We start from the raw sequence: 56,810 nt of genomic DNA, 5'->3' as shown, positions 1-56,810 counted from the left end.
CGACGGCCTGGACAAGCGCCCGGATGGTGGCCTGGTGGGCGGCGCGCTCCCGGTGGTAGTGGGCGAACACCCAGCACGACACGTACATCGGCAGCAGCACCAGCAGCGCGGCGACGGGACCGAAGGGACTGCGCAGCAGCACCGCCATCATCAGCCCGGCCAGTCCGTGTACGGCGACGGGTGCGAGGGAGCGCAGGAACAGCCCGCGCCACGCGCCGCGTACGGGCACCCGGTCGGCCAGCACCAGGATGCCGCCGTCCAGGACGGTCAGCACGAGGCAGAACACCAGCACGGCGGCCCCGGCGGGCACCAGGGCGTACGGGAACCGCGGTTCGACGACCGCGTCCCGGCCGCCCAGCGACCAGTGCGCCTGGGAGGCCGCCCAGAGCGCCACGGCGAGCTGGGCCGCCCGCCAGACCCGGCGCAGCCCGCGCGGCCGCTGCTCCACCGGGGCGAGCAGCGCCCCCGGCAGCGGCACGAGGGCGGCGGCCGGGGGCGGCAGCAGGAAGGCCCCGGCGAGCAGCACGGGGAAGAAGGTGCCCATGGCGATGGGGGCGGGGCGGCCGTCGGGACGGTAGCGGGGGATCTGCTCGCAGCCCGCGTAGAGCGCGGCGAGCAGCACGACGACCCACCACGGCGTACGGATGGCAGGCAGCGGAACGAGACAGGCCAGGGCCCCGAGAACGACGCAGGCCACGTACACACGGGCCCAGGCCGGAATCGACCCCATCCGCCGCCCCCTCCCATGTCAGGCTCCGGAGCCTAGGGCGGCGGAAGTGACACGGGGGTGGCAATGGCCGAATCCGCGGGCCCTGGGCCCGCGGATTAGCACGTTCGGGTGACGGGGACGACGACTACGCCGTCGGTGGCAACCGGAGGTTCAGGACTCCTGCGCCGTCGCGGTGATGTCGTGCTCCGGCACGGTCTGGCCTGAGCGGATCATGTCGATGCGGCCCATGACCTTCGCGCGCAGGTCGGTCGGCACGTCGTCCTGACCGCAGCACCGCTTGACCAGCTTCTTCACGGCCTGTTCGAGCCCGTACTTCTCCAGACACGGAGAGCATTCCTCGAAGTGGACCTCGAACTTGGTGCAGTCCGAGTCCGGCATCTCGTGGTCCAGGAACTCGTAGAGATGATCGAGTACTTCACTGCAGTCCGTCTCGTGCGGCTCTCCGCAGCTCATGAGCCCGAACCTTTCGCTTCGTTCGACTCTCCGGCGCCGGCCGGGACCAGTCCGCGGTCACGCGCGTAGTCCTCGAGCATGCCGCGCAGTTGGCGACGGCCCCGGTGCAGCCGGGACATCACCGTACCGATGGGTGTCCCCATGATGTCCGCGATCTCCTTGTACGCAAAGCCCTCTACGTCCGCGAGATAGACGGCGATGCGGAATTCCTCGGGGATCGCCTGCAGAGCTTCCTTGACGTCCGAGTCCGGCAGGTGGTCGAGCGCCTGCGACTCGGCGGAGCGCAGACCGGTCGACATGTGCGACTCGGCGCGCGCCAGCTGCCAGTCCTCGATCTCCTCGGCCGCACTGCGCTGGGGCTCACGCTGCTTCTTGCGGTACGAGTTGATGAAGGTGTTCGTGAGGATGCGGTAGAGCCATGCCTTGAGGTTGGTGCCCTCGCGGAACTGGTGGAAGGACGCGTACGCCTTCGCGTACGTCTCCTGCACCAGGTCCTCGGCGTCGGCCGGGTTGCGCGTCATGCGCAGAGCGGCCGAGTACATCTGGTCGAGGAATTCGAGAGCGTCCCGCTCGAAGCGCAGGGTGCGCTCGGCGGACGACTCCGAGTTCGTCTCCGCGCTCGTGCCCTGGCCCTCGGGCTGCTCCGCCTGGCCGTGTTCGGTCCCTGCGTCGGTCCCAGTGACCGGACCCACCTCCTCCAGCGACGTCGCGAGACCGAAACCGGTCCCACTCGAATCGGAGGATAGACGAACATCCGGTCCGCCCGCCGCCCGAATAGGGGTGGTCTTCGCCGCATGAAGCACCGTCCACTCCAGGTCAGCGCTGCTGCTGCGGCTCGGGCAGATGGTCGAACCCATGCGGCGGACTTCCTCTCGTACGGACGGCCAGCACTCCCCGTGCTGTCTGTTCGGCACAACAGTCGTTCCGCCGGGGACATTCCCGGGCGTCACGCGAGTGACGCGATCCACTTCAGCACTTCGGCCGCGATGACCCGCAGAGCCTCGTCCTGGTCGACCGGCGCTTTCTTCGGCACGGCGAAGCCGTGATCGCCGTACGGCACTTCGACCAACTCGTAGGAGCCCTGCGGGAACTCCTCGGGCTTCCCGAAGGGGTCGTTGCCGCCCTGCACGACGAGGGTGGGCACGCCCGCGCCGAGGAGTTCCGCGGCGCGTGACTTCTCGGGCCTGCCGGGCGGGTGGAGGGGGAAGCTGAGCGCGAGGACGGCGGCCGCGCCCAGTTCGGTCGCCGTCCGGCACGCGACACGGGCGCCGGCGCTGCGCCCACCCGCGATCACGGGCAGCCCGGGCTTCTCGACCGCCGGCCACACCCCGCGCCACCCGGTGTCCAGCGTCTTCGGCGCCGGCGCCAGCTTCTTGCCTGCCACCCGCCAGGGCTGCTCGACGAGGGCCACGCTCACGCCGTGGGCGGGCAGGACGGCCGCGAGGGCCCGCAGGTCGCGGGCCTCGATGCCGCCGCCGGCACCGTGGCTCACGGCCAGGACGAGCCGCGCCTGCCTGGCGCGATGCCAGGTGACGCGGGCCCTGCCGGCGTCGGTCTCGATGATCTCTGTCACATCGGATGTCGCATCAGTCACATCAGAAGAGTGTGCCCTCTTCGGGCCCCTCCAGTTCCTTCAGCAGCTCCGGGCCGTTGTTGCGGACGTTGCTGACCGCCGTGGAGACCGGGTACGCGCGCATCAGGCCGGGCGGCGGCGGGGCGAGCAGCTCGCGCAGGCCGTCGGCGTCGGTGCGGGACGGGTCGAGCCAGGCGTCCCAGCGATCCGGGGTGAGCATCAGCGGCATCCGGGGGTGGATGTCGGCGAGGGCATGGGGGCCGTCGGCCGGTGCCACCGCGAGGGGTGAGGTCTCGGCCTCCGTGGTGATCACCGAGCACGTCACCCACCAGCTCAGCGGATGGTCGTCGGGCAGCGTCCTGTCGCGCCAGAACTCGTACAGCCCGGCCATCGCGAACACCGACCCGTCGGCGGGCAGGACGAAGTAGGGCTGCTTGCGCGGGCGCTTCTTCTTCCCCTCGACCTCCAGATCGCGCTCGGCGGTCCCGGTCACCCACTCGTAATAGCCGTCGGCGGGGATGATGCAGCGCCGGGAGGAGAACGCGCGGCGGTACGACGGCTTCTCGTGCACGGTCTCCGCGCGCGCGTTGATCATCCGGGCGGCGCCCTCGGGCGTCTTGGACCAGGACGGAACGAGCCCCCACTTGAGCCTGCGCAGCTGGCGAACCGGGTGCGGGCTGTCCGCGTCTTTCACCGGACGGTCCAGCACGGCGTAGACCTCCTTGGTCGGAGCCACGTTGTAGTCCGGCTCCAAGGTCTCCTCGGGTTCCCACTTCTCGATCTCAAAGATTCCTGCGAGATCCTCGGGCCTACGACTCGATGCATACCGTCCGCACATACGTGCCACACTGCCAGATTCCGCGTCACTCGAGGGAGCTCTTGCCACCCATGGACAGCACCGCATCCGCCTCTCTCGCCGCCCTCTGGGACGAGGTCTTCGGCAGTCAGCCGGACCCCGACCTGTGGGTGGTGATCGCCACGATGGTCGCCGCGCTGGCCGTGATCGTCCCGCACACCCTGTGGCGCCTCTCCCGCAACGCCATCACCATCGCGCACGAGGGCGGGCACGGGCTGGTGGCGCTGGTCACCGGCCGCACGCTCACCGGCATACGACTGCACTCGGACACCAGCGGCCTCACGGTCAGCCGCGGCAAGCCGCACGGCCTGGGCATGGTGCTCACCGCGGCCGCCGGCTACACCGCTCCCCCGCTGCTGGGCCTCGGCGGCGCCGCACTGCTCGCCGCGGGTCACATCACGGCGCTGCTGTGGCTGGCCACGGTGCTGCTCGTCGCGATGCTGGTGATGATCCGCAACGCGTACGGGGCGCTCACCGTGGTCCTCACCGGCGGCACGTTCCTGCTGGTGTCGTGGCTGGCCGGGCCGCAGGTGCAGGCGGCGTTCGCGTACGCGGTGGTGTGGTTCCTGCTGCTCGGCGGGGTCCGCCCGGCCTTCGAGCTCCAGGCCAAGCGCAGCCGGGGCGGGGCGGGCGACTCGGACGCGGACCAGTTGTCGCGGCTGACGCACGTGCCGGCCGGGCTGTGGCTGTTCCTGTTCCACGTGGTGTCGCTGAGCGCGCTGATAGGCGGGGGCCGGTGGCTGCTGGAGGTGTGAGCGCGCACGCGTGCGCCTCGCTCCGCCTGTGCGTCTCGTGCGTCCAGGTGTGAGCCTGTCGTCGTGCATATATGCACGGCACATACCCGCGGCCACGTGCTGTGCGCGCCACCTCACTGTTTCGGTGGGATTTCGCCTCTTTTGATCAAGATCTCCGGTCATCGCCAGCCACTAAAGTGGAGCGCATGACCGCGAACCCCGCACACACCGCTCTCTGGCCCGCCCCGCATGCGAGCGGAGCCGTCGACGCGACGGTCCACGTACCGGGGTCCAAGTCGGTCACCAACCGGGCGCTGGTCCTCGCCTCCCTCGCCTCCGAGCCCGGCTGGCTGCGCCGTCCGCTGCGCTCGCGCGACACGCTGCTGATGGCGGGTGCGCTGCGCGCGATGGGCGTGGGCATCGAGGAGACGGTGTCCTCCAGTTCCACCGTCGTCGGCGGCTCCGACATCTCCGGCGAGGCCTGGCGTGTCATCCCCTCGGGTCTGCACGGCCCTGCCACGGTTGACGTGGGCAACGCGGGCACGGTGATGCGCTTCCTGCCCCCGGTCGCCGCGCTGGCCGACGGTCCCATCCGCTTCGACGGCGACCCGAGGTCGTACGAGCGCCCTCTGACCGGTGTCATCGACGCGCTGCGCGTCCTCGGCGCCCGCATCGACGACGACGGGCGCGGCGCGCTGCCGCTGACCGTGCACGGCGGGGGCGCGCTGGACGGCGGTCCGGTGGAGATCGACGCGTCGTCCTCCAGCCAGTTCGTGTCGGCGCTCCTGCTCTCGGGCCCGCGTTTCAACCAGGGCGTGGAGGTCCGCCACATCGGCTCCTCCCTGCCCTCCCTTCCGCACATCCGGATGACCGTGGACATGCTGCGTACGGTCGGCGCCCAGGTGGACACCCCGGAGGCGGGCGGCGAGCCGAACGTCTGGCGGGTCACGCCGGGTGCGCTGCTCGGCCGAGACCTGACCGTCGAGCCGGACCTGTCCAACGCGCAGCCGTTCCTCGCCGCCGCGCTGGTGACCGGCGGCAAGATCTCCGTCCCGGACTGGCCGGCGCGCACCACCCAGCCGGGCGACCGGCTGCGGGAGATCTTCACCGAGATGGGCGGCTCCTGCGAACTGACCGAGTACGGACTGGAGTTCACCGGTTCAGGTGCGATCCACGGCATCGACGTGGACCTGAGCGAGGTCGGCGAGCTGACCCCCGGCATCGCGGCGGTCGCGGCCCTCGCGGACTCCCCCTCCACGCTGCGCGGAGTCGCGCACCTGCGCCTGCACGAGACGGACCGGCTGGCCGCGCTCACCAAGGAGATCAACGAACTCGGCGGTGACGTCACGGAGACGGCGGACGGCCTCCACATCCGCCCGCGACGGCTGCACGGCGGCGTCTTCCACACCTACGACGACCACCGCATGGCCACCGCCGGCGCGATCATCGGGCTGGCGGTGGAGGGGGTGCGGATCGAGAACGTGGCGACGACGGCGAAGACCCTGCCGGACTTCACCGACCTGTGGGCCGGAATGCTCGGGAACTGACGGGCGGACCTGGATCATGCGCCGCTACGGCAAGCACACCGACGAGGACGACATCCGCCAGCGCCCCAACCGCAAGGGCAACCGGCCTCGCACGAACATCCGGCCCAAGCACGAGGACGCGGTGGAGGGCATGGTCCTCACCGTGGACCGCGGCCGGCTGACCTGTCTGGTCGACGGCCATGTCGTGATGGCCATGAAGGCCCGCGAGCTGGGCCGCAAGGCCGCCATCGTCGGCGACCGGGTGGCCATCGTGGGCGACCTGTCCGGCCAGAAGGACACCCTGGCCCGGATCATCCGTATCGAGCCGCGCACCTCGGTGCTGCGCCGTACGGCCGACGACGACGATCCCTTCGAGCGCGTGGTCGTCGCCAACGCCGACCAGCTGGCGATCGTCACGGCCCTCGCCGACCCCGAGCCCCGCCCCCGGCTGATCGACCGCTGCCTGGTCGCGGCGTTCGACGGCGGCCTGGAACCGATCCTGGTGATGACCAAGTCGGACCTCGCCTCACCCGACAAGCTCCTGGAGCTCTACGGCGCGCTGGACATCCCGTACGTCGTGACGAGCCGTGAGGAACTGGAGAACGGCGACGCCGCGGAACGGGTGCGCGAGCAACTCGACGGCAAGATCACCGCGTTCGTCGGCCACTCCGGCGTGGGCAAGACGACACTGGTCAACGCGCTGGTGCCGAAGGACAGGCGGCGTTCGACCGGCCATGTGAACGCCGTGACGGGTCGCGGCCGGCACACCACGACCTCGGCGCTCGCCCTGCCGCTCGCGAGCGAGGGGGGCTGGGTCATCGACACCCCGGGCGTACGGTCGTTCGGCCTGCACCACGTCGATCCGTCCCGGGTCATCCATGCCTTCCCCGATCTCGAACCGGGCACCGAGGGCTGTCCGCGCGCGTGCAGCCACGACGAGCCGGAGTGCGCGCTGGACCAGTGGGTGACGGACGGCCATGCCGATCCGGCCCGTCTGTACTCGCTGCGCAGGCTGCTGGCGACGCGCGAGCGGCGCGAGGGCGACTGACCTCCGCGTTGTTTGCAGCCGTGCCGTGCCGGTAAAGGCATACTCGCACCAGGCCGGACGTGAGGCGGATGCGAGCCGGACGCACCAGCAGTCGACGAAGCAGTCATCGCGGACGCGGGAGGACAGACATGGCGTGGCTGCTCGTCGTCGTGGCCGGACTGCTGGAAACAGGCTTCGCCGTCTGTCTGAAGCTCTCGCACGGCTTCAGCAGACTCTGGCCGACCGTCGCCTTCTGCATCTTCGCGCTCGGCAGCTTCGGTCTGCTGACGCTCTCCCTGAAGAAGCTGGACGTGGGTCCCGCCTACGCGGTGTGGACCGGCATCGGCGCGGCGGGCACCGCGATCTACGGCATGATCTTCCTCGACGACCTGGTGTCCGTCCTCAAGATCGTCTCCATCAGCCTCGTGATCATCGGCGTGATCGGCCTGCAGATTTCCGGCTCCGCCCACTGACGCCTCTTCAATTCCCGGCCTCCGCAACGCAATCCGAGCCCGTGAAGGCCGGACGTCTCAGGGAGTGACCCCCAGGGCCCGGTGCGACGGTGCCAGCGCGGCCTTCACCAGATCGACGATCCCGCCCTCACCCGGCGGCGCGGCGACACAGGACACCGCGAGCCGTACGACGAGTTCGCACGACCGCGTCAGTTCCGCCGCGTCCGACCTCGTGGTGCCCGATCCCGACAGCGTGGCCGCCGCCCGGTCCCGCACCAGCGCCACGAAGTCGGCAGGCGACGGCAGCGGCCCGTCGGCCCGCCGCTGCGCGGGCACCGCGGACGACGACGGCACCGCCGACAGCGTCGGTGAGGGCAGGCGCTCGCTCCAACACCCGGTCAGCATCGCGCGCACCAGCGCGTTGCCGCGGGCCGCGGACGTGATCCACTCCGCGGTCGCGGCCAGCCGCTCCCGTGCGTCCCCGTGAACGGCCAGCGCACGGTCGACCCCGACCAGATACCCGTCCGCCTCCCGACGGACCAGGGCTCGCGCCAAACCCTCCTTGCTGCCGAACTCGTTGTACAACGTCTGGCGGGACACTCCGGCCACGGCGGCGACGTCGACCATCCGCACCGCGGACCACGGCCGACGTGCGAGCGCCGTATAGGCGGCGTCCAAGAGGGATTCCCGCGCTGCAGGCATCATCGCCTCCCTGGGGCGAGCGGCTCTGCAGCTCAGATTTGACGCGCACACGAGCACTGTCAAGGGTTCGCGGCAGTACCGAGGGGCGTACACCGCCTGCCGTACGCCACCCACCCGCGCACGGCAGGCCCCGGAACACCCCTCGCGGGCACCCACGACGGACGCTCGGGCCGGAGGTCCCCGGGGCCCGGCCCCTGTGGCCCTGCCACGGAACGGCCAGATACGGTTCGCTCATGCCCGACTATCTCGATGACCTGCGCCTGGCCCACGTCCTCGCGGACGCCGCCGACGCCGCGACGATGGACCGGTTCAAGGCGCTCGACCTCAAGGTCGAGACCAAGCCGGACATGACGCCGGTGAGCGAGGCGGACAAGGCGGCGGAGGAAATCATCCGAGGCCACCTCCAGCGCGCCCGCCCCCGCGACGCGATCCTCGGCGAGGAGTACGGCATCGAGGGCACCGGCCCCCGCCGCTGGGTCATCGACCCGATCGACGGCACGAAGAACTACGTCCGCGGGGTGCCCGTCTGGGCCACGCTGATCTCCCTGATGGAGGTGGCCGAGGGCGGCTACCAGCCGGTCGTGGGCGTGGTCTCCGCCCCCGCGCTCGGCCGTCGCTGGTGGGCGGCGAAGGGCCACGGCGCCTACACCGGGCGCAGCCTCTCCTCCGCGTCCCGCCTCAAGGTCTCCGGCGTCTCGAACATGTCCGACGCCTCCTTCGCGTACTCCTCACTCACCGGCTGGGAGGACCAGGGCCGCCTGGACGGCTTCCTCGACCTCACCAAGGCCGTCTGGCGCACCCGCGGCTACGGCGACTTCTGGCCGTACATGATGGTCGCCGAGGGCTCGGTGGACATCTGCGCCGAACCCGAGCTGTCGCTCTGGGACATGGCGGCGAACGCGATCGTCGTGACGGAGGCGGGCGGCTCCTTCACCGGGCTCGACGGCCGGCCCGGCCCGCACAGCGGCAACGCGGCCGCGTCGAACGGCATCCTCCACGACGAACTCCTGGGGTACCTGAACCAGCGGTACTGACCTGGGGCCCCTGTGTGCCCCCGGGGCGCCCCGAACTTGCCACGCACGCCCTCTTGTTGACCCTCCCTTTAACTGCGACTCTGAGAGTCCCCCCACTTGTGAACTTGTGAATCGCTTCTCTTGGCGCTTCACCCAGGAGGTGGCTCCAGCCCATGCTCGTCCGCGACGCCATGAGCACGGTGGTCCTGACCATCGGCCCGGCACACACCCTCCGCCAGGCGGCCCGCCTGATGTCCGCACGCCGCGTCGGCGCGGCTGTCGTCCTCGACGAGGATTCCATCGGGCTCGGCATCCTCACCGAGCGCGACATCCTCAACTCCCTGGCCCTGAGCCAGAACCCGGACACGGAGACCGCAGGCACCCACACCACGACCGACGTCGTCTTCGCCGCGCCGTCCTGGACCTTGGAGGAGGCCGCCACGGCCATGTCGCACGGCGGCTTCCGGCACCTGATCGTGCTCGACGGAACCGGACCGGTCGGGATCGTCTCGGTCCGCGACATCATCCGCTGCTGGGCGCCCACCCGTCAGCCCACCCCGGCCTGAGCGTGGAGGCGGGCGGATCCCGGAGAGGTTCCGCCCGCTCCCTCCGGAAGCGACCGCTCACTTCTGTACTTCGTCTAAGTCCAGTAGAGATCTAAAATCACACTCGTTCGGAAACTGTTCTTCCTGGCTGTTAAGCTGGCCTGCATGAGTGACCTGTTGGAACGACTGCGCGGACGTGGCTGGCGAATGACCGCGCAGCGGCGTGTCGTGGCCGAGGTCCTCGACGGCGACCACGTCCACCTGACGGCCGACGAGGTCCACACGCGCGCTGTCGCGAAGCTGCCGGAGATCTCCCGGGCGACCGTCTACAACACCCTGGGCGAGCTGGTCTCGCTCGGCGAGGTGCTGGAAGTCGCCACGGACAAGCGCGCCAAGCGGTACGACCCGAACGCGCACCGGCCGCACCACCACCTGGTCTGCGCCCAGTGCGGCACGATCCGGGACGTCCACCCGGGCGGCAACCCGCTCGCCGACCTCCCCGACTCGGAGCGCTTCGGCTTCAAGGTCTCGGACGTCGAGGTGACGTACCGGGGCATCTGCCCGAACTGCGCGGCGGCCTGACCCAAGCACCCTCGGAGCCCCGGCATCCTCCTGGACGCCGGGGCCTCTGGACATCGAGACCCTTGGACACACCGAAGACCCGGAACCATTGGTTCCGGGCCTTCGGCCTTCAGTAGCGGGGACAGGATTTGAACCTGCGACCTCTGGGTTATGAGCCCAGCGAGCTACCGAGCTGCTCCACCCCGCGTCGGTAAACACGACAGTACGTCATGCCCCGCGACCAGTGCAAATCCCTTCCCGGCCGCCCGGCGTACGGCGTCCGCCCCCGTTTGGCCGGGCCTCGTCCGGGCACTGGGAGACACCATGAGCGACGACGGCACGGCGGACGAGGCCTACCAGCCCACGGGCACCGACGAGGTGCGGGAGGACGCCACCCCGCTGGATCTCCAGAACGCGGTGGACGAGCGTACGTACGACGACATGCTCGACGAGGGCTACTCCCCGCCGGAGCGCCCGCTGGGCGTCACCAGGACCGGCACCACCGCGGCGGAGCAGCAGGAGGGCGAGCCGCTCGACGAACGCCTGCGCCAGGAGGTCCCCGACACGGGCGCGGAGCAGCCGGCGGGCGACGACATCGGCGACCTGCCCGGCGGGGAGGGCGAGCCGCTGGACCCCGAGGCCGGCCGGGAGCGTGCGGGCCGCCTGGTGGCACCCGACGAAGGCACCCACCCGGACACCACCAAGGAGTCCGTCGCCACCGACGTCGGCATCGACGGCGGCGCGGCAGGCGCCGAGGAGGCAGCGGTCCACATCACCGAGGACGACGAACTCCCGCCGACACCCGACCCGGACGCCTGAGCTCACCCGTCGACGGACTCCTTGGTCGTGTGCGGCTTCGTCACAAGGGTGCTCGGCGTGGGTGGGTGACAGGGGTGGGCCCGCGTCCGCGCGGGCACCACCCCTAAGCCGTCAGCTCCTGCCGCAGCGCATCCCGCAGCCGAGCCGCCCGCTCGGAGACCTCCGCGGGCCCCAGGGCGACCGCGCGGTCGGCCCACCGCTGGCCTTCCGCCAGCTCGCCACGACGCGCGTAGACCAGCGCGAGCCGGAGCGCCGCCCGGCCGTGCCCCGCGTCGGCGGCCCGCTCCCACCACAGCGCGGCCTCGGGCTCGCTTCCCTCCCGCGCCAGCAGCAGCCCGAGATTGAACGCCCCGTTGCGGGACCCGGCCTCCGCGGCCTCGCGGTACCACCGGGCCGCCTCCACGACGTCGCCGCGCGCGGCGGCCAGCATCCCGACCCGTACCTGTGCGCGCCGGTGCCCCTGGGACGCCGCCCGCTCGTACCACTCCTCGCACTCGCTCTTCTCGTGCGCGGGCTCGCCCAGTTCGTGCGCGGGCGCGGGCGCCCGGCGTGCGTCGAGCACGGCCGCGAGCCGGTACGCCGCCTCCGCGCTGCCGCCGCCCGCCGCGCTCCGCAGATGCCGCTCGGCGGCCCGCTCGTCGCCCTCCCGCAGCCGCCCGATGGCAACCTGCAGCGCCGCCTCGGTGTGCCCGGCCGCCGCGGCCCGCTCGTACCACCGCAGCGCGGCCGCGTCGTCGTGCTCGGTGCCGCGCCCGGCGTGCAGGATTCCGAGGTTGAACGCGGCGTCGACGCTGCCGGCCTCCGCGGCCTTGGAGAACCACGGTTCGGCGCCGGCCGAGTCGCCGACCTGGAGCAGCAGGATGGCGAGCGCGTTCGCCGCCTCCCGATGTCCCGCGTACGCGGCGCGCCGGTACCACTGTTCGGCCTGCGGGGTGCGCCCCTGCTCGGCGCAGAGCAGCCCGAGGTTGTAGGCGCCGTTGACGTCGCCCGCGTCCATGGCGGCCCGGTACCACCGCTCGGCGGTCTGGGTCTCGCCGCGCTCGGCGTGCAGCGCGCCGAGCGCGTTGGCGGCGTTCCCGTCGCCGTCCTGGGCGGCCCGCAGCCACCACACGGCGGCGCTCTCGGTGTCGCCCGCGTCACGCAGCAGGAACCCGAGCGCGCAGGCGGCCCGCGCCTCGCCGTCCTTGGCGGACGTCAGGTACCAGCGCCCGGCCTCCTTGAGCTCGCCCCGCTTCTCCAGGATCGCCCCGAGGTGCAGTGCGCCCCGCCGGTGGCCGCGCGCGGCGGCCTGCCGGTACCACTGCTCGGCTTCCTCCGCGGTCGCGACACCGTTGTCAGAGCCGTCCTCGCCCTCGCGTACGGCCCTGCGATCAAGGGCGCGCGCCAGCCGGTAGGCGGCCTCGCGGTGCCCGTGCTCGGCGGCGGCGCGCATCCACTGCTCGGCGCCGACGTCGGCGCGGTGCTCCAGCAGGTCCGCGAGCGCGTACGCCCCGAGGGCGTGTCCCTGTTCGGCGGACTGGCGCAGCCAGTACTCGGCGGCGGGCTCGTCACCGTGCTCGCGGTGGTAGCGGCCGAGCGCGTGCGCGGCGGCGGCGGACCCGGCGACGGCGGCGATCCGCCACCATCCGGCGGCCTCGTCGCCGTAGCCGCGCTGATGCAGGAGGACACCCAGGTTGTTGGCGGCCGCACGGTCACCGGCGGCGGTGGCAGCGCGCAGCTGAGGCTCGGCTCCGTCGAGATCACCGCGGCGCAGGAGCATGGCTCCGAGGACGCTCATCGCCTCGACGTCGCCGGCTTCCGCGGCGAGCCGCCTGCGTGCTTCTTCCACGGCTTCGCCGGTTTCGTCCCGGTCGGAAGGCTGCACAAAACGCCCTGTCTCCAACAGAGTTGCCTTGTCCCCCATAACGTCCATCGTCGCACCACCTGCAACCCGGGTACACCTGGTATACCGCAGTCAGTGAGGTCACTTCAGCGTTTTGTCGACATGCCCACAGAGAGACAAGTCAAACACGATTTCCTCAACTCCCCCCGCACGGAGCAGTCTTCACACCGCACCATTCCCCCACCTCGCACACGCCCCCGTACCTCGGCAGATGCGATCCATGCTTGTGATCTTGGTCCGAGATCACAGCCCGGGATCGACCCCAGTGATCAACATCCGTGTTCCACACATGACGAAGGCCCGGATCCTGATCAGGATCCGGGCCTTCGCTTTCAGTAGCGGGGACAGGATTTGAACCTGCGACCTCTGGGTTATGAGCCCAGCGAGCTACCGAGCTGCTCCACCCCGCGCCGTTGTGTCCCAACCGTACCACGGCGCGGAGGTGGGTCCTGATCAGCCGCTGCTCGACCCCTTGTCGCTGCTCTTGTCGCCACTCTTGTCGCTGCTGCCGCCACCGGTCTTGTCGGCCTTGGCCTGCGCGTCCTTGGCCCGCTTCAGCGCGGCCTCAAGATCCTTCTGCGCCTGCCCGTACGCCTCCCAGTCGCCCTTCTTCAGGGCTTCCTGGCCCGCGTCGAAGGCCTTCTGGGCGTCGTTCAGCGCCTTTTGGACCGTGGGGTTGCCCGTATCCGGTGGCGTGGTGTCCGGTGGCGTGGTGCTCCCGTCACCGGTGTCCGAAGGCGGTGTCTCCTTCGCCGCTCCGAAGACGACGTTGAGTGCCTTCTCCAAGGTGTCCTCGAAGGCCGTCTTGCCCGCGTAGGTGACCAACACCTTGCGAAGCAAGGGGTACTTGAGTCCACCACCGCGTACGTAGACGGGCTCGGCATAGAGCAACTCCCCGTCGAGTGGCACCGTCAGCAGGTTGCCGTACTCGACTTCCGACGCACCACCACCGCTCAGAAGTCTGATCTTCTCGGCGATGACCTCGTTGGAGTTGAACTTGCTCTGCACCTGTTTGGGACCGTCGACGGCTTCGTCGGACGGCATCTTCAGTATGTCGATCTTGCCGTAGTCCGGGGAGTCCGCCTCGGCGTTGACCGACATGAACGCGCTCAGGTTGTCGCGGCCGTTGGGCGTGAAGGTGGTCGTCAGCGAGAACGCCTGGCTCTGCTGGTCGGGCATCTTCATGCTCAGGTAGTACGGCGGCACCGCGCTGCCCGACTTGTTGGTCGGGTCGTCCGGCACCTGCCACACCTCGCTGCCGCTGAGGAACGTCTGCGCGTCCTTCACGTGGTAGCGGGTGAGCAGCTCGCGCTGGACCTTGAACAGGTCCTGCGGGTAGCGCAGGTGGTCCATGAGCGCCTGCGAGATCTCGGACTTCTTCTTCACCGTGTTGGGGAACGCCTTCATCCAGGTCTTGAGGACCGGGTCCTTGGTGTCCCACTGGTAGAGCTTGACCTCGCCGGTGTACGCGTCGACGGTCGCCTTCACCGAGTTGCGGATGTAGTTGACCTGGTTCTGCTGGGCCACCACCGCACGCTGGTTGTTGGCCGCGGTCAGCGAGTCCGCCGTCGTGTCACCGAGGGTGGTGCGGGAGGCGTACGGATAGCCGTTGGTGGTGGTGTACGCGTCGACGATCCACTGGATCTTGTGGTTGACGACGGCCGGGTAGGCGTCACCGTCGATGGTCAGCCAGGGCGCCACCGCCTCGACTCGGTCCTTGGGGGTGCGGTTGTAGAGGATCCGGGAACCCTCGCCGATCGCGCCCGAGTAGAGGATCTGCGGCTCGTTGAACGCCACCGCGTACGCGGCCCGGTTGATCGGGTTGGAGAGGTTGACCCCGCTCTTGCCCTGGTAGCTCGTGGTCTTCTCGCCACTGCGGTCGGAGTAGTCGATCTCCTTTTGCGGACCGCCGACGATCGAGTACTGGGTGGTCTTCTCGCCGTAGTAGACGCGCTGCTGGTACGTGCCCAGGTCGCCCGTGGAGGGCAGGTCGGACTCGGTGAAGACGGGGGCGCCCTGGTCGGCCTCGGTGCCCTTGGCCGCGACCACTCCGTAGCCGTGCGTGTAGCGGAAGTGGTCGTTGATCCAGTTGTTCTTCGGGATGCCGTTGAGGTTCAGTTCACGCAGTCCGATGACCGTGTCCTGGACCTTGCCGGTCGGATCCTTGTAGCGGTCGACGTCCAGGTTGGACGGGAAGCCGTAGTAGGCCCACATCTGCTGGAGCTGCTGGAACGTCGGCGAGACCACGTTGGGGTCCATGAGCCGGATGCTGGCCACGTCGGCCGCGTCCGAACGCAGTTTGCCCTTGTCCTTGGTGGTGGACTTGCCGGCGTAGTCCGCGACCTTGGTCTGGTCGATCCCGTACGCCTCGCGCGTCGCCTTCAGGTTCTTCTCGACGTACGGCGCTTCCTTGGCCTGCTCGTTCGGCTGGACCTGGAACTTCTGGACGATCGCCGGGTACAGGCCGCCGATGAGGATCGCGGAGAGCACCATCAGGCCGAAGCCGATGACGGGCAGCTGCCAGGTGCGCCGCCACAGGGTGGCGAAGAACAGCAGGGCGCAGATGACGGCGATGCAGAACAGGATCGTCTTGGCCGGCAGGTAGGCGTTGGCGTCGACGTACCTCAGGCCCGTCCAGTTGCCGGTCGCCTTGAAGTCACTGGACTTCACCGCGAGCCCGTACCGGTCGAGCCAGTAGGCGACCGCCTTCAGGGCGACGAAGACGCCGAGGAGCACCGAGAGGTGCCCGGTGGCCGCGGCCGTGGCACGCGCTCCCGGGCTGGTGATCCTGAGGCCGCCGTACAGGTAGTGCGTGAGCGCGGCGGCGATCAGCGAGAGCACCGTGGCGGCGAAGCCGAAGCCCAGCAGGAACCGGTACCACGGCAGGTCGAAGGCGTAGAAGGAGACGTCCAGGTGGAACTGGGGGTCCTTCTGGTGGAAGGGCACTCCGTTGACCCACATCAGCCACGTGCGCCACTGGCCGGAGGCGGACGCGCCCGCGATCAGCCCCACCAGGGAGGTGATGGCCAGCAGCAGCCACCTCTTGTAGGGCGCGATGCCCATCCGGTACCGGTCGAGGTTCTGCTGCTCCATCGACATGGCGCTCAGTGGCGGGCGCAGCCGGTGCGCCAGCCAGATGTTCACTCCGACCGCGGCCGCCATGAGCAGGCCGAAGACGAAGAAGAGCCCGATCTTGGTCGACAGGGTGGTCGTGAAGACGGACGAGTACTTGACCGACCGATACCAGAGCCAGTCCGTCCAGAACCCCGCGAACATGACGAACGCCATGGCCAGTACGGCCAGGACGCCCAGCGTCATGAGCAGGGTCCGGACCCGCCGGGACGGTCGGCCGACTCTGATCCGCGGCCCCGTCGGGCCTCCGCCGCGGTCCGGCATCTGGAAAGCCAAGGTGCGCACCTCGAAGTTCGCTGTTGATCCGTCAGGCCCCCGTGATCGCGGACCATCCGTCAGGCTCGGTGATCGTGGAGCCTCACCTATGCAACTTACTCACGCTTTACTCGGTTCCCGGTTCGGGGTACTTCCGAGGCAGGATTGTGACCATGTCCAACACTCCCATGGCAGCGAGCCCGCTCACGCGGGCCGTACTCGAGATCGACGAGTACGCCTCCACTCTCGGCTGGGACCAGCCCGCCCGCCTTTTCGCCCTCGTAGACACCGCGCGTCTGCGGACCCAGGAACCCGGCCTCGCGGCCCAGCTCGGTCTGCAGGACGAGCCCGAGACCACCGGTCTCACCCCCGTGGAGCAGGACGAGATCCCTGCAGACACGCCGCTGGACAAGTTCCTCGGCACCATCGCCTGGCCGGACGCCGTGGTCGGCTGCGCGCTCACCGTGGAACGGCTGATGCTGCCGCCGTCCGCGGAGGCCTCGATTCCCGAGGGTCTCGGCGAGAAGCAGCTCGCGAAGTGGGTCGCCAGCCACCCCGACCGCCAGGAGGTGCGCATGACGGTCGGCGTGCTGCGCGACGGGGCCCGCGACTCGGCGGTCAGGCTGCGCGAGAAGGACACGCCGACGGAGGTGCTCACCGGCTCGGGCCTGGTGCCGGGCCTGGCCGAGGCACTGTCGGCGACGTTCGCCGACTGAGGTCCTCGCATACGTCGTTGGGGGCGCCCCGGGTTTTCGGGGCCCCCCCAACGACGTACGGCACAGGCGGTTGTCAGCCCTTGGTGGTGCACTTCGGCAGGTCGGAGGTCTTGCCGCTGCTGATGTTCTTCAGGGCGCTCAGCGCGTCGTCGATGGTGTGCACCTTGACGAGCGTGAGGCCGCCGGGGGTGTCCTTGGCGGCGGCCGCGCAGTTCTCCTTGGGCGTCAGGAAGTACTGGGCGCCCTTCTCGCGGGCGCCGACGGTCTTCATCTCGATGCCGCCGATCGGGCCGACCGTGCCGTCGTCGTCGATGGTTCCGGTGCCGGCCACGAACTTGCCGCCGGTGAGGTTGCCGGGGGTGAGCTTGTCGACGATGCCCAGCGCGAACATCAGGCCCGCACTGGGGCCACCGACGTCGGCGAGCTTGATGTCGATGGTGAACGGGAACGTGTGGTCGGTTCCGGCCGAGATCCCGACGATGGCACGGCTCACGCCTTCGTCGTCGGACTTCGCGGTGGTGATCGTCACGTCCTGCGTCCCGGTCGCCGTCTTGTTCTCCTTCTCGGCGGCGGCCTGCTCCTTGGCGGGCACGATCGTGAAGGTGACCTTCTCGCCGGGCTCGTGCTTGGTGACGAGCTTCGCGACGTCGTCGGGCGCCTTCACCTTCGTACCGTCGACGGCCTTGATCACGTCACCGGCGTGCAGCTTGCCCTCGGCCGGCGTGTCCTTGACGACGGTGGAGACGATCACCCAGGACTTCACCGGGATGTCCAGCTCCTTCAGGGCCGCGACCTTGGCGCTCTCCTGGGACTGGCTGAACTCCTCGGCGTTCTCCTGCGTCGACTGCTCCTCCGTCTTGCCGTCGGGGTAGAGCGTGTCGTGCGGGACCACCTTGTTGTCGTGCGCCAGCCAGCCGTACACGGCCTCTACGAGGTTCATCTTGTAGTCGGCGCTGGTGACCCTGACCGTCGTCATGTTCAGGTGCCCGGTCGTGGGATAGATCTTGTGGCCGGTGATCTGCAGCACCGGCTCACCGCCGTGCTCGCCCAGCGTGTTCACCGTCGGCCCCGGAGACATCTCCGCATAGGGCACTTTGATGAACACTCCCGCGCACAGGAGTGCGATCAGGATCAAGGTGGAGGCGAGCATCGTCGCGGTGCGGCGTGGCATGCCACGACAGTACGGGACCTTGCTGAGGGCGTACCGCCGGGGCCGTCCGTACGAGCGGGCGGACGAAGGCCTGTCCGTCGGATCAGGCCCTGGGTGCGACCGGGCTCAGGTGCCCGAGCCGGACTTCTCCATGGCCTCGCGGAAGCGTGTGTAGCCCGCGAGCTCGGTGCCGTCTCCCGCGGTCCTGCGATTCCGGCTGACCCAACTGCCCCACAGACCGGCGCCGATCGCCGCCACCAGCGGAATGAGCAACCAGGCGAGAGCCGCCATGCCGACCTCCCAACCCCGTGCGCGACCGCAACTGACTGATCAGCAGATTAACCATCCGCTGTGTCAACGCTCACGCCAGGGGGGCGGTTACGCAACCGGACGCCCGGCGCGGCGGCTCAGCAGCCCCCTAAGCGCCGACCCACTCCTGCGTGCCGTCGGAGAACTGCTGGTGCTTCCAGATCGGCACTTCGTGCTTGAGGTCGTCGATCAGTCTGCGGCAGGCCTCGAAGGCCTCGCCGCGGTGCGGGCACGACACGGCGACGACGACGGCGAGGTCACCCACACCGAGGTCACCGACCCGGTGGACGGCAGCGAGCGCCCGGACCGGGTACTCGGCGCACACCTTCTCGGCGATCCGCCGCATCTCCGCCTCGGCACTGGGGTGGCACGAATACCCCAGCGCGTCGACGTCCGCGCCCTCGTCGTGATTGCGCACGGTCCCCACGAACAGCGCCGTCCCGCCGGCCGCGTCGTCCCCGACGGCCCGGAAGACCTCGTCCAGGGACAGCGGTTCCTCGCGAATCGCCAGCAGCCGGATGGGATCCTGTGCCGCGCGCTCACCGGGATGGTCGTTGATGGGTGCCATACCCCCATCGTGCCCCACACCAAGGACACCGAGAAATAGAGCTTTCACCCGGCACGCGCGCGTGGTCGTTTGGAGCGTCCTACAGATCGAGCGTTCCGCAGACGGCAGGTCGAGCGTCCTGCAGAAGTTCCCCGGCTCAGATGCGCCGTCGGGCCTTCCGCACCCGCCGGACCACCGCAGCCGTACCGAGCAGCGCGACTGTCGCTCCCGCGGCGCCCGCCGCCGTCGCGTCCTTGCGCCCCAGCCGTCGCCCGGCCACGGTGTGCCGCCCGGCGACCTCCTCGAGCAGCTCCGCGAGGACCTCCTCGTTGGTCCACTGCGGCCGCCACCCGGCGTCGTGCAGCCGGCTCCCGCTGACCACCCAGGGGTACATCGTGTACGCCAGGTCCCCGGCCGGGGACGGAGTGAGCCCGATCCGGTGGAGCCGGGCGGCCGCGCCGAGAGCCACGGCCGACGGCAGTTCCATCCGCCGGATCCCGCTGAGCTCCTCGACCTCCTCCTGCTCGAGCCACCCGTCGCAGCCGACGGCGAGTTCCCCGTCGACCTTCTCCAGGACGGCGTACTCCAGAGCGCTGCACAGGTCCTCGACGTGGCAGAACTGCCAGGCGGGCCGCGACCCGGCGACCACGAGCAGCCGGGGCGACTCGAAGTACCTGGTCAGAGCCGTGTCGGTGCCGCCGACGAGGACGCCGGGCCGTACGACGGTGACGTTGAGTCCCGGGTGGGCGCGCGGGGCCCGCCGGGCGAGCCGCTCGATCTCCAGGAGGTCGCCCACGCCCGTGGCCTCGGCGGTCGCCCGCAGTTCGGCGTCCTCGGAGAGGGGCAGTTCGTTGTCCGGCAGCGCTCCGTAGACCATCGCGGAGGTGCACAGGACGACACGGTGGACGCCGGCCGCGGCGGCGGCCGTGAGCACGGTCTGCGTCCCCCGGACGTTGTACGCCGTCCGGGCGGCCGCGTCGGTCTCCAGATCGAGGTCGAGGGCCAGGTGCACCACGACGTCCGCCCCGCGCAGTTTCTCCGCGATCGCCGGGTCGCGGACGTCCAGGATGTGCCACTGGGCGCTCGCGCACTCGCCGCGCCGCTCGTCGATGGCGATGACCTGCTTGATCTCCTCACTGGCGGCGAGCCGCTCGGTGAGCAGGGCGCCCACGCCGGACGCGGCGCCGGTGACCGCGACGACGGGCCCGCGCGGCGCGGGACTGGTTGCGAGGTTTCGCGCTGCGCGAACCTGTGGATCTGGGGAACTCACCGGGCGTCTCCAGCGGTTGTCTTCAGTAACGGACGCGCGTGACGCGTACGTACCAGGTGGCATCCATCCTGCCGCAGGCCAGGAGTCGGCGGGGCACCGAGGCCCGAACGGGCGCCGCGGTGTCTACGCTGGGTGGTGTTGTCGGGCAGCCGCCGTCGGAAAGTACCGGCGGCCTTACCAGCCGAGGAATCCCGTGAGTGACACCCCATTCGGATTCGGCCTTCCGCCGGAGGAGCCGGAGAACGGCGACGAGGGCAAGAAGAAGGACCAGCAGAGCGGTGGTGGTCAGGGACCGTTCGGTTTCGGGTCGCCCGGAGCCGGCGGCCCAGGCGCCGACAATCCGCTCGCAGCCATGTTCGGTTCCCTGAACCCGGGCGACCTGGGCGCCGCGTTCCAGCAACTGGGCCAGATGCTCTCGTACGAGGGCGGCCCGGTGAACTGGGACATGGCCAAGCAGATCGCCCGCCAGACGGTCTCCCAGGGCACCTCCGACGGCACCAAGGACGCGAGCGTCGGCCCCGCCGAGCGCTCCGCGGTCGAGGAGGCCGTGCGCCTGGCCGACCTGTGGCTGGACGACGCGACGTCGCTGCCGTCCGGCTCCGGTTCCGCCGTGGCCTGGAGCCGCGCGGAGTGGGTCGAGGCGACCCTGCCGGTGTGGAAGGAGCTCGTCGACCCGGTCGCCGAGCGGGTCGGCGCGGCCATGGGCGACGTCCTGCCGGAGGAGATGCAGGCCATGGCGGGCCCGCTGATCGGCATGATGCGCTCCATGGGCGGCGCCATGTTCGGTACGCAGATCGGACAGGCCGTGGGCGTGCTCGCGGGCGAGGTCGTCGGATCGAGCGACATCGGCCTGCCGCTCGGCCCGGCCGGCAAGGCGGCCCTGCTGCCGCTGAACGTCGAGTCGTTCGGCAAGGACCTGAGCGTCCCCCAGGAGGAGGTGCGGCTGTATCTCGCCCTGCGCGAGGCCGCCCACCAGCGTCTCTTCGCGCACGTACCGTGGCTGCGCTCGCACCTGTTCGGTGCGGTCGAGGGGTACGCGCGCGGGATCAAGGTCGACACGGCCAAGCTGGAGGACGTGGTCGGCCAGCTCGACCCGTCCAATCCCGAGCAGCTGCAGGACGCCTTGCAGCAGGGCATGTTCCAGCCGGAGGACACGCCGGAGCAGAAGGCCGCCCTGGCTCGCCTGGAGACGGCTCTCGCCCTGGTGGAGGGCTGGGTGGACGCGGTGGTGCACTCCGCCGCCAAGCCGCGCCTGTCGTCCGCCGACGCGCTGCGCGAGACGCTGCGCCGCCGCCGTGCCACGGGCGGTCCCGCTGAGCAGACGTTCGCCACGCTGATCGGCCTGGAGCTGCGCCCGCGCCGGCTGCGGGACGCCTCGCGGCTGTGGGCCTCGCTCACGGACGCGCGCGGTGTGGACGGCCGCGACGGTCTGTGGGCCCACCCGGACATGCTGCCGACCGCGTCCGACCTGGACGACCCGGACGGCTTCGTGCACCACGAGCAGCTGGACTTCTCCGAGCTCGACAAGATGCTCGGCGAGGCCGCGGGCGGCTCCGGAGAGAAGCCGAACCTGACGAAGGACGACACCCCGACGGACGACACCCCGAAGGACGACGACAAGGGCAACGGCACCGAGTGAGTCTGCACGACGACGCGGTCCTCGTACTGAAGAGCTACGAGGACCAGGAGGAGCTGCGCCAGACCTACCTGGACCATCTGGCCGTACATTCCGACGGAATGTGGAAGGCCTGCCGGGACGGGCACATCACGGCGAGCGCCCTGGTGATCGACCCGGAGCACGGGCGCGTGCTGCTGACCCTTCACAAGAAGCTCCGGATGTGGCTCCAGATGGGCGGTCACTGCGAGCCGGTCGACGAGACGCTGGCGGCGGCCGCCCTGCGCGAGGGCACCGAGGAGTCGGGCATCGCCGGGCTGATCCTGCTGCCCGGCGGTCCAGTGCGCCTGGACCGGCATCACACCCCGTGTGCCTGGCATCTCGATGTGCAGTACGCGGCCCTCGCCCCGGCCGGGGCCGTGGCGGCGATCAGCGACGAGTCCCTGGACCTGCGCTGGTTCGCGTACGACGAGGTGGCGGGCGTCGCCGACGAGTCGGTCGTACGTCTGGTGGAGGCCACGCGCGCGAGGCTTTGAGATCCAGGAATGCGTAACAGGAATGCGTAAGGGGCGACCGCTACTGCGGTCGCCCCTTACGTCTGCCTTCCGGACGGGCCCCGGTCAGCCCCAGACGTTGCCCTGGTTCTGCGCGTGCGCGCCCTGCTGGCCCACGCCGTACTGGGCGCGCAGTCCCTGGCCGATCACCGCGTTCTGCGGCGGCAGCATCTCGCTGGGCTGGACGAGTGCGAAGCCGCTGCCCATGAAGCTCAGCTCCCAGCCCTCGCCGGTGTTGCCGCGACGCCGGAACACGCCCGAGGAGTGCGTCTGGGCCTGCATCTGCACCCGCAGACTCGTGGACCAGGCGACGATCGCGTCGGCGTCGCAGTTGACGTACTTGTCGGGCGTCACCTGCATCATCAGCGGCATCCCGGAGGTCATCAGCGCGACCTTGCCCCGGCCCGTGATGTTGAGCTGGTACTTGCCGGAGCCGGAGATGCCGTACTGGCTGTCCACGGCGATGACCTCGTGGTGCAGGCCGGAGTCCATCGCCAGCACGTAGCTGCTGTCGACGGTCAGTCCGTCCTGGTCCACGTCGACCAGGTGCACGTGCTGGGCGAGGTTGGCCAGGTAGACCGTGCCCTGCCCGTGGCAGCGCATGAGGTCCAGGCCCTCGCCCGTGTACGCACGCGCGCGGTGCTGGCTGTTGTTCTGGTACTCGGCGTCGAACTCGACGAGACCCTGGTACGCGACCATCGTGCCCTTGCGGGCGAGGATGTCGTCGTGACCCTCCAGGACGACGCGCAGCATCTGCGAGTTCTGCAGGCTGTAGCGCTCCTGGGTCTGGAGGTCGTTGTAGCCGAAAAGCGGGCTCTGCATGGTGTGTCGCTCCCCCTCAGCCCCGGACTCGGAGGCGGTCGGTGCTGTCCTCGCTGGGCTGGACGACGACGATGCCCTGCCCGGAGAACGCCATCTGGTACGCCTCGCCGCTGCCGCGGCCGATCAGCGACTGCGCCTTGAAGCTGCGCTTGCCCTTGACCTTGAGGTTCGGCGACCAGGCGACGAGCGCGTCCGGGTCGACGTACGTCTCGTCCTCACCACCGCCGCAGTCGACGACGATCGGCTTGCCCCGGGAGGTCAGCGCGACCCATCCCTGGCCGGAGATCTTCGTGTTCCACAGGCCCTGTCCGGCGAACTTGGCCAGTCCCTTGACCCGTTCGACGCCCCACTGGAGGTGTGCGTCGAAGGCGAGCAGGTTGGTGGCGTTGACGGAGATCGCGTCGCCGTTCAGGTTGATCACGACGACGTTCGCGCCGTAGTCGGCGAGATAGAGCAGCCCGTCGCCGGAGGCCTTCATGAGGGGTGCGCCCTCACCGGTGATCCAGTCCCGCGCGATCTGGCGTACGGCGGGCGGGTTGGGCTCGTACTGGACGAACCCTTCGTAGGCGACCATCGAGCCCACGCGCGCGAGGAGGTCGTTTCCGGTCTGCATGGCGACCTTCAGCATGTGGTTGCCGTGGTTCTCCATGCGGGCGGTGACGGGTGCCGGGGCGAAGCCCGCGAGCGGCTGGTTCATGACGGGCTCCCTCAGATCTCGTACGGCTGGACGACGATGAAATTGCCGGGCGCGCCGCGGAACTGGAGGTTCACGCTCTCCCCCGTGTCACCGGGGTAGGCGTTGCGCCGCATCCGCACCTGGCTGGAGACGACCACCTGGGCGGCCGCGGACCAGGCGACGACGGACTGGCAGTCGGCGAACGTCGTCGGCGTGACGGGCAGCACCACGGGAGCGCCGTGCGTCTTCACGACGACTGTGCCGGTGCCCTGGAACTGCATCGTGAACAGCGCGCCCCCGGGGATGCCGTGCCCTTCGATCCGGCGCACCTCGTACTGAAGCGACTCGTCGAAGGCGAGGACGTTCTCGGCGGAGACACAGATGGCGTCGCCCTGGAGCTCGATGGGGTGCAGCATCGAGGAGTTCTCGGCGAGGAACACCTGACCCTGGCCGGTGCAGCGCATCAGCTGCATCTCCTGGCCGGTCGCGTTGCCCACGATCCGGCCGGCGAACCCGGCGCCCTTGTAGCTGAAGTCGACCTTGCCCTGGTAGAGCACCATGCTGCCCTGGCGGGCCAGCGCGGGCTGGCCTCCGATGCCGAGGTCGACACGGATCAGCTTCTTGTTCTGCTGGGTCCAGCGCTGGCCGGTGGGCGTCTCCTTGAATGCCTGCAGCGCCGCGGCGACACCGGCGCCGGCCTGCGGGACGCCCTGGGGCGCTCCGTGCGGGGCGGGGGCACCGGCCTGGCCGGGGAACTGCCCGGGGACCTGACCGTAGGCGGGCTGCTGCCCGTAGCCGGGCGGCGCACTCGGCGGCTGCTGGCCGTAGCCGGGCGGCGCACTCGGGGCCTGCTGGCCGTAGCCGGGCGGCGGGGGCGGGGTCTGACCGGGCGGCTGCCCGTACCCGGGCGGCGGTCCGGGCTGCCCGACGGGCTGGCCGTACGGCGCGGGAGCGGGGGCAGGCGGGTGCACGGTGCCACCGCCCGGCGGGGCCAGGGGCGCGATGATGGTCGGCGCGGCGTGCACCGGGGGCGCGGGCGCCGGGGCCGGAGCGGGGGGCGCAGTCGCTCCCGGCGGCGGGGCGAAGCCCTGCGGGGCGGGCGCCGGAGCCGGTGCGGGCGCGCCGAACGCGGGGGGCGCGGTGGCCTGGGCCGGCGGGGCGAAGGACGGAGCGGCACCGGCCTGCGGCTGCTGCGCGGCGGGCTCCTCCTCGGCGACCTCGCCGCCGAAGTTCTTCAGCAGCGCGTCGAGTCCGCCGTCGAAGCCCTGTCCCACGGCGGCGAACCGCCAGACGTCCTTCAGGTAGAAGTCGCCCAGCATCACGGCACGTTCCGTGGAGAATTCGGCGCCGCTGAACGAGTACCGCGCCACCTCCTCGCCGCCCGCGACGATCCGGAGATATCCGGGGGCGATCTGCGACATCTGTCCGGCGCCGTCGATCGTCGCCGTGAACGACAGTTTCTGGATCTGCTGCGGGATCCGGTCCAGCGTGACCCGGAAGGACTCCGCGTCACCGGCCTGCGCACCGAGCAGCTGAACGGACCCCTCGGGGGATTTCGGCTGGTTGAAGAAGATGAAGTAGCGGTCGTCCGAGAGCCGTTCGTCGGCGTCCAGACCGAAGCAACTGATGTCGAAGGTCAGCCCGGGGCCGGTGATCTGCACACCTACGTACAGATCGGTGCCCGAGGTGAGGTCACTGATCTTGGCCTTGTGGCCGCGTTGGAATTCCCTGGCCATGCGTAACGACCGTCCCCCATCCCGAAAGCGAGTGCGTCGCGTCAGGCTAACGGCAAAGTCTGGGAGTGGACCAAGCCGGTACAGACCCGGTACACAATCCCCCCTCGGCGGGAGGCGCGGGCCGCTCCTACTCGTCGCGCGCGGCCGGCAGATGAGGCAGCCGGTCGGCGGCAACCACCCCTTCGAGGTAGCCGCGAGCACGCTCCGTACGCGGATACGCCTCCAGCAGCCTCCAGAAGCGTGGCCCGTGTCCCGGTACGAGCAGGTGCGCGAGTTCGTGGACGAGGACGTAGTCGACGACGTACTCGGGCATGCCCTGCAACCGGTGCGACAGACGGATGCTGCCCTCGGACGGGGTGCACGAGCCCCAGCGCGTGTTCTGATTGGTCACCCAGCGCACGGACGTCGGCCGGGCGCGGCCGTCGAAGTACTGCTCCGACAGACGCCCGGCCCGCTCGGACAGCTCGGCGTCACCGAGCAGCCGTTTGCTCTCCTGGGCGGCCAGCTTGTCGAGCATGACGGTGACCCAGCGCTGTTCCTCCGCCTCGGACATCCGGGCGGGGATGAGCACGACGGTGCGATCGCCCTCGCGGTACGCGGAGACGGTGCGACGCCGTCGCGCACTCCTGCGAACCTCGATCGCGCTCGCCCCCGAGCCGCTTGGCGGCAGGCTCGTCGTGCTGCGCTGTGGTTTTCCGGCGCGGTGCAGTGGGTCGGCGGGCACGCCCCGACGTTACCCGCTGCACATGCGGGAAGTCCCGTCCCCGGGACGGTTCGGTGCCGATCCGCACCCCGTGCGCTTGATTTGTACGACGAACACCACCACCTGTGGACAACTTTCGGCACCCGACGACCGATCCGGGCATGCTGGCATCCGGTCGGCGGAGCAGCACTCACATCCACCGACACACGGGGAAGCTCTGAGCACGACGGGGGTCGGTCATGCATCCGATGGTCAAGCCCGCGCTGCGGCGCGGCTGGCGGGATCTCAACACCGTGCAGTTCGGGATGGCACCGGCGCACGCGATGGTGCTGGGCCCGATGGACACGGCGACGGGCAGTTTCCTCGCCCTGCTCGACGGAACCCGAGGGCTGCCGCTCCTGCGGGACGAAGGGCGCCGGATGGGGCTGCCCGACGGTCATGTCGACGGGCTGATCGACCGGCTGGCCCGCTCCGGTCTGCTCGACGACGCGACAGGAGGCGGCCCGGCCGCGGACGCCCTGCGCGCCAGGAAAGCGGTTCTGGACCGGCTGCGCCCCGACCTCGCGTCGCTCTCCCTGGTCGCCCCCGAGCCGGGCGCCGGCCTCAAGCACCTGGCGGCGCGCCGCTCACTGCGCGTGCAGGTACGGGGCGCGGGCCGGGTGGGTGTGGTCCTGGCCGCACTGCTGGCGGGCGCGGGCGTGGGCGAGGTCGATGTGCGCGACAACGGTCGCGTCGAGCCGTGGGATGTCGCTCCGGGCGGACTGCCCGCGGACTCGGTCGGCGAGCGCCGGGAGGAGGCCGCGCGACGTGCGGTGCGGCGGGCGGCGCCGGATCGGCCACCGCGGCAGGGCCGGGCACGGAAGTCCCCGGGCGGACCGGCACAGGTGGCACCCGGACGCGGGGCGCGATTCGCGGAGAAGAGACGAGACCCGCTGTCGCCGGACCCCGCCGATCCGGCCTCCGGCCCGCCACTGGAACCGGAAATGGAACTGGCGCAGGCGCAGGCACTGGAGCCGACGCAGGAACTCGGGTGGTCACTGGTCATCCTCGCCCCGCGAGACGACCTTGCCGTCCACGCCCCCGACCCGGCCGCCGCCGAGTCCCTGATCACCTCGGGCACACCCCATCTCTATGCGGGCGTCGCGGAGGGGACGGGGGTCGTAGGTCCCCTGGTCCTGCCCGGTGACACGGCCTGCGCGGGCTGCCTGGAGCAGGAACGCGTCGACCGTGATCCCACCTGGCCGCGGCTGGTCGCCCAATGGCGTTCCGGGCGACCACGCCACGTACCGGCGTGCGACCTCGCGCTGGCGGCCGGTGTCGCGGGCCTGGCCGCCGGGCATGCGCTGGCCTTCCTGGACGGCGCGTTGCCATCCAGCGCGGGAGCACGCTGGCAGGCGTCGGTGCCCGGATTCGACTGGCATCCGCGACCGGTCTGGCCCCATCCCGCATGCCTGTGCGGAGCGATGGAGAAAGGTAAGGGGGATCACACCTCGGAGGATGGGGAGCCGCACGAGACAATGGCCGGGCAACAGCCGTACGCGGCACGGCTGTCCGGTACTTGGAGGGCGCATGTCTGATCTTCCCCGGAAGGCGGTCACCCGAACCGCCAAGCTCGCCGCGCTACCGCTCGGCTTCGCCGGGCGGGCAACCTGGGGACTCGGCAAGAGAATCGGCGGGAAGTCCGCGGAGATCGTGGGCCGTGAACTCCAGCAGCGCACGGCGGAGCAGCTCTTCAAGGTGCTCGGCGAGCTCAAAGGCGGTGCGATGAAGTTCGGACAGGCACTGTCCGTCTTCGAGTCGGCGCTGCCCGAGGAGGTCGCGGGACCTTATCGGGCAGCCCTGACGAAGCTCCAGGAGGCAGCGCCTCCGATGCCGACACGCACCGTGCACTCCGTACTGGAGCAGCGGCTCGGGGCGGACTGGGCCGAGCTGTTCGTGGAGTTCCAGGACAAGCCGTCGGCGGCGGCCTCGATCGGCCAGGTGCACCGGGCGGTGTGGCACGACGGCCGCGATGTCGCGGTCAAGGTGCAATACCCCGGCGCGGGCGAGGCCCTGCTGTCCGACCTGAACCAGCTGAGCCGGTTCGCCAGACTCCTCGGCCCTCTGATCCCGGGCATGGACATCAAGCCGCTCATCGCGGAACTGCGCGACCGGGTCTCCGAGGAGCTCGACTACGGGCTGGAGGCCCAGGCCCAGAAAACACACGCGGAGGAGTTCGAAGGCGACCCGGATGTGCTGGTCCCTGCGGTGGTCCACCAGTGCGACCAGGTCCTGGTGACCGAGTGGATCGACGGGATACCCCTGTCGGAAGTGATCGCCGACGGCAGTCAGGAACAGCGCGACCGAGCGGGACAGCTGCTGGCCCGGTTCCTCTTCTCGGGCCCCGCGCGCACCGGTCTCCTGCACGCCGACCCGCACCCGGGCAACTTCCGGCTGCTGCCCGACGAGAAGGGGGGTTGGCGTCTGGGCGTCCTCGACTTCGGCACGGTCGACCGTCTTCCGGGCGGTCTGCCCACCACGATCGGTGACTCCCTGCGCATGACGCTCGAAGGCGAAGCCGAGGCAGTCTATGAACTGCTCTGCGAGGAGGGCTTCGTCAAGGAGTCCATAGCCCTCGACCCCGACGCGGTCCTGGACTACCTCCTGCCGATCATCGAACCGGCCCTGGCCGACGACTTCACCTTCACCCGCGGCTGGATGCGCAGCCAGGCCGCCCGAATCGCCGACCCCCGCTCTCCCGCCCACCAGCTGGGCAAGCGGCTCAACCTGCCCCCGGCGTACCTCCTGATACACCGTGTGACCTTGAGCACCATCGGCGTCCTGTGCCAGCTGGGCGCGACGGTTCGCCTGCGCGACGAACTGGAGGAGTGGCTGCCGGGCTTCCTGCCGGAAGAGGAGCCGGCCGCGGAGGCGTGAGATCGGGGGGTCTGTCGGCGTGGGGTGGGGGGCTGTCTGGGAGGGGCGAAGGGGGAGGGGGCGGGGGCGGGGGGGGAGGCCCCCACCAGAGGTCCTCGCCAGACGAATCCGCCCTTACCACCACGCCGAATCCAGCCGCCCCTCAATCGCCCTGAGATTGGCGCGCGCGCAGCTGTCGCACAGGTACTGGCGGGTGCCGTTCTCGATGGAGCAGGTCCAGGTCGGCTCAGGGCCCTCGGCCTGGGTGCCGCAATGGGCGCACACGAGGGGCTGGGCTTCCTCGGCGGCGTCGGGCCGCGGCCGAGCGCCGGTGTTGTCACTGTCCCCGGGAAGACTCGTCACTCGGCGACGATATCGCCGAGGTCGGGGGTTGTGGGGGTACAACGCACCGCGGGGGCAGGTCCGTTCGGACCTGCCCCGCGGGGAATCACTGTCTGCGACTACTGCCTGCGGCTGTCGTCGGTCACTGCATGACGGCCATGGCCAGCGCGCGGCGGGCGCGCATCGAGGCGCGCTCGGCACGACGCTGCATCCGGCGGGCGGTCGCCAGGCGCAGGGCCCGGCGTTCGCTCTCGGCTTCGTGCAGTCGCTCGTGCATATGCGCACGAGCCAGGGCTTCTGGGATGAGTTGCATCTCGCGGGTCCTGTTCTGACGCGAGTCGTTCGCGCCGGTGGTGGTGAAGTCTGGGGTCGCGGAGCCTGCGGGCTCGCTCGTGGACGGCTTCATCGGGGCCTGCTTCTTGGGGTCGCGCGTCAGGGGGTGGTCGATCGTTCCTCGGATGTTCATGCCGCAACCGGGTTCTTGCGCGGGCGGCCACGCGGCCGCTTGCGGGCGACAACGACACCCTGGACGAAGAGCTCGCCACCCCAGACGCCCCAGGGCTCGCGCCGCTCCTTGGCGCCGGCGAGGCAGGCCTCCATCAGCGGGCAGGTGCGGCAGAGGGACTTGGCGTACTCGACGTCGGCCGGGGACTCGGCGAAGAAGACCTCCGGGTCGTACGAGCGGCAGGGGACGGGTACGCCGAGGTTCTCGATGGCGTCGTCGAGCGCGGTGAGCGCAGTGAGCGGGATCAAGGTGGAGTCCTCCGTGAGGCCGGGCGGGGGGATCGTTTCGGAAGGCGGTACGGACGGGGCGTGCGCTTCGAGTTGCACGGTTGGTCTTCCTCGTCTGGTCGTTCCGGCCGGGTGGGCCGGTTGGCGGCTGGTACCGGGTTCTTTTCTTGTCCCGAGGCCCCTTCGCTCTGCCGTCCCCGGTCGGGGACAAACAGAAGGGCCGCGGATCCCGGGTGGGGTTCCGCGGCCCTGAAGGCGCCGGCCTGATCGAAGATCAGGCTGGATCACTCCAGGGTTCAGGCCCACGGAAGGCCCACATCGTGTGGTGCTGCGTCGTCTGCTTCTTGGATCCGGCACCGGCTGCGGCAAAGGCATAGGCCTCTGCGACTACTGCTGCTTCCAGTGCCTGGGTCGGTCGCTCATTGCGCTCACGGACGGGAAGACCCGCGGGAGACACGGAGGACGCCGGACGGACGGCAGGAATGCCGGACAGACCGGTGCCCAGGTTCGAGACGCCGAGCAGGCACGTGGAGACGACCGAGCGATCGGTCATTTTGGTGGTGCTGATGGAGCTGCGGTTGATGCTGATCACTGGAATCGCCTCCTCTCGGCGTCTAGGGGGACCGGTGCGAGCCGGTCCGACGGCTATTAAGTACAGCACGGAACCGGGGCCTTGGAGAAGGCCTCCGTTCGCGTGCTAAGAACCTATGGGGATTGCTGGGGCATGCGCAAACTATTTTTTCGACGAGTTTGTATCAGTCATCTTCGCCGTCCCCCTCAAGCTCTTGACCTGCGCAGATGGCCAGGACGTCGGCTCCGAAGCGGTTGAGCTTGCGTACGCCGACGCCGGGGATCCGCGCCAGTTCGCCCTCGTCGTCGGGCACGGTCTCGGCGATCGCCATCAGGGTCTTGTCGGTGAAGACGCAGAACGCGGGCTGTCCGCTGCGTTGCGCCTGTACCGCTCGCCACTCCCGCAGCCGCTCGTAGAGGCCCTCGTCCATGTCGGAGGGGCAGTCCTCGCAGCGCATCAGTTTCATCTCAGCGGCCCCGTTCAGCGTGCGGCCGCAGACTCGGCAGCGGGCCGGGGTCCTGCTGGTGCGTCGCACGGCGGCGCCGCCGCTGCTTCCGGTGCCGCGTTCGATGCCTCCCGCGCCGCCCGTGCCGCTGCGGCCCGCGGTGGTGGCGGAGCCGGGGCGCAGGCCGTCGAGGAACCGGCTGGGGCGGCGGTTGGGGCGGCCGCCGGGTGAGCGGGAGAGCGACCAGGAGACGAAGAGGCGTTCTCTGGCGCGGGTGACGCCGACGTAGAGGAGGCGGCGCTCTTCCTCGACCTGCTCGTCCGTTTTCGCGTAGGTGATCGGCATCATGCCCTCGGCGACGCCGACGAGGAAGACGGCGTCCCATTCCAGGCCCTTGGCGGAGTGGAGGGAGGCGAGGGTGACGCCCTGGACGGTCGGGGCGTGCTGGGCGCTCGCGCGTTCGTCGAGCTCTGCCACCAGGTCGCTCAGGGTGGCGCCGGGTTTGGCCGCGGCGAAGTCCTGGGCCAGGTGCACCAGGGCGGCCAGTGATTCCCAGCGTTCTCGGACGGCGCCGGAGCCGGCGGGGGGTTCGGTGGTCCAGCCTTCGCCGGACAGGACGGCGCGGACCTGTGAGGGCAGGTCGACCACGTCGTCAAGGAGGGAGTCGTTTCCTCCGAAGCGGGCGGCGCCGCGCAGGGCGACGCCTGCCTTGCGTACCTCGGGGCGGTCGAAGAAGCGCTCGGCGCCGCGCAGCTGGTAGGGCACGCCCACGTCCGCGAGGGCTTGTTCGTAGATCTCCGACTGGGAGTTCGTACGGAAGAGGATCGCGATCTCGCCTGCGGGGACTCCGGAGGCGATGAGATCGCGAATGCGACGGGCGGCGCCTTCGGCTTCGGCGGGCTCGTCGGTGAACTCGGTGTAGCCGGGTTCGGGGCCCGCGGCGCGCTGGGAGGTCAGTTCGAGGCGGTGGTCGGCTGCCCGTCCTCGGGCCTGGGCCAGCAAACCGTTGGCGAGGTGGACGACCTGGGGGGTGGAGCGGTAGTCCCGTACGAGTTTGACGACGGTGGCCGCGGGGTGGCGGGTGCGGAAGTCGAGAAGGTGGTCGGGGGTTGCACCGGTGAACGAGTAGATGGTCTGGCTGGCGTCGCCGACGACGCAGAGGCTGTCGCGTTCGCCGAGCCACAGGTCGAGGAGGCGTTGCTGGAGGGGGCTGACGTCCTGGTACTCGTCGACCACGAAGTGCTGGTACTGGGCGCGGACCTGTTCTGCGATGTCGTGGCGGTCCTGGAGGACGGCGACGGTGAGCAGCAGGACGTCCTCGAAGTCGATGACGCCGCGGTCGCGCTTGAGGTCCTCGTACGTTCCGTAGAGCTGGGCGATCTCGGCGGGGTTGCGGGGGGTCTCGCGGCCTGCCTTGGCGGCGGCGGCCGCGTAGTCGGCGGGGATGGTCTGGGTGACCTTGGACCATTCGATCTCGGCGGTGACGTCGCGCAGCTCGCCGCGGTCGAGGCGGATGCGGCATGCCGCGGCGGCGTCGGCGACGAGTTGGATCTTTCGGTCGACGAGCCGGGGCATGCTGCCGCCGACTGCTTTCGGCCAGAAGTACTGGAGCTGGCGCAGTGCGGCGGAGTGGAAGGTGCGGGCCTGGACTCCGGCGGCGCCGAGCTGGCGGAGGCGGCCGCGCATCTCGCCGGCGGCGCGGTTGGTGAAGGTGACGGCCAGCACGCTGGAGGGCTGCAGTATTCCGGCGCGCACTCCGTAGGCGATGCGGTGGGTGATGGCGCGGGTCTTGCCCGTGCCGGCGCCTGCCAGGACGCACACCGGTCCGTGCAGGGCGGTGGCCACTTCGCGCTGCTCGGGGTCGAGCCCGTCGAGCACCGCGTCGGCCGAGTCCGGTACCTGCGGGAAGAGGGTGGAGTGCGTTGCTGATGTCACCCCGCCATGCTGCCAGGTCGTCGGAGAGGGGTGAGCCGGTTGTCCACAGGGAGGGCCTCGTGGTCGTACTAATGAGGCAGGCGCCACAGTGGGCCGTGTGATACCCCCTGCGGGAATTGCGGCTCGGTCACGTACGTTCCAGTGACTGCGAGTACGCACCCCAGCAGCAAAGGAGCGCGAGACACATGCCGGGCACTGTGACGATGTACAGCACCACGTGGTGCGGCTACTGCCGTCGGCTGAAGAGCCAGATGGACCGCGAGGGCATCACGTACGACGAGATCAACATCGAGCAGGACCCGGCGTCCGCGGCGTTCGTGGAGAAGGCGAACGGCGGAAACCAGACGGTTCCCACTGTGCTCTTCCCGGACGGTTCGACGCTCACGAACCCGTCGCTGGCGCAGGTCAAGCAGAGGATCGGCGTCTGAGCGGGTAGGTCTTCGGCCCGCTTCGGCGGCGGCCGCAGGCGAAAAGGGGCTGTTCCCGAACCGACTCGGGAACAGCCCCTTTTTCGTGTGCCCGCTCCGGGTCAGACGGTTGCGTTGCCGGGCCTGGGCAGGGGTTTGCCGTACCAGAGCTCGATGAGGCGGGCGGCGATCGAGATGCCGTAGGGGGGCAGGACCTCGCCGGATTCGAAGGCGGTGCGCAGGTCCTCGCGGGAGAACCAGCGGGCTTCGTGGATCTCCTCGCCGTCGACGTTGATCTCCGAGGAGGTGGCTCGGGCCATGAAGCCGAGCATCAGGCTGGAGGGGAAGGGCCAGGGCTGGCTGGCGACGTATTCGACCTCGCCGACGGTGACGCCTGCTTCTTCGAAGACCTCGCGGCGTACGGACTGCTCGATGCCCTCGCCGGGTTCGACGAAGCCGGCGAGGGTGGAGAAGCGGCCTTCGGGCCAGTGGACCTGGCGGCCGAGGAGGATGCGGTCGTCGTCGTCCGTCACGGCCATGATCACGGCGGGGTCGGTGCGCGGGTAGTGCTCGGCGCCGCAGGCGGGGCAGCGGCGGATGTGGCCGGCTGCGGCGATGACGGTGCGCTCGCCGCAGCGTGAGCAGAAGCGGTGCAGGCGCTGCCAGTTCTCCAGGGCGACGGCGTGCACCATGAGGCCGGTGTCGCGGGGGGACAGCAGGAGGCCTGCTTCGCGCAGTCCTGCGGGGCGCGCGGACTGGTCGATGCGTCCGGGCAGTGCGTCCTTCTGGAGTGCGAAGTAGCTCACACCGTCGTCGTCGGTGCCGAGGAAGTAGCGGTGCGCTTCGGTGAGCGGGGCCTCGAAGGAGGGGGTCATGAGGAGTTCGGTGGTGCCGTCGGCCGTCTCGTCGATGAGGACCTGGCCGCCGGAGACCACGAAGACGCGGGTCGTGGGGTGGCTCCATGCCGCCGCGAGCCAGGCCTCGTCGAGCCGGTGGTGGGCGGCGCGGTCGATGCCGCTCGGGGCGGTGAGCGAGATGGGACGGTCGGCGGTGTGGTCGGTCCAGGTGGTCACGGGTGCTTCCAACTCCCCCGGTGGAACGGTTATTTCGGCGGGCGGTTCAGCAGGGCATGCGGCGGGACGTGTGGAGTCGTACGGCGGGATGTGCGTGGCGGGGTTTCCTCAGTGTGCCTCTCGCCAGTTCTCGGCCAGGTCCGTCCACAGGTGGGCGGAGGTTTCGACGCCTTTGAGGAGCAGGTCGAGTTCGACTTTCTCGTTGGGGGCGTGCCAGCCGTCCGAGGGGACGGAGATGCCGAGGAAGAGGACGGGTGCGCCGAGGACTTCCTGCAGGTCGGCGGCGGGTCCGGAGCCGCCTTCGCGGGTGAAGAGGATCGGCTGTTCGAAGGCGCGGCCCATGGCGCGTGCGACGGACTGGAGGGCCGGGTGGTCGAGGGGGGTCAGGCAGGGGCGGGTGGCGGCGCCGAAGGTGATCTCGTGACGGATGCCCGGGGGGAGCTGTTCGGCGGCCCAGGCGCGTACGGCCTTCTCGATGTGGTCCGGGTCCTGTCCGGCGACGAGTCGGAAGGAGAGTTTCACCATGGCCGAGGACGGGATGATCGTCTTGCTGCCGGGGCCTTGGTAGCCGCCGCCGATGCCGTTGACCTCGGCGGTCGGGCGGGCCCAGATGCGTTCGAGGGTGGTGTGTCCGGCTTCGCCGTGGGTGGCGGACGACTTGGCCGTACGCAGCCACTGGGCTTCATCGAAGGGCAGTTCGGCGAAGAGTTCGCGTTCGCGGTCGGTGAGTTCGGTGATGCCTTCGTAGAAGCCGGGGACGGCCACGCGCGCGTGCTCGTCGTGGAGGGCGGCGACGAGGCGGGCGGCAGCGGTGGCCGGGTTGGGGACGGCGCCGCCGAAGGAGCCGGAGTGGATGTCCTGGTCGGGGCCGTGGAGCTGGATCTCGCATTCGGCGAGGCCGCGCATGCCGGTGCACACGGTGGGGGTGTCCTCGGACCACATGCCGGTGTCGGAGACGATCACGGCGTCGGCGGCGAGGCGCTGTGCGTGTGTTTCGACGAGGGCGCGGAAGTGCGGGGAGCCGGATTCCTCCTCGCCTTCGATGAGGAGTTTCAGGTGGACGGCGGGGGTGGTGCGTCCGGTGGCGGCGAGGTGGGCGCGCACGCCGAGTGTGTGAAAGAACACCTGGCCCTTGTCGTCGGCCGCCCCGCGCGCGTGGAGGCGGTTTCCGATGATTTCGGGCTGGAAGGGTTCGGTGTTCCAGCCGTCCTCGCGGGCGGCGGGCTGTACGTCGTGGTGTCCGTAGACGAGGACTGTGGGGGCCGCCGGGTCGTCGGAGGGCCATTCGGCGAAGACGGCGGGGGCGCCCGGTGTGGACCAGACCTCGGTGGTGGGGAATCCGGTCTCCCGCAGTTTGGCGGCGAGCCAGTCGGCGCTGCGCCGTACGTCCGCGGCGTGGTCGGGCTGGGCGGACACCGAGGGGATGCGCAGCCACTCGGCGAGGTCGTCGAGGAATGCGGTGCGGTGGTCCTGGATGTATGTGCGGACGGTGCTGACGGCGCTGTCAACGGGCTTGCTCATGCTCACGAGCCTATCCGCCCGCCGGGGCACGTTGGTCCGGTGGTTCCCCGGGGGTCTCTTCGCGGGGGCCTTCCAGGAGCAGTCGTTCCAGTGCGGCCCGGTCGGGGAGGTCGTGCGGGCGGTCCACGTCGCCGCTGCGGACGTACAGGAATGCGGCTTTGACGGACTCCGGCGGCACTCCCTGCTGTTCGGCCCAGGCGAGCCGGTAGAGGGCGAGCTGGAGGGGGTCCGCGGTGCGGGTGCGGTTGGTCTTCCAGTCGACGATCTCGTACGTCGTGGTGTTGCCGTCGTGTTCTTTGTAGACGGCGTCGATGCGTCCGCGGACGACGCGTCCGGCGATGGCGAGCTGGAAGGGGGCTTCGACGCGGTAGGGGGTCCGGTGTGCGTAAGGGCTGCGTTCGAAGGCGTCCTTGAGGGTCTCCAGGTCGCGTTCGTCGGCGATCTCGGCTTCGCTGCCGGGGAGCTCGTCCGGTTCCAGCAGGGGCAGCCGCAGTTCTTCGAAGCGGGATTCCACCCAGGCGTGGAAGCGGGTGCCGCGGCGTGCGGCGGGCTGCGGCGGGCGTGGCATGGGGCGGGCCAGGTCCTGCGCGAAGCCGTCCGGGTCGGCGGCCAGGCGCAGTACTTGCGAGGCGGTGAGTGAGGGCGGCAGGGGTACGTCGGTGATGCTTGTGCGGGCGCGCAGGAGTTCTCCGGTGAGCGCGTCCAGGTCGCGGTCCCAGGAGGCGAGGGTGCGGGATTCCTCGGGGGGGAGGCCGGTTTCGGCGGGGTGTCGTCGGGCGTGAGGGACGGTGGGCGTGCGGGGGTGGTCGTCGGGGAGTGCTGCGCGCGCGTGGGGGGCGTGTGCGGGGCGGTCCGCGGTCCAGGTGTCCCAGTCGGAGTCGTCGTCCTCGGGGAGGCCGTTTTCGGGGACGTCGTCGGGGATGTGGTCCTCGGGGTAGCCGTCCTGGTCGAAGTGCGGCTCGTCGTGGAGGGCTTCGTTGTCGTCCGGCGGGGGTGGCCAGTCCGGGTCCTCGTAGGAGGTGGAGTCGGGGTCGGTGCCGGGGTGGGTGTCCTGGTGGGAGGCGGCGCGTTCCAGGTGGGCGAGTACGGTTTCGGCGGCTGCGCGGCGGCGGGCCAGTGCGGTGTCGTCGAGGGGGAGCGGCCAGGCGTGGTCACGGCTCGCCCGGTCAAGGGCGGGGTTCTCCTCGTCCTCGGCGGGTTCGTCCGCCCATGCCTCGATGTCGCCGTGTCCGGCGGCGCAGTGTTCGTGGAGGGCGAGCAGGAAGTCGGAGGGGCCGCGCGGGCGCTTCTGCGAGGGGCCCCACCAGTGGCCGGAGCCGAGCAGCAGGGAGCGGGGGCGGGTGAAGGTGACGTAGCCGAGGCGGAGTTCCTCGGTGTGCTGGTGGTCCTTCATGGCCTCGTGGAAGGCCTTCATGCCCTTGGCGTCCCAGGCGTCGATGTCGGGCAGTGTGGCGGCGTCCCCGCGCAGCTGGTGCGGCAGGACCTTGCCCTGGGCGGTCCACTTCTCGCGGCCCTGGGTGCTGGGGAAGGTGCCGGTGACCAGTCCGGGGACGGCGACGACGTCCCATTCCAGGCCCTTGGACTTGTGCGCGGTGAGGACCTTGACGGTGTTCTCGCCGCCGGGGAGGGCGTTGTCGAGGCCCTTCTCGTACTGCGCGGCGGTGCGCAGGAAGCCGAGGAAGGCGAGGAGGGTCGCTTCGCCGTCGCCCGCGGCGAAGGAAGCGGCGATGTCCAGGAAGTTGGAGAGGGTTTCGCGGCGGCGGGCGGCCAGGGCGTGCGGGGAGGCGGAGAGTTCCACTTCGAGGCCGGTGACGGCGAGGACCCGGTGCAGGACGTCCATCAGGGGGTCTGCGAGGGAGCGGCGCAGGTCGCGCAGTTCGGCGGCGAGGCGGGCGAAGCGCACGCGCGCGTCGGGTGAGAAGGGCAGGCCGTCGTCGTCCTTCTCGGCGTCGAGGGGCATCTCCAGGAAGGTGTCGAGGGCGTCGGCGAGCGATATCACCTCGGACGGGTCGACCCCCGCCACGGCGGCGGCGAGCCGGCGGTCCGGGTCGTCGTCGGCGCCCACGCGCGCGTGGGACACGAGCAGCCGGGCGCGGCGCCCCAGGAGGGCGAGGTCGCGGGCGCCGATGCGCCAGCGCGGGCCGGTGAGCAGGCGTACGAGGGAGGCGTTGGCGCCGGGGTCCTGGAGGACTTCGCAGACGGCGACGAGGTCGGCGACCTCGGGGAGGTGCAGCAGCCCGGAGAGGCCGACCACTTCGACGGGGATGTCCCGGGCGACGAGCGCGCCCTGGATCTCGGCGAAGTCGGTCGCGGTGCGGCACAGGACGGCGATCTCGGCGGGTGCCTTCCCGGTGCGGACGAGGTGGGCGATGGAGTCGGCGAGCCAGTCCATCTCCTCGGCGTGGGTGGGCAGCAGGGCGCAGCGGACGATGCCGTCGCGTTCGGCGCCGGGGGCGGGCCTCAGTGCGTCCACGCCCGCGTGCAGGGCGCGCAGGGGTTCCGCGAGGCCGTTGGCGAGGTCGAGGAGGCGGCCGCCGCTGCGGCGGTTCTCGCTCAGTGACTGGCGCTCGGCGTCGCTGCCGTCGGCTTTCGCGAAGTGCTCGGGGAAGTCGTCGAGGTTGGCGACGGAGGCGCCGCGCCAGCCGTAGATCGCCTGGCAGGGGTCGCCGACGGCGGTGACCGGGTGGCCCGTGCCGCCGCCGAACAGTCCGGCGAGCAGGACGCGCTGGGCGACCGAGGTGTCCTGGTACTCGTCGAGGAGGACGACGCGGAACTCGTCGCGCAGGATGGCGCCGACTTCGGGGCGGGTGTCGGCGAGGGTCGCGGAGAGGGCGATCTGGTCGCCGAAGTCGAGGAGGTCGCGCTCGCGTTTGGCGGTCCGGTAGCGGCTGACGAGTTCGGTGAGTTCGCGGCGGGCCGCGGCGGCCTCGGGGACCTTGCGCAGGTCGGGATTGGTGAGCTTGGCGTCTGCGAGGGACCGCAGCAGTTCACCGTCGTAGGCGCGCAGGTCCTCGGGTCGTACGAGGTGTTCGGCGAGTTCGGAGTCGAGTGTGAGGAGGTCGCCGACGAGGTCGGGGAAGGAGCGGGTCAGTGCCGGGTAGGGGCCCGGGGCCTCGCGCAGTACGCGGGCGGCGAGTTGATAGCGGGTGGCGTCGGCGAGCAGGCGGGAGGTGGGTTCGAGTCCGATGCGCAGGCCGTGGTCGGTCAGCAGGCGGCCCGCGAAGGCGTGGTACGTGGAGATGACCGGTTCGCCGGGCGGGTTGTCGGGGTCGATGACGTCCGGGTCGGTGACGCCCGCCCTGATGAGGGCCTTGCGGACGCGCTCGGCGAGTTCGCCCGCCGCCTTGTTGGTGAAGGTCAGGCCGAGGACCTGTTCGGGGGCGACCTGGCCGGTGCCGACCAGCCACACCACGCGGGCTGCCATCACCGTGGTCTTGCCGGATCCGGCTCCGGCCACGATCACCTGCGGGGCGGGCGGTGCGGTGATGCAGGCCGTCTGCTCCGGGGTGAACGGGATGCCGAGGAGCTCCTTGAGCTGATCGGGATCGGTGATACGGGCGGGCACGTCAGAGAGGCTAGCGGCGTGCACTGACAGCGGGGGCCACATCGGCCGTCGGGATGGGAGAACCGCAGGTCAGCACGTGTGGTGCCGTATGTCACTCGGCTACGTGCCGGGCGTGGGCGCCGCGAGGGTGTACGCCGTGTCAGTCGACGAGCCGTGTCACTCGACGACGTGGCGCCCCTCGGGTCGGGCGCTGCACGACGCCCGGAACGCGCAGTGCGTGCAGTGCTGCCCGGTGGTCGGTGAGAACCGCTCGTCGAGGACCTTGCCGGCGGCGACGGCGAGGAGGTCGCCGGCCCACTCCCCGGAGAGGGGTTCCTGGGACTGCACCTTGGGCAGGGTCTCGCCGCCGTTCTTCTTGGCGGCACCCTGGCGCAGCTGGACGAGTTCGGCGCCGCCCGGCTCCGGGCGTGCTCCGCCGAAGGCTTCGTCCACGGCGCCCTCGCGGACGGCGAGCTGGTAGACGGCGAGCTGCGGATGACGGGCGACCTCGGCGGCGCTCGGCGCCTGTTTGCCGGTTTTGAAGTCGACTACGTAGGCGCGGCCTTCGGTGTCCGTCTCGACGCGGTCCATGGAGCCGCGGATGCGTACTTCGTAGGAGCCCGCTTCGAGGGTCACGTCGAAGTCGTGTTCGCTCGCCACCGGTGTACGTCCCGGGCGGGCGCTGTTGGAGTCGACGTGCCACTTCAGGAAGCGTTCGAGCGCCACGCGCGCGTTGTCCTTCTCCTGCGCCGACTTCCACGGGGCGTCGAAGGCGAGCGCGTTCCACACGGAGTCGAGGCGCTCCATGAGGACGGCGAGGTCGGCGGGGGTGCGTCCGGAGGCGACCTCGTCGGCGAGGACGTGCACCACGTTGCCGAAGCCCTGGGCGGCGGTGGCGGGCGCGTCGGCCTTCACTTCGCGGCCCAGGAACCACTGCAGGGCGCAGGTGTTGGCGAGTTGGTCGAGGGCGCTTCCGGAGAGCACGACGGGCTCGTCGCGGTTGCGCAGCGGCACCTTGCTCTCGGTCGGCTCGTACATGCCCCACCAGCGGTAGGGGTGTGCGGAGGGGACGAGGGGGCGGCCGTCCTCGTCGGCGAGCGCGGCGAGCCGGGCCAGGCGGCGGGCGGCGGCCTCCCTGAGGGTGTCCGACACGCGGGGGTCGACGGTGGTGGCGCGCAGTTCGGCGACGAGGGCGGCGACGGACAGGGGGCGGCGCGGGCGGCCGGTGACGTCCTTGGGCTCGACGCCGAGTTCGGTGAGGAAGCGGGAGGGCTGGTCGCCGTCGTCGGCGGGGGCCTTGACCGCGGTGACGACAAGGCGTTCACGCGCGCGCGTGGCGGCGACGTAGAACAGACGGCGCTCTTCGGAGAGGAGCGCTCCGGGGGTCAGTGGTTCGGCGAGGCCGTCGCGGCCGATGCGATCGGCCTCCAGCAGGGAGCCGCGGCGGCGCAGGTCCGGCCACAGGCCCTCCTGGACGCCCGCGGTGACGACGAGGCGCCATTCCAGGCCCTTGGAGCGGTGCGCGGTCATCAGGCGTACGGCGTCGGGACGCACGGCCCTGCGGGTGAGCGTGTCGGCGGCGATGTCCTGGGCCTCGACCTCCTCCAGGAAGTTGAGGGCACCGCGGCCGCCGGTGCGCTCCTCGGCGCGGGCGGCGGTCGCGAACAGGGCGCACACCGCGTCGAGGTCCCGGTCGGCGTTGCGTCCGGCCGCGCCGCCGCGCCGGGCTGCCCGCTCCAGGCGCTGCGGCCACGGTGTGCCGTCCCACAGCTCCCACAGCGCCTCCTCGGCCGTCCCGCCGCCGGCGAGGCGCTCGCGTGCCTTGCGCAGCAGTGCGCCGAGTCGCTGGGCTCCGCGCGCGTACGCGGGATCGTGTGCGACGAGGCGTTCGGGCTCGGCGAGCGCCCGCGTGAGCAGTTCGTCGGAGGGCGGCGGAACGTGGTTGCCGGCCGCCCGCTCCTCCTCGCGCAGGGCGCGGCCCAGCCGCCGCAGGTCGGCGGCATCCATGCCCGCCAGGGGCGAGGCGAGCAGGGTGAGCGCGGTTTCGGTGTCGAGCCAGGGCTTTGCGGGGGCAGTGACTTCAGGGTCGTCGGGGTCCGACGCCTCCGAGGCGTCGGGCCCCACCGGCTCCGACTCCGGCTCCGGCTCCGGCTCCGGGGCCGCCGGTGTGTCGTCCTCCCCCGGCGATGCCTGCGTCTCCGCCTGCGCCACTGCCCGTAGCGCCGTCAGCAGCGGTGCGACCGACGGCTCATGCCTCAGCGGCAGGTCGTCGCCGTCGATGTCGAGGGGGACGCCCGCCGCCGTGAGGGCGCGGCGGACGGACGGGATCGTGCGGGCGCCGGCGCGTACCAGGACGGCCATGTCGCTCCAGGGGACGCCGTCCTCCAGGTGGGCGCGGCGCAGGATGTCCGCGATGTTGTCGAGTTCCGTGCCGGGCGTCGGGTACGTGTACACCTCGACTCGGCCGCCGTCCCGTACCGGGGCGAGTTCGCGGTGGGCGCGTACCTTCTCCGCCGGGAGGCGGGTCAGCGGCATGCGCTGGGTGAGCAGGCGGGTGGCCGTCAGGAGGGCGGCGCCCGAGCGGCGGGACGTCCTGAGGACCTCCACCGGCGCGGGTGCGCCGCCCGGGCGCGGGAACATGGCGGGGAAGTCCAGGATGCCGTTCACGTCGGCGCCCCGGAAGGCGTAGATCGACTGGTCGGGGTCGCCGAAGGCGACGAGTGTGCGTCCGCCGCCCGAGAGGGCCTGCAGCAGCCTCACCTGTGCGGGATCGGTGTCCTGGTACTCGTCCACGTAGACGGCGTCGTACTGCGCGGCCAGGCGCTCGGCGGCGCCGGGGCGGCCGGCGAGGAGCACCGCGCGGTGGACCAGTTCCGCGTAGTCGAGCACTCCTTGCAGATCGAGAACGTCCAGGTACTCGGCGAGGAAGGCCGCGGCCGCGCGCCAGTCGGGGCGGCCGATGCGGGCGGCGAAGGCGTCCAGGGCGTCCGGGCCGAGGCCCAGCTCGCGGCTGCGGGCGAGGACCGCGCGGACCTCGTCGGCGAAGCCGCGCGTGGTCAGGCAGGCGCGCAGTTCGTCCGGCCAGCGCACATGGGCGAGGCCGAGCCGCTCCAGGTCGGGCTGCCCGGCGAGCAGCTCGCGCACGGTCACGTCCTGTTCGGGGCCGGACAGCAGGCGCAGGGGTTCCACGAACAGGTCGCTGTCCTGGTGGGCGCGGACCAGGGCGTAGCAGAAGGAGTGGAAGGTGGTGGCCTGCGGGGCTCGGACGGCTCCTATGCGCAGGGCCATGCGGTCGCGCAGCTCGACGGCCGCCTTGCGGCTGAACGTCAGCACCAGGATCCGCTCGGGGTCCCCTCCGCGTGCGATCTGGGCGGCCACGGACTCGACGAGTGTGGTCGTCTTGCCGGTGCCCGGACCTGCGAGGACGAGCAGCGGGCCGCTCGTGTGGTCAACCACCGCGCGCTGCCCTGCGTCCAGACGAGGGGGGTCCACCGGGTCCGGCGGGGTACGCACCAGTCGGTATGCGCCACGGGTCCCCTGTCGCACCTGGGGGTGCGCCAGTCGCCTGGTGGAGGAAGAGGAGCTCACGTGGTTCGCCGGCCTTGGTGGTTGTGCTGGTGGGAGGGCTGCCGCGGGTGGAGGGCGGTGACCGCGGGGTGAGGGGGATGCGCGTCGTCGACGCTACGCCGGTGGGTGTCGTGGAAGGAGGGCTTCCCCTTCTTCCCTCGGGTCACGTGCGTCCCCCGCTGCTCGAACGTACGGCATGTCACGGATGTGCCCCGCTTCCCCCGTACGGGCCACAGGTCGCCCCCGTGCCGATCCGATGGCGGAAGCTGTCAGATGTGACCTTCCGCGCGTTCGCCGCCGTCCCAGCGCGCCCGTTTCATGTCGACGCGCGGCAGATGTCCCTGGGAGGCCCTGCTCGCGTCCTTGAGGGGGGTGCTCTCCGCGCGGTAATGGGCGAGCGCGCGGAGTTCGTGGCCCGGGAGCAGCACTCCGTCCGCGCGTATGACGCGCCACCACGCGACCGCTCCTCCGTAGAGGGCCATCACCCGGCCCACCTGGCGCGGGCCGCCTTCCTCCAGCCATTCCGCCACGTCCCCGTAGGTCATGACGCGCCCGGGCGGGATCAGCTCGGCGACCTCAAGGACCCGCTCCGCGTACTCCGGCAGGGCGTCCGCCGGGAGACTCTCCTCGCTCATCCGCCCCATCCTGCCCCACCCCACCGACAATGTGACGCGGTGGCGACTGTGCGTATCGCTCGCCCTGGGCGCGGCGCTTCGGGCAGACTGTGCGCCCCTGTCCTGCACCCTGATGCCCCCCTGTGTCGGTCGGGCATGCCACCATCGTGCGGGCGGTGACCGGTGATACGAGACCAAGAAGAGACGATGAGGCAGCAGGGAGTGCACCCCGAAGGGGCGGAGAGCACGTCTGAGGCTTCGTCGCGCCCGGATGCCGACGACGTGGACGAGAAGACGAACGAGAGCACGCCCGAGGAGCAGCGGGAGCGGGACGAGAACACGCCCGACGAGCAGCAGACGGGGCGGGACGACGACTGCGTCGACGGCACCCATGTCGACGAGGTCGAGGGCGACGAACCACTGCTCCCCGCGCGCGTGCACCGTCCTTCCGACCTGATGCGGCTGCTGGTCGGGGTGCTGGCGATCGCCGTGCTGCTGGCCGTCGCCGCGTTCGCGCACGGCACCACGTCGGGGCTTGAGCAGGACATCAACAAGGGCACCGGTCAGGCGCCGGATCTGCTGATCAAGATCGCGGGTCTGGCGTCGAGCATCGCGATCCTTCTGGTGCCGGTCGCCTTCGCGATCGAGCGGCTGATCAAGCGGGACGGGCTGCGCATCGCCGACGGAGTCCTCGCCGCGGTGCTCGCGCACGGGGTGACACTCGCCACGGACCTGTGGGTCGCCAAGGGCGCCCCCGGCTCCATCCAGGAGGCGCTCACCCAGCCCTCGCCGGGCGACATCCACGCGCTCACCGACCCGGTGCACGGCTATCTGGCGCCGGTGATCGCGTACATGACGGCCGTCGGCATGTCCCGCAGGCCACGCTGGCGTGCGGTGCTGTGGGTCGTGCTGCTCCTCGACGCCTTCTCGATGCTGGTCACCGGCTACACGACACCGTTCTCGATCATCCTGACGGTGCTGATCGGCTGGACGGTCGCCTACGGGACGCTGTACGCGGTCGGCTCGCCGAACGTGCGGCCCACCGGCCGGACGCTGATGGCGGGCCTGCGGCACGTCGGCTTCCACCCCGTCTCCGCGGCCCGCGAGGAGGCTCCGGACTCCTCGGAGAACGGTGACCGCGGCCGGCGCTACTTCGTCTCCCTGGAGGACGGCCCGCCGCTGGACGTCACGGTGGTCGACCGCGAGCAGCAGGCGCAGGGCTTCTTCTACCGGGTGTGGCGCCGGCTGACGCTGCGCAGCATCACCACGCGCCGCAGCCTCCAGTCGCTGCGCCAGGCCCTGGAGCAGGAGGCCCTCCTCGCGTACGCGGCCATCGCGGCCGGTGCCAACGCGCCGAAGCTGATCGCGACCTCCGAACTCGGCCCCGACGCCGTGATGCTCGTCTACGAGCACACCGGCGGGCGCACCCTGGACTCGGTGGCCGACGATCTCATCACCGACCACCTGCTGGGGGACACCTGGAGTCAGGTGCGGGCGCTGCAGTCGCGGCGCATCGCGCACCGCAGGCTCGCCGGCGACGCGATCCTGGTGGATCGTTCCGGCACGGTGATCCTGACCGATCTGCGCGGCGGTGAGATCGCGGCGGGCGATCTGGTCCTGCGCATGGACATCGCGCAGCTGCTGACCACGCTCGGGCTGCGCGTGGGCGCGGAGCGGGCGGTCGCGTCGGCGGTCGGCGTGCTCGGTCCGGACGCGGTCGCCGACTGTCTGCCGCTGCTGCAGCCGATCGCGTTGACGCGCTCCACGCGCGCGACGCTGCGAAGGCTGGCCCGGGAGCGGTCGCAGCGCGAGCGCGAGGCGGTCCTTGAGGCATCCCGGCAGGACAAGCTCGCCCGCGCCGAGGAAGCCCACAAGGACACCCCGCCCGTCCTGGAAAAGCCCGACAAGAAGGCCGTACGCGCCGAGCAGCGGGCCGAGAAGCGGGCGATCGACGAGGCTCTGGACGAGGCGCGCGAGGAGGATCTGCTCACCCAGATCCGCCACCAGGTGCTGCTGATCAGACCCCAGGCGCCGGTCGAACCGGCCCGCCTGGAGCGCGTCCGGCCGCGCACGCTCATGAGTTTCATCGCGGGTGCCATCGGCGCGTACTTCCTGCTGACGCAGCTCACGCACATCGAGTTCGGCACTCTCTTCGACGACGCCGAGTGGGGCTGGGTCGCCGCGGCCGTGCTGTTCTCGGCGCTCAGCTACTTCGCGGCGGCGATGAGCCTGCTCGGCTTCGTGCCCGAACGGGTGCCCTTCGTACGAACCGTGGCGGCGCAGGTCGCCGGATCGTTCGTGAAGATCGTGGCGCCCGCCGCGGTCGGCGGTGTCGCCCTCAACACGCGCTTCCTGCAGCGCGCCGGAGTGCGCCCGGGACTCGCGGTGGCGAGCGTCGGCGCCTCGCAGTTGTTCGGGCTCGGCTGCCACATCCTGATGCTGCTGTCCTTCGGCTATCTGACCGGCACCGAGAAGACGCCCTCGCTGTCGCCGTCCCGCACGGTCATCGCGGGTCTGCTGACCGTGGCCGTACTCGTCCTCGTGGTCACGTCGGTGCCCTTCCTGCGCAAATTCGTCGCCACGCGCGTGCGGTCGCTTTTCGCGGGCGTGGTGCCGCGCATGCTCGACGTGCTGCAGCGGCCGCAGAAGCTGATCACCGGCATCGGCGGCATGCTGCTCCTCACCGCCTGCTTCGTGATGTGCCTGGACGCGTCGATCCGCGCGTTCGGCCACGAGGACACCACCACGCTCAGCCTCGCCAGCGTCGCCGTCGTCTTCCTCGCCGGCAACGCGCTCGGCTCGGCGGCGCCGACTCCGGGTGGTGTGGGCGCGGTCGAGGCGACCTTGACGGTCGGTCTGATCGCCGTGGGGCTCCCCAAGGAGGTCGCGGCGCCCGCGGTGCTGCTGTACCGGCTGTTGACCCTGTGGCTGCCGGTCCTGCCGGGGTGGCTGTTCTTCAACCACCTGACCCGCAAGGGCGCGCTGTAGGCAAGTTCCGGGCACGCCCCGCGCCCGCACGCGTACCTCGTACGGCCCGCGCCGAGGGCGCACCGCCCCGCACGACCGCAGGATGGGGAGCATGCCGAACCCGCCCCAGCTGCGCGCCGCTGCGCTGACCGTCACCGCCGTACTGCTGTCCTCCTTGATGACGGGATGCAGCGACGACTCCAAGGACGAGGATCTGTCGGCCCAGAAGTTGAGCTGGAAGGACTGCCCGGCGCCGTCCGAGTCCGAGGGCGGAGGTGACGCCCCCTCACCTCTGCCCGGCGGTGCGCAGTGGAGTTGCGCCACCATGAAGGCGCCCCTCGACTGGGCCAAGCCCAAGGGCGAGACCATCGGGATCGCGCTGATCCGGGCGAAGGCGAGCGGCGATCCGGCCAGGCGTGTCGGCTCGCTCGTGTTCAACTTCGGCGGCCCCGGCGGCTCGGGCGTCACCGCACTGCCCTCGTTCGGCGAGGACTACACGAAGCTGCGCACGCGCTACGACCTGGTGAGCTTCGACCCGCGCGGGGTCGGCCGCAGTGCCGGTGTGAAGTGCGAGAACGACGAACAGCTCGACGAGTACTTCCAGCAGGACGCCACACCCGACGACGCCGCCGAGCAGAAGAAGCTGCTGGAGAGCACCCGGGCGTTCAATGCGGCCTGCGAGAGGAACTCCGGCAAAAGCCTCCCCCATCTGCGCACCACCGACGCGGCCCGCGACATGGACCTGATGCGCCAGGTCCTCGGCGACGACCGACTGCACTACTTCGGCATCTCCTACGGCACCGAACTGGGCGGCGTCTACGCCCACTTGTTCCCCAAGAAGGTGGGACGGGCCGTCTTCGACGCGGTCGTCGACCCGACGCAGAACCCGGAACAGGGCTCCCTCGCACAGGCCAAGGGCTTCCAGCTCGCGCTCGGCAACTTCGCCGAGGACTGCACCTCCAAGACCGCGGACTGCCCGATCGGCGACAGCGCGCAGGACGTCGAGGACCGGATCGCCAAGCTGTTGAAGGACCTCGACAGCAAGCCGATCCAGGGGATCTTCCCGCGCGAGCTGACCCAGACCGCCGCGACCAGCGGCATCGCCCAGGCCCTGTACTCGAAGGACTTCTGGGAGTACCTCGTCGAGGGCCTGGACCAGGCCTACGTCGGCAACGGCAGGGATCTGATGGTGCTGGCGGACTCGCTGAACGGACGCAACAACGACGGCCAGTACAGCAACATGGCCGCGGCGAACGTGTCCATCAACTGCGCCGACGAGAAACCGCGCTACACCGCGGCCGACGTACAGGCGAAGCTCCCGGAGTTCCGCGCGGCCTCGCCGGTCTTCGGCGACTACCTGGCCTGGTCCATGGTCACCTGCACCGACTGGGCCGTGGCGGGCGCTGCCGACCACGCCGACGTGAGCGCGCCGGGGGCGGCCCCGATCCTCGTGGTCGGCAACACCGGGGACCCGGCGACCCCGTACGAGGGCGCGCGGAAGATGGCGGACGAGCTGGGCCGGGGCGTCGGTGTCGAGCTGACGTACAAGGGACAGGGGCACGGCGCGTACGACAGCGGGAACAAGTGCGTGCACAGCGCGGTGGACGGCTATCTGCTGGAGGGGAAGGTCCCTTCGACCGGCACCGTCTGCACATAAAAGTGCAGGTCAAAGAGTTTTCCACAGGCTGCCGAGGCCGAATCTCGCTCCCCGCCTAATATGACGTGCAGGTCATCCGCGACGTGTGCGGACGACGGGCGAGGGGGGAATGTTCATGGCGCGTTTCGTACGGTGGACGGCGCTGGCCGCCGCCGCGTTGCTGGTGTCCGGCTGCAGCGGCGGCTCGTCGGGGGACGCTTCGGACGACGGGAAGGGCGCCGGCGCATCGTCGTCCGCCTCCTCCTCTGCTTCCGATTCCTCTTCCGGTACGCCGTCGGGCTCGGCCGGCGCGTCGGCGAAGCTGCCCGCCTCCCTCACCTCGCAGAAGCTCGGCTGGGGCCGATGCAAGGCCGCTTCGGGCTCCGCCGAGCCGGGCGACGACTGGCAGTGCGCGACGCTCAAGGTGCCGCTGGACTACGCGAAGCCGGACGGCAGGACCATCGGCCTCGCACTGATCCGGTCGAAGGCCGCCGGGGGCCAGAGCAAGCGCATCGGTTCGCTCCTGTTCAACTTCGGCGGCCCCGGCGGCTCGGGCGTCTCCATGATGCCGTCGTACGCGAGCATCGTCAGCCCTCTTCACCAGCGCTACGACCTGGTGAGCTGGGACCCGCGCGGGGTCGCCGCCAGCGAGGGCGTGCGCTGCCGCGGCGACAAGGCGATCCAGGCCTCGGAGGCCGTGGACGCCACTCCTGACGACGCGGCGGAGGAGACGGCGTACTTCAAGGACGCCGCCGACTTCGGCGAGGGCTGCAAGAAGACGGCCGGAGAGCTGCTGTCCCACGTCTCCACGACCGACACGGCCCGGGACATGGACCTGATGCGCCAGGTCCTCGGCGACAAGAAGATGCACTACTTCGGCATCTCCTACGGCACCGAACTGGGCGGCGTCTACGCCCACTTGTTCCCCAAGAACGTGGAACGCCTGGTGCTGGACGCGGTCGTCGACCCGAGCGCCGACACGGTGGGCCACGCCAAGAACCAGACCCTGGGCTTCCAGCGTGCTCTGGACGACTACCTCAAGTCCACGGGCCAGGACCCGAAGCAGGGCTCCCAGAAGATCGTCGACCTGCTGAAGCGGATCGATGCCAAGCCGCTGCGCACCTCCAGCGGCCGCAAGCTCACCCAGACACTCGCGCTCACGGGCATCGTCCTGCCGCTGTACAGCAAAGAAGGCTGGCCGACCCTGACCAGCGCCCTGAGCACGGCCGAGGAGGGGGACGGCTCGCAGCTGCTGCAACTCGCCGACGGCTACAACGACCGTGACACGTCGGGTCACTACGGCACGACGACGCATTCCCAACGAGTCATATCGTGCTTGGACGCGAAGCAGCGGCCGACGGCCGAGGAGACGAAGAAGCTGCTGCCGGAGTTCGAGAAGATCTCGCCCGTCTTCGGCGACTTCATGGGCTGGGACACGGCGGGCTGGTGCCACGACTGGCCGGTGGCCGGCCAGTACGACACCCCGGAGGTCAGCGCGCCGGGGGCCGAGCCGGTCCTGGTCGTCGGCAACACCGGCGACCCGGCGACGCCCTACGAGGGTGCCCGCAGGATGGCGGACGAGCTGGGCAAGGGCGTCGGTGTGGAGCTCACCTGGAAGGGCGAGGGCCACGGCGCGTACGGCAGTGGCAGCGACTGCGTCGACTCCACGGTGAACAGCTACCTGCTGAACGGAACGGTGCCGAAGGACGGCAAGGTCTGCGCCTCGTAGTCCGGGCAACGGAAAGGGGCCCGGCACCAGCAGTGGTGCCGGGCCCCTCCGAGGAAGACGCGCGTCTAGTAGACGGGCTTGGACGGCTCGATCTGGTGGACCCAGCCGATCACGCCGCCACCGACGTGCACGGCGTCCGAGAAGCCCGCGGACTTCAGGACGGCGAGGACTTCCGCACTGCGGACACCCGTCTTGCAGTGCAGGACGATCTTCTTGTCCTGCGGGAGGGTCTCCAGGGCGGTGCCCATGAGGAACTCGTTCTTCGGGATCAGCTTGGCGCCGGGGATCGAGACGATCTCGTACTCGTTGATCTCACGGACGTCGATGATCTCGATGTTCTCGCCGTCGTCGATCCACTCCTTGAGCTGCTTGGGAGTGATCGTCGAGCCGGCGGCCGCCTCCTGGGCCTCCTCGGACACGACGCCGCAGAAGGCCTCGTAGTCGATGAGCTCGGTGACGGTCGGGTTCTCGCCGCAGACCGCGCAGTTCGGGTCCTTGCGGACCTTCACCTGGCGGTACTGCATCTCCAGGGCGTCGTAGATCATCAGACGGCCGACCAGCGGGTCGCCCACGCCGGCGAGGAGCTTGATCGCCTCGGTGACCTGGATGGAGCCGATGGACGCGCAGAGCACGCCCAGGACACCGCCCTCGGCGCAGGAGGGGACCATGCCCGGCGGCGGGGGCTCCGGGTAGAGGCAGCGGTAGCAGGGGCCGTGCTCGGACCAGAAGACCGAGGCCTGGCCGTCGAAGCGGTAGATGGAACCCCACACGTACGGCTTGTTCAGCAGCACGGCCGCGTCGTTGACCAGGTAGCGGGTCGCGAAGTTGTCCGTGCCGTCGACGATCAGGTCGTACTGGGCGAAGATCTCCATCACGTTCTCGGCTTCGAGCCGCTCTTCGTGCAGGACGACGTTCACGTACGGGTTGATGCCGAGCACCGAGTCGCGGGCCGACTCGGCCTTGGAGCGGCCGATGTCCGCCTGGCTGTGGATGATCTGGCGCTGCAGGTTCGACTCGTCGACCTCGTCGAACTCCACGATGCCGAGCGTGCCCACGCCCGCGGCGGCCAGGTACATCAGCGCCGGCGATCCGAGGCCGCCGGCGCCCACACACAGCACCTTGGCGTTCTTCAGCCGCTTCTGCCCGTCCATGCCCACATCGGGGATGATCAGGTGGCGGGAGTACCTGCGAACCTCGTCTACGGTGAGCTCAGCAGCCGGCTCAACCAGGGGTGGCAGCGACACGGGGACTCCGTTGGTCGGTCAATCACTACGGTTGTTCTCCCCGTAACACTGCCACGCCCTTCTTCATTCCGAGACACCCGTTCCGATCCGCGAGACGATTTCGTCCCAGTAGCCGGGCAGCGCCTCCCAGGGGTCGACGCGTCCGGCGCGATCCGTGCGGTCGGTGAAGTAGATCGTGGAGGCGCCCTGCCAGCGGGCGATGCGCAGCGCCTCCTCCAGATGACCGCGGGGCACGCCGTGCACGAAGTGGCAGAAACGCTCGGGCGGGTAGTCGGCGGTCCACTCGGCGACCTGCGACCAGCGGTAGTCGCTCCAGGGGCCGGAGAAGGTGACCAGTTGGTCGGCGTTCTCGGCATATCCGGGGTGGGGGTGGCTGCCGTGGCCGAGCACGATGTGGCCGCCGTCGAGGAGTGCGCGGAGTGTGGCGACCGTACGGCGGACCTCGGGGAGCGCGGCGCGCTCGGTCGGACAGCGGTCGAGCAGGAAGCCGTCGACGCGGTACCAGTCGAGATACCGCTGTGCGTCGGAGGCCAGCTCACCGAAGGTGCGTGCGCCGTACGTCACATCGAGGTGTCCGAGCACGCGGACACCGGCGTTGCGCAGCCGACCGGCCGCTTCCAGGCAGTGTGGGTCGGGCCGCATGCCGGGGCCGGCCGCCACGTTCAGGACGACCCAGTGCAGCGGGGTTCCGGGGCGGGTGAGTTCGCCCCATTCCAGCGGAGCGACCAGGGGGTGCGCATAGCCGGGGATGCCGAAGCCGAGTCCTAAGTCGGTGCTCGCGGTGCCCGTTGCGGTGCTGGTCAGATGCGGCATGCCGCCTCCATCCAGATGTCGGCGAGGGATTCCTCGAGGTTGATCCGGGGGCGCCAGCCGAGCCGGTCGCGTGCGGTGCGCACATCGGCCTGCTGCCAGCTTCCGCAGCCGTCCGGGTAGGGGTAGGCGGCCGGAGCCGCGTGGTCGGGGTCGGTACGCGGGTGGCCGATGGTCGCCCGGATGGGGCCGGAAGGCCCGTCGAGTTCGTGCAGGGCGCCGCCGTACCCGGCCACGCGGGCGAGGACGGCGGCGGCGTCGCGCAGCCGGATCGCGCGGCCGGAGCCGATGTTGATGACGCCCTGGGCGGCGGAGAGGGAGGCGGCATGGACTGCACGGGCGACATCGCGGACGTCGATGAAGTCCCGCTGGACGCCGAGTCCGCCGAGCTTCAGTTCGCCGTCGCCGGACTGCATGGCGCGGCGCATGGCTTCGGCGAGGCGGCCGAGCGGGGAGCCGGCCGGGGTGCCCGGGCCCGCGGGCGAGAAGACGCGGAGCACGACGGCGTCCAGTCCGGAACCGAGGACCAGTTCGGTGGCGGCGAGCTTGCTGACGCCGTACGGGCCGCCGGGGCGTGGCACGGCGTCCTCCGCGGTGGACGAGCCGGGCTGGCTGGGCCCGTATTCGGCGCCGCAGCCGATCTGCACGAGCCGTGCCCCGCAGCCGCTGCGGCGCAGGGCCTCGCAGACGGTGGCGACGGCGACGGTGTTGTGCCGGGTCAGGTCGCGGGCGCCGCCGCGGGTGGCGCCCGCGCAGTTGATGACGACGCCGGGGTGCACCGCGTCCAGGAAGCGGGTGAGCGCGCCGGGGCTGCCGGACGCGAGGTCGAAACGTACGTCGGCGTCGTCGCCCCGGCCGAGCGCGGTGAGCTGCACGGCCGGGTCGGCGAGCAGACGGTCGGCGACGAAGCGGCCGAGGTATCCGTTGGCTCCGATCAGCAGGACCCTCATCGGGCAGCTCCCGGGGCGGATTCTCCGGTACGGGAGGTGATCATCTGGCGTTCTCCTTCGGGGTGGTGCCGTGGGTGAGAGGGCCCGCGGTGTCGGCCCCGCGGGAGGGGTGCGCCCGGGGCGGGAGCTGGGCTCCGGGCACTGATCGCGGTGCGCGGCGGTGGGGGCGCCGCGGACCGGGTCTCGGGTCATGGCTCATGGCGCCGGGTGGGGTGCCGTGGACCGGGGTGCGGGTCGCGGCTCATGGCGCCCCGGAGGGCGTGGCGTGGGCCGAGGCGCGGGTCAGGGTGCGGGTCGAGTGGACGAGCAGGACGAGGGCGGCGGCGCCGCACGCCAGCGCGGGGACAGCGCCCGGTCCCCAGGCGCCGACGACTGTTTCGACGGGCCCGGCCAGGAACGAGCAGCCCGGCAGACGGCCCGCGAAGACCGTGGTCAGGGCGGTCGCCTCGATCGCGCCCGAGGCGCCGAGGGCGACGGCCGGGGCGTGGGTGAAGCCGTGCACGGTCAGCAGCCGGGCGAGCAGCAGGAGCGCGCCGAGGGCGCCCGCTCCGGCGTACGCGGCGGGCTCGTCCAGCACCGCCCCGCACAGGGCGAGCAGCCCGCCGAGGGCACAGAGGAAGAGCGTGAACGCGCCGAGGAGCACCGGCTGTACGGAGTCGGCGAACTCCGCGAGGCCGCGGCTGGCGTTGAGTCTGCGGCGGGCGCGTACGGCGAAGAGGTGGGCGCACCAGGCTGCCGGGGCGCAGGCCAGGGCGAGGGCCAGCACGGGGGCGGTGGCGGGGGGCCAGGGTCCGTCGGGGCCGCCGTCGAGGCCCGCGCTCAGCAGTCCGTCGCCGAGGAGGGCGTAGGCGATGAGCCAGCAGGTCCACGCGCGCGTGCCGCTCGTCGTCCGGAACGTGGTGTGCAGCGGGCCGCGGCGGAGGGCGGCGCGCACGCCGAGTGCGACGGCGAGGGCCCCGGCCGCGGCGACCGCGAGGCGCGGCTGCCCGTCGGTGAGCCGCAGCCCGACCACGGCTGCCGCGCACAGGGCGCCCGGCAGCAGGGCGAGCGCGGCCCAGTCGGCGCGCGCGCCGGAGTGCGTTTCGGTGTCGGGTGGCGTCGCCGTCTCCCCGTCGCGGGGCATGCGGGCGAACATCTCCTCGGCGAGCGAGAACACGTCCCGGTGTCTGAAGCGCGCGGCGGTCCGGTCGGTCACGCCGTGCGCCTCCAGGCCCGCCGCGATCTCCAAGGGGTCCACGGCCCGTTCGCAGAGCTCTCGGTGCCGGTGCATCAGCGCCTTCACCGGATCGACGGCACCGCGACGGGCGGCGGGCCTGCGGTCGCCGACCACGGGCGCGGCAGCGCCCGCGGCGCTTGCGCCACCCGCGCCGCCGGCACCGCCCGCACCGCTGATCTCCCGCAGCTCGGCCACCGCCTCGGAGCGCCCCGCCCCCTCGGAACGCGCATCGGCCTCCGTCCCAGCCACGAGCCCCGCCCCTTCTCCCGCTGCCTCTGCCTCTGCCTCTGCCTCTGCCTCTGCCTCTGCCTCTGCCTCTGCCTCTGCCTCTGCCTCTGCCTCTGCCTCTGCCTCTGCCAACACAAGCCACCCCGCGGACCGCTCGTCCCACGCACCGGGGCTGCTCGGCCGCTCCGGTCGCTCCGGCCGGTCCAGTGCTGCCGCCTCGCTCAACTCGCTCATCGCGCGCCCTCCCCCGCCGGGACGGGTCCCTGGGGTGTGGCGCGGACGGGAGCGCCGGCCGCCCAGTGCGGACGGGTGGCGGTCAGGAGGCGGGCCGCGTGCCAGCGGCCGGGTACGTGGGCCTCCGCCGGTACGCCGAAGGGGAGGGGTTCGCCGGTGTCGTCCACGACGACGCGGCGTATCGGCGAGTGCGAGACGATCTCCAGGTAAATGCTGCGAAATGCCGCGATATTCTGCTCGACGGTGAACAGTTCAAGGGCGCGCGCGCGTGCCGCCGCGCCGAGACGCTCGCGCCGCTCGGGGTCGCGCAGCAGCGTCACGCACGCCTCGGCGAGCGCCCGCGGATTGCGCGGCGGTACCACCAGCCCCGTACCGCCGATGACCTCGACGACCGCGCCGACGTCCGTGGACACGGTGGAGCGGCCGCAGAACATGGCCTCGACGAGGCTGATCGGGAAGCCCTCGACGACGCTGGACAGGACGACCACGGCGCCGGACGCGTACGCCTCGGCGAGGTTCGGGACCTCCGGGCCGCCGATCTCCTCGAAGGAGACGGGGTTGTCGCCGACCGCGTGCACGCCCTCCGCCTCGTCGGGGAAGAGCTGCGCCGCCAGTGCCCGGCAGTGGCCGAGGTAGGCCTCGCCCTCGGGGCCCGCGGCGGCTCCGACGATCCGCAGCCGGGTCTTCGGTTCCTCCTTGCGGATCTCCGCGAAGGAGTGCAGCAGAGAGATCAGGTCCTTGGCGGGCTCGATGCGGCCGACCCAGACGAGCGTGTCGGGGTCGGTGCCCTCGGTGCTCTCACCGACCTCCGCGAAGCGGGAGGCCTCCATGCCGGGGTAGACCGTGCGGAGCTTGGCGCGGTCGGCGCCGCACCGCTCCTGCCAGCGGCGGGCATGCGTGTTGCCCGGTGTGATGAGCGCGGCCCGTTCGTAGACCTCGGCGGCCAGCCTGCCGTGGAAGGCGGCGAGCAGGGCCCGCACCGCGGGTGCCTCCCCGGCCGAGGCGGCGGACAGATAGTGCGCCCGCAACTGCACGCCGTACTCCGTGACCAGCAGCGGCACTCCGGAGAAATGCCGGGCGAGGAGCCCGGGCAGCGCCGCGGAGCCGCCGGCCGCCGCGTGGCACAGGTCGACCGAGCCGAGCCCGTCGTCCTCGTACCAGTCGAGGGAGAGAGGGCGCAGGGCGCGTTCGAGGTGCGCGGCGACGGTGAGCAGATCCGGTACGCGCGCCTCGCGCGCCGCTCGGAGTGCGCCGGGTGCGCGGCAGGCGCGTTCCAGGGCGCGTACGGCGTCCTCGGAGCGCAGCGCCCCCACCAGGCCGCCCTCGTCGCGGGCGAGTTCCGCGAGGCCGTACAGCGCGTTGCCGAAACGGTCCGCCTCGGCGCCGTGAGAGCCCCCGGAAGGGCCTCCGCAGACAGCGGCCGCCAACTCCCCGTAGCACTCCGCGAACCGTCGCCGCGCGCGTCGGCCGTGGACGACCCCGTCGTCCTCGGCCATCCACAGAGGCGCGGTCCGCACCCGGCCGACCTGGGGCGGCAGCTGGATCCATCCCTCGTCCTCCTGCCGCTCGGTGCGGCTGAGCGCGTAGATGTCGAACTCGTGCCCGTCGAGCCCGCGTACGAGCCGGTCGCACCAGAGCCTGGCGTCACCGCTCACATACGGATAGCCACCCTCCGTAAGCAGTCCGATGCGCACCAGTGCACCCCCGATCTCCCGTATGGGGAGCCGCCGTTGACCCGGCGGCTCGCAGCGGGACGAACGTATGCGGACATGACGGTGGGGGGGAGGGAGGG

48 protein-coding genes and 2 tRNA genes (1 of these 50 running past the window's edge) are annotated in these 56,810 nt (G+C 71.0%); 17 read left to right on the top strand and 33 right to left on the bottom strand.

Annotation, left to right across the window (positions count from 1 at the left end; all coding sequences use genetic code 11):
* The 5 genes from ACN6LB_RS27980 to ACN6LB_RS27960 form a co-directional block, all read right to left on the bottom strand.
* Positions 1-730: the 5' portion of an HD-GYP domain-containing protein gene (locus ACN6LB_RS27980; RefSeq protein ID WP_445028300.1), read on the bottom strand. 677 nt of this gene lie to the left of the window's left edge; 730 of the gene's 1,407 nt are visible here — the first part of the coding sequence; its start codon is at positions 728-730; its stop codon lies off the left edge, out of view.
* Between the two features lie 150 nt (positions 731-880).
* Positions 881-1,183, bottom strand: a complete 303-nt coding sequence (gene rsrA, locus ACN6LB_RS27975) for a mycothiol system anti-sigma-R factor (RefSeq protein WP_356143178.1) — start codon at positions 1,181-1,183, stop codon at positions 881-883.
* Positions 1,180-1,875: an RNA polymerase sigma factor SigR gene (gene sigR, locus ACN6LB_RS27970; RefSeq protein ID WP_356143176.1), complete on the bottom strand. Its 696-nt coding sequence runs from the start codon at positions 1,873-1,875 to the stop codon at positions 1,180-1,182. The genes rsrA and sigR overlap by 4 nt, the downstream gene beginning before the upstream one ends.
* 254 nt (positions 1,876-2,129) lie before the next feature.
* The gene (locus ACN6LB_RS27965; protein WP_356143174.1) at positions 2,130-2,777 is read right to left on the bottom strand and encodes an alpha/beta hydrolase family protein; all 648 of its coding nucleotides are present in this window, start codon (positions 2,775-2,777) and stop codon (positions 2,130-2,132) included.
* Position 2,778: 1 nt separating this feature from the next.
* Entirely contained in the window at positions 2,779-3,594 is an 816-nt protein-coding gene (locus ACN6LB_RS27960; protein WP_356143172.1) for an SOS response-associated peptidase, read from the bottom strand.
* Positions 3,595-3,644: 50 nt separating this feature from the next.
* Here ACN6LB_RS27960 and ACN6LB_RS27955 point away from each other — a divergent pair, with 50 nt between their 5' ends.
* The 4 genes from ACN6LB_RS27955 (at position 3,645) to ACN6LB_RS27940 (ending at position 7,372) form a co-directional block, all read left to right on the top strand.
* Positions 3,645-4,367: a M50 family metallopeptidase gene (locus ACN6LB_RS27955; protein ID WP_356143170.1), complete on the top strand. Its 723-nt coding sequence runs from the start codon at positions 3,645-3,647 to the stop codon at positions 4,365-4,367.
* 185 nt (positions 4,368-4,552) lie between these two features.
* On the top strand, positions 4,553-5,893 hold the full coding sequence (gene aroA / locus ACN6LB_RS27950) for a 3-phosphoshikimate 1-carboxyvinyltransferase (protein ID WP_445028299.1): 1,341 nt from the start codon (positions 4,553-4,555) through the stop codon (positions 5,891-5,893).
* A gap of 16 nt (positions 5,894-5,909) precedes the next feature.
* Complete coding sequence (gene rsgA, locus ACN6LB_RS27945; RefSeq protein ID WP_445028298.1) at positions 5,910-6,920, top strand: ribosome small subunit-dependent GTPase A; 1,011 nt, start codon at positions 5,910-5,912, stop codon at positions 6,918-6,920.
* A gap of 128 nt (positions 6,921-7,048) precedes the next feature.
* Positions 7,049-7,372: a DMT family transporter gene (locus ACN6LB_RS27940; RefSeq protein ID WP_356143164.1), complete on the top strand. Its 324-nt coding sequence runs from the start codon at positions 7,049-7,051 to the stop codon at positions 7,370-7,372.
* A gap of 57 nt (positions 7,373-7,429) precedes the next feature.
* Here the strand turns inward: ACN6LB_RS27940 and ACN6LB_RS27935 are convergent, their stop codons facing one another.
* Positions 7,430-8,056 carry a TetR/AcrR family transcriptional regulator gene (locus ACN6LB_RS27935; RefSeq protein ID WP_356143162.1) on the bottom strand — a complete coding sequence of 209 codons (627 nt, stop codon included), beginning with the start codon at positions 8,054-8,056 and terminating at the stop codon, positions 7,430-7,432.
* 230 nt (positions 8,057-8,286) lie between these two features.
* On the opposite strand from ACN6LB_RS27935, the gene hisN reads away from it, so the two are divergent.
* The 3 genes from hisN to ACN6LB_RS27920 all read left to right on the top strand — a co-directional run bounded on the left by hisN (position 8,287) and on the right by ACN6LB_RS27920 (position 10,193).
* Entirely contained in the window at positions 8,287-9,087 is an 801-nt protein-coding gene (hisN, locus tag ACN6LB_RS27930) for a histidinol-phosphatase (RefSeq protein ID WP_445028297.1), read from the top strand.
* A gap of 152 nt (positions 9,088-9,239) precedes the next feature.
* The gene (locus ACN6LB_RS27925; RefSeq protein ID WP_356143158.1) at positions 9,240-9,632 is read left to right on the top strand and encodes a CBS domain-containing protein; all 393 of its coding nucleotides are present in this window, start codon (positions 9,240-9,242) and stop codon (positions 9,630-9,632) included.
* Positions 9,633-9,776: 144 nt separating this feature from the next.
* Positions 9,777-10,193 (top strand): Fur family transcriptional regulator, encoded by a 417-nt coding sequence (locus tag ACN6LB_RS27920; protein WP_445028296.1) that lies wholly within the window; start codon positions 9,777-9,779, stop codon positions 10,191-10,193.
* A 113-nt stretch (positions 10,194-10,306) separates the two neighbouring features.
* Here ACN6LB_RS27920 and ACN6LB_RS27915 read toward each other — a convergent pair.
* Positions 10,307-10,380: transfer RNA gene (locus ACN6LB_RS27915), tRNA-Met, on the bottom strand.
* A 116-nt stretch (positions 10,381-10,496) separates the two neighbouring features.
* On the opposite strand from ACN6LB_RS27915, the gene ACN6LB_RS27910 reads away from it, so the two are divergent.
* Positions 10,497-10,991: a DUF5709 domain-containing protein gene (locus tag ACN6LB_RS27910; RefSeq protein WP_445028295.1), complete on the top strand. Its 495-nt coding sequence runs from the start codon at positions 10,497-10,499 to the stop codon at positions 10,989-10,991.
* A gap of 103 nt (positions 10,992-11,094) precedes the next feature.
* Here ACN6LB_RS27910 and ACN6LB_RS27905 read toward each other — a convergent pair whose 3' ends face one another.
* The 3 genes from ACN6LB_RS27905 to ACN6LB_RS27895 all read right to left on the bottom strand — a co-directional run bounded on the left by ACN6LB_RS27905 (position 11,095) and on the right by ACN6LB_RS27895 (position 16,269).
* On the bottom strand, positions 11,095-12,903 hold the full coding sequence (locus tag ACN6LB_RS27905) for a sel1 repeat family protein (protein ID WP_445028294.1): 1,809 nt from the start codon (positions 12,901-12,903) through the stop codon (positions 11,095-11,097).
* A 306-nt stretch (positions 12,904-13,209) separates the two neighbouring features.
* Positions 13,210-13,283 (bottom strand) — tRNA-Met (locus ACN6LB_RS27900).
* A gap of 43 nt (positions 13,284-13,326) precedes the next feature.
* Positions 13,327-16,269: a UPF0182 family membrane protein gene (locus tag ACN6LB_RS27895; RefSeq protein WP_445028308.1), complete on the bottom strand. Its 2,943-nt coding sequence runs from the start codon at positions 16,267-16,269 to the stop codon at positions 13,327-13,329.
* A gap of 164 nt (positions 16,270-16,433) precedes the next feature.
* Here ACN6LB_RS27895 and ACN6LB_RS27890 point away from each other — a divergent pair, with 164 nt between their 5' ends.
* Complete coding sequence (locus ACN6LB_RS27890; RefSeq protein ID WP_356147270.1) at positions 16,434-16,976, top strand: PPA1309 family protein; 543 nt, start codon at positions 16,434-16,436, stop codon at positions 16,974-16,976.
* 73 nt (positions 16,977-17,049) lie between these two features.
* On the opposite strand, the gene ACN6LB_RS27885 is transcribed toward ACN6LB_RS27890, so the two are convergent.
* The 4 genes from ACN6LB_RS27885 to ACN6LB_RS27870 form a co-directional block, all read right to left on the bottom strand.
* Positions 17,050-18,147, bottom strand: coding sequence for a YlbL family protein (locus ACN6LB_RS27885; protein WP_356147267.1), 1,098 nt, complete (start codon positions 18,145-18,147; stop codon positions 17,050-17,052).
* A 105-nt stretch (positions 18,148-18,252) separates the two neighbouring features.
* Complete coding sequence (locus ACN6LB_RS27880) at positions 18,253-18,417, bottom strand: hypothetical protein (protein ID WP_356147264.1); 165 nt, start codon at positions 18,415-18,417, stop codon at positions 18,253-18,255.
* 127 nt (positions 18,418-18,544) lie between these two features.
* Positions 18,545-19,003 carry a molybdenum cofactor biosynthesis protein MoaE gene (locus ACN6LB_RS27875; RefSeq protein ID WP_445028293.1) on the bottom strand — a complete coding sequence of 153 codons (459 nt, stop codon included), beginning with the start codon at positions 19,001-19,003 and terminating at the stop codon, positions 18,545-18,547.
* A 136-nt stretch (positions 19,004-19,139) separates the two neighbouring features.
* Positions 19,140-20,252, bottom strand: coding sequence for an SDR family oxidoreductase (locus tag ACN6LB_RS27870; protein ID WP_445028292.1), 1,113 nt, complete (start codon positions 20,250-20,252; stop codon positions 19,140-19,142).
* A gap of 193 nt (positions 20,253-20,445) precedes the next feature.
* Between ACN6LB_RS27870 and ACN6LB_RS27865 the strand changes: the two genes are divergently transcribed.
* Together ACN6LB_RS27865 and ACN6LB_RS27860 are read left to right on the top strand one after the other, a co-directional pair.
* Positions 20,446-21,891 (top strand): zinc-dependent metalloprotease, encoded by a 1,446-nt coding sequence (locus ACN6LB_RS27865; protein WP_356147253.1) that lies wholly within the window; start codon positions 20,446-20,448, stop codon positions 21,889-21,891.
* On the top strand, positions 21,888-22,403 hold the full coding sequence (locus ACN6LB_RS27860) for an NUDIX hydrolase (protein ID WP_445028291.1): 516 nt from the start codon (positions 21,888-21,890) through the stop codon (positions 22,401-22,403). The genes ACN6LB_RS27865 and ACN6LB_RS27860 overlap by 4 nt, the downstream gene beginning before the upstream one ends.
* A gap of 84 nt (positions 22,404-22,487) precedes the next feature.
* On the opposite strand, the gene ACN6LB_RS27855 is transcribed toward ACN6LB_RS27860, so the two are convergent.
* From ACN6LB_RS27855 to ACN6LB_RS27840, 4 genes are all read right to left on the bottom strand, one after another.
* Positions 22,488-23,243 carry an AIM24 family protein gene (locus ACN6LB_RS27855; protein ID WP_356147247.1) on the bottom strand — a complete coding sequence of 252 codons (756 nt, stop codon included), beginning with the start codon at positions 23,241-23,243 and terminating at the stop codon, positions 22,488-22,490.
* Between the two features lie 16 nt (positions 23,244-23,259).
* Positions 23,260-23,940: an AIM24 family protein gene (locus ACN6LB_RS27850; RefSeq protein ID WP_356147241.1), complete on the bottom strand. Its 681-nt coding sequence runs from the start codon at positions 23,938-23,940 to the stop codon at positions 23,260-23,262.
* Positions 23,941-23,951: 11 nt separating this feature from the next.
* Positions 23,952-25,655, bottom strand: a complete 1,704-nt coding sequence (locus ACN6LB_RS27845) for a TerD family protein (protein ID WP_445028290.1) — start codon at positions 25,653-25,655, stop codon at positions 23,952-23,954.
* Between the two features lie 127 nt (positions 25,656-25,782).
* Positions 25,783-26,379, bottom strand: coding sequence for a M48 metallopeptidase family protein (locus tag ACN6LB_RS27840; protein WP_356149402.1), 597 nt, complete (start codon positions 26,377-26,379; stop codon positions 25,783-25,785).
* Between the two features lie 218 nt (positions 26,380-26,597).
* On the opposite strand from ACN6LB_RS27840, the gene ACN6LB_RS27835 reads away from it, so the two are divergent.
* Positions 26,598-27,935 carry a TOMM precursor leader peptide-binding protein gene (locus tag ACN6LB_RS27835; RefSeq protein ID WP_445028289.1) on the top strand — a complete coding sequence of 446 codons (1,338 nt, stop codon included), beginning with the start codon at positions 26,598-26,600 and terminating at the stop codon, positions 27,933-27,935.
* Positions 27,928-29,274, top strand: a complete 1,347-nt coding sequence (locus tag ACN6LB_RS27830) for an ABC1 kinase family protein (RefSeq protein ID WP_445028288.1) — start codon at positions 27,928-27,930, stop codon at positions 29,272-29,274. The genes ACN6LB_RS27835 and ACN6LB_RS27830 overlap by 8 nt, the downstream gene beginning before the upstream one ends.
* Positions 29,275-29,388: 114 nt before the next feature.
* Here the strand turns inward: ACN6LB_RS27830 and ACN6LB_RS27825 are convergent, their stop codons facing one another.
* The 5 genes from ACN6LB_RS27825 to ACN6LB_RS27805 form a co-directional block, all read right to left on the bottom strand.
* Positions 29,389-29,616 carry a hypothetical protein gene (locus tag ACN6LB_RS27825; RefSeq protein WP_445028287.1) on the bottom strand — a complete coding sequence of 76 codons (228 nt, stop codon included), beginning with the start codon at positions 29,614-29,616 and terminating at the stop codon, positions 29,389-29,391.
* Positions 29,617-29,737: 121 nt separating this feature from the next.
* On the bottom strand, positions 29,738-30,061 hold the full coding sequence (locus tag ACN6LB_RS27820) for a hypothetical protein (protein ID WP_356140521.1): 324 nt from the start codon (positions 30,059-30,061) through the stop codon (positions 29,738-29,740).
* On the bottom strand, positions 30,058-30,426 hold the full coding sequence (locus ACN6LB_RS27815) for a WhiB family transcriptional regulator (RefSeq protein ID WP_028802016.1): 369 nt from the start codon (positions 30,424-30,426) through the stop codon (positions 30,058-30,060). Before ACN6LB_RS27815 ends, ACN6LB_RS27820 begins: the two co-directional genes overlap by 4 nt.
* 175 nt (positions 30,427-30,601) lie before the next feature.
* Positions 30,602-30,919 (bottom strand): hypothetical protein, encoded by a 318-nt coding sequence (locus tag ACN6LB_RS27810; protein WP_356140523.1) that lies wholly within the window; start codon positions 30,917-30,919, stop codon positions 30,602-30,604.
* A 163-nt stretch (positions 30,920-31,082) separates the two neighbouring features.
* Positions 31,083-33,278 carry an ATP-dependent DNA helicase UvrD2 gene (locus ACN6LB_RS27805; protein ID WP_445028286.1) on the bottom strand — a complete coding sequence of 732 codons (2,196 nt, stop codon included), beginning with the start codon at positions 33,276-33,278 and terminating at the stop codon, positions 31,083-31,085.
* A 185-nt stretch (positions 33,279-33,463) separates the two neighbouring features.
* Between ACN6LB_RS27805 and ACN6LB_RS27800 the strand changes: the two genes are divergently transcribed.
* The gene (locus ACN6LB_RS27800; protein WP_356140527.1) at positions 33,464-33,706 is read left to right on the top strand and encodes a mycoredoxin; all 243 of its coding nucleotides are present in this window, start codon (positions 33,464-33,466) and stop codon (positions 33,704-33,706) included.
* A gap of 101 nt (positions 33,707-33,807) precedes the next feature.
* Here ACN6LB_RS27800 and nudC read toward each other — a convergent pair whose 3' ends face one another.
* The 5 genes from nudC to ACN6LB_RS27775 all read right to left on the bottom strand — a co-directional run bounded on the left by nudC (position 33,808) and on the right by ACN6LB_RS27775 (position 44,025).
* Entirely contained in the window at positions 33,808-34,758 is a 951-nt protein-coding gene (nudC, locus tag ACN6LB_RS27795) for an NAD(+) diphosphatase (protein WP_445028285.1), read from the bottom strand.
* Positions 34,759-34,866: 108 nt separating this feature from the next.
* Entirely contained in the window at positions 34,867-36,279 is a 1,413-nt protein-coding gene (locus ACN6LB_RS27790; protein WP_445028284.1) for a dipeptidase, read from the bottom strand.
* Positions 36,280-36,289: 10 nt separating this feature from the next.
* Entirely contained in the window at positions 36,290-39,844 is a 3,555-nt protein-coding gene (locus ACN6LB_RS27785; protein WP_445028283.1) for a UvrD-helicase domain-containing protein, read from the bottom strand.
* A 156-nt stretch (positions 39,845-40,000) separates the two neighbouring features.
* Positions 40,001-43,411 (bottom strand): ATP-dependent helicase, encoded by a 3,411-nt coding sequence (locus ACN6LB_RS27780; RefSeq protein WP_445028282.1) that lies wholly within the window; start codon positions 43,409-43,411, stop codon positions 40,001-40,003.
* A gap of 248 nt (positions 43,412-43,659) precedes the next feature.
* Positions 43,660-44,025, bottom strand: a complete 366-nt coding sequence (locus tag ACN6LB_RS27775; protein ID WP_356140538.1) for an MGMT family protein — start codon at positions 44,023-44,025, stop codon at positions 43,660-43,662.
* A 186-nt stretch (positions 44,026-44,211) separates the two neighbouring features.
* On the opposite strand from ACN6LB_RS27775, the gene ACN6LB_RS27770 reads away from it, so the two are divergent.
* The 3 genes from ACN6LB_RS27770 to ACN6LB_RS27760 all read left to right on the top strand — a co-directional run bounded on the left by ACN6LB_RS27770 (position 44,212) and on the right by ACN6LB_RS27760 (position 50,336).
* The gene (locus tag ACN6LB_RS27770; RefSeq protein ID WP_445028281.1) at positions 44,212-46,992 is read left to right on the top strand and encodes a lysylphosphatidylglycerol synthase domain-containing protein; all 2,781 of its coding nucleotides are present in this window, start codon (positions 44,212-44,214) and stop codon (positions 46,990-46,992) included.
* 91 nt (positions 46,993-47,083) lie between these two features.
* Positions 47,084-48,628, top strand: a complete 1,545-nt coding sequence (locus ACN6LB_RS27765; RefSeq protein WP_445028280.1) for an alpha/beta hydrolase — start codon at positions 47,084-47,086, stop codon at positions 48,626-48,628.
* 115 nt (positions 48,629-48,743) lie between these two features.
* A complete protein-coding gene (locus ACN6LB_RS27760; RefSeq protein ID WP_445028279.1) occupies positions 48,744-50,336 on the top strand; it encodes an alpha/beta hydrolase in 1,593 nt (530 codons plus the stop codon).
* 65 nt (positions 50,337-50,401) lie between these two features.
* Here the strand turns inward: ACN6LB_RS27760 and moeZ are convergent, their stop codons facing one another.
* The 5 genes from moeZ to ACN6LB_RS27735 form a co-directional block, all read right to left on the bottom strand.
* Entirely contained in the window at positions 50,402-51,580 is a 1,179-nt protein-coding gene (gene moeZ / locus ACN6LB_RS27755) for an adenylyltransferase/sulfurtransferase MoeZ (RefSeq protein ID WP_356140546.1), read from the bottom strand.
* Between the two features lie 63 nt (positions 51,581-51,643).
* Positions 51,644-52,393 carry a spherulation-specific family 4 protein gene (locus ACN6LB_RS27750; protein WP_356140548.1) on the bottom strand — a complete coding sequence of 250 codons (750 nt, stop codon included), beginning with the start codon at positions 52,391-52,393 and terminating at the stop codon, positions 51,644-51,646.
* Positions 52,381-53,340, bottom strand: coding sequence for an NAD-dependent epimerase/dehydratase family protein (locus ACN6LB_RS27745; protein WP_356140550.1), 960 nt, complete (start codon positions 53,338-53,340; stop codon positions 52,381-52,383). Before ACN6LB_RS27745 ends, ACN6LB_RS27750 begins: the two co-directional genes overlap by 13 nt.
* Positions 53,341-53,581: 241 nt before the next feature.
* On the bottom strand, positions 53,582-55,018 hold the full coding sequence (locus ACN6LB_RS27740; protein WP_445028278.1) for a hypothetical protein: 1,437 nt from the start codon (positions 55,016-55,018) through the stop codon (positions 53,582-53,584).
* Positions 55,015-56,712, bottom strand: coding sequence for a DUF3492 domain-containing protein (locus ACN6LB_RS27735; RefSeq protein WP_445028277.1), 1,698 nt, complete (start codon positions 56,710-56,712; stop codon positions 55,015-55,017). Before ACN6LB_RS27735 ends, ACN6LB_RS27740 begins: the two co-directional genes overlap by 4 nt.
* Positions 56,713-56,810 lie beyond the last annotated feature (98 nt).

The organism is Streptomyces sp. SAS_270 (assembly GCF_052543295.1).
This window is presented reverse-complemented; position numbering and strand designations above follow the sequence as displayed.

What these genes read in the sequence shown, in the direction of transcription:
- ACN6LB_RS27890 (WP_356147270.1), top strand. Translation starts at nt 16,434, where the DNA reads ATGTCCAACACTCCCATGGCAGCGAGCCCGCTCACGCGGGCCGTACTC.
- ACN6LB_RS27750 (WP_356140548.1), bottom strand. Translation starts at nt 52,393, where the DNA reads ATGCCGCATCTGACCAGCACCGCAACGGGCACCGCGAGCACCGACTTA.
- ACN6LB_RS27790 (WP_445028284.1), bottom strand. Translation starts at nt 36,279, where the DNA reads ATGAGCAAGCCCGTTGACAGCGCCGTCAGCACCGTCCGCACATACATC.
- ACN6LB_RS27800 (WP_356140527.1), top strand. Translation starts at nt 33,464, where the DNA reads ATGCCGGGCACTGTGACGATGTACAGCACCACGTGGTGCGGCTACTGC.
- ACN6LB_RS27770 (WP_445028281.1), top strand. Translation starts at nt 44,212, where the DNA reads ATGAGGCAGCAGGGAGTGCACCCCGAAGGGGCGGAGAGCACGTCTGAG.
- ACN6LB_RS27760 (WP_445028279.1), top strand. Translation starts at nt 48,744, where the DNA reads ATGGCGCGTTTCGTACGGTGGACGGCGCTGGCCGCCGCCGCGTTGCTG.
- ACN6LB_RS27885 (WP_356147267.1), bottom strand. Translation starts at nt 18,147, where the DNA reads ATGCCACGCCGCACCGCGACGATGCTCGCCTCCACCTTGATCCTGATC.
- rsrA (WP_356143178.1), bottom strand. Translation starts at nt 1,183, where the DNA reads ATGAGCTGCGGAGAGCCGCACGAGACGGACTGCAGTGAAGTACTCGAT.
- ACN6LB_RS27960 (WP_356143172.1), bottom strand. Translation starts at nt 3,594, where the DNA reads ATGTGCGGACGGTATGCATCGAGTCGTAGGCCCGAGGATCTCGCAGGA.
- ACN6LB_RS27940 (WP_356143164.1), top strand. Translation starts at nt 7,049, where the DNA reads ATGGCGTGGCTGCTCGTCGTCGTGGCCGGACTGCTGGAAACAGGCTTC.
- ACN6LB_RS27905 (WP_445028294.1), bottom strand. Translation starts at nt 12,903, where the DNA reads ATGGACGTTATGGGGGACAAGGCAACTCTGTTGGAGACAGGGCGTTTT.
- aroA (WP_445028299.1), top strand. Translation starts at nt 4,553, where the DNA reads ATGACCGCGAACCCCGCACACACCGCTCTCTGGCCCGCCCCGCATGCG.
- ACN6LB_RS27775 (WP_356140538.1), bottom strand. Translation starts at nt 44,025, where the DNA reads ATGAGCGAGGAGAGTCTCCCGGCGGACGCCCTGCCGGAGTACGCGGAG.
- ACN6LB_RS27765 (WP_445028280.1), top strand. Translation starts at nt 47,084, where the DNA reads ATGCCGAACCCGCCCCAGCTGCGCGCCGCTGCGCTGACCGTCACCGCC.
- ACN6LB_RS27910 (WP_445028295.1), top strand. Translation starts at nt 10,497, where the DNA reads ATGAGCGACGACGGCACGGCGGACGAGGCCTACCAGCCCACGGGCACC.
- ACN6LB_RS27855 (WP_356147247.1), bottom strand. Translation starts at nt 23,243, where the DNA reads ATGCAGAGCCCGCTTTTCGGCTACAACGACCTCCAGACCCAGGAGCGC.
- ACN6LB_RS27920 (WP_445028296.1), top strand. Translation starts at nt 9,777, where the DNA reads ATGAGTGACCTGTTGGAACGACTGCGCGGACGTGGCTGGCGAATGACC.
- ACN6LB_RS27820 (WP_356140521.1), bottom strand. Translation starts at nt 30,061, where the DNA reads ATGAACATCCGAGGAACGATCGACCACCCCCTGACGCGCGACCCCAAG.
- ACN6LB_RS27935 (WP_356143162.1), bottom strand. Translation starts at nt 8,056, where the DNA reads ATGATGCCTGCAGCGCGGGAATCCCTCTTGGACGCCGCCTATACGGCG.
- ACN6LB_RS27880 (WP_356147264.1), bottom strand. Translation starts at nt 18,417, where the DNA reads ATGGCGGCTCTCGCCTGGTTGCTCATTCCGCTGGTGGCGGCGATCGGC.
- ACN6LB_RS27740 (WP_445028278.1), bottom strand. Translation starts at nt 55,018, where the DNA reads ATGAGCGAGTTGAGCGAGGCGGCAGCACTGGACCGGCCGGAGCGACCG.
- ACN6LB_RS27845 (WP_445028290.1), bottom strand. Translation starts at nt 25,655, where the DNA reads ATGGCCAGGGAATTCCAACGCGGCCACAAGGCCAAGATCAGTGACCTC.
- rsgA (WP_445028298.1), top strand. Translation starts at nt 5,910, where the DNA reads ATGCGCCGCTACGGCAAGCACACCGACGAGGACGACATCCGCCAGCGC.
- ACN6LB_RS27830 (WP_445028288.1), top strand. Translation starts at nt 27,928, where the DNA reads ATGTCTGATCTTCCCCGGAAGGCGGTCACCCGAACCGCCAAGCTCGCC.
- hisN (WP_445028297.1), top strand. Translation starts at nt 8,287, where the DNA reads ATGCCCGACTATCTCGATGACCTGCGCCTGGCCCACGTCCTCGCGGAC.
- ACN6LB_RS27925 (WP_356143158.1), top strand. Translation starts at nt 9,240, where the DNA reads ATGCTCGTCCGCGACGCCATGAGCACGGTGGTCCTGACCATCGGCCCG.
- ACN6LB_RS27875 (WP_445028293.1), bottom strand. Translation starts at nt 19,003, where the DNA reads ATGGCACCCATCAACGACCATCCCGGTGAGCGCGCGGCACAGGATCCC.
- ACN6LB_RS27955 (WP_356143170.1), top strand. Translation starts at nt 3,645, where the DNA reads ATGGACAGCACCGCATCCGCCTCTCTCGCCGCCCTCTGGGACGAGGTC.
- ACN6LB_RS27835 (WP_445028289.1), top strand. Translation starts at nt 26,598, where the DNA reads ATGCATCCGATGGTCAAGCCCGCGCTGCGGCGCGGCTGGCGGGATCTC.
- ACN6LB_RS27745 (WP_356140550.1), bottom strand. Translation starts at nt 53,340, where the DNA reads ATGAGGGTCCTGCTGATCGGAGCCAACGGATACCTCGGCCGCTTCGTC.
- ACN6LB_RS27850 (WP_356147241.1), bottom strand. Translation starts at nt 23,940, where the DNA reads ATGAACCAGCCGCTCGCGGGCTTCGCCCCGGCACCCGTCACCGCCCGC.
- ACN6LB_RS27895 (WP_445028308.1), bottom strand. Translation starts at nt 16,269, where the DNA reads ATGCCGGACCGCGGCGGAGGCCCGACGGGGCCGCGGATCAGAGTCGGC.